Origin of the sequence: Vibrio alginolyticus NBRC 15630 = ATCC 17749, assembly GCF_000354175.2 — a bacterium.
Lineage (GTDB): Bacteria > Pseudomonadota > Gammaproteobacteria > Enterobacterales > Vibrionaceae > Vibrio > Vibrio alginolyticus.
In genome coordinates this window covers 57,672-115,342 of the sequence record NC_022359.1, presented here as the reverse complement: position 1 = coordinate 115,342, position 57,671 = coordinate 57,672, and the positions used below count along the sequence as shown (strand labels likewise).

The following is a 57,671-nucleotide window of genomic DNA, read 5'->3' as shown; positions in this document are numbered from 1 at the left end:
TTACCAAGCGGTCTAACATGTGGCACGCAATTCGATTCCTCTATTTCATTGGATTATCAATTTTCTGAAGGCCTAAAGACTCACCAGTGGAGTGAAAAGGTGATGCTGGTTAATGGTACGCCAGAGCTCGATATCCAGCCTCAACCAGTGAACTCCGCTTTGCCGGAACAGGGCGACAGACTGTTCTCTCAGACGCTATCGGACAAGTCACGCACGATTGATGATTCGTTTGCGGTTTACCTGAACATCGAACATGACTCACTGCAAGATCTGCAAGTGACGCTAGTGTCTCCACAAGGCAAATCGGTCGTGCTACTTAGCCATCAATCAAGCAATACCAAAGGATTTAAAGGTTACTTCACCGCTCAGTATGACGAGGAGTTACAAGCACTTGTCGGTCAACCGAGTTGGGGTACTTGGCGTCTCGAAGTGTCTGACCGCGTGTCAGGGAACTCTGGGGTGTTGAAAGAGTGGGGTGTGAGTCACTTTGCTCAGTATCAGTGTAGTGCTGATACCACTAAAGAAAGCAGTGGCGGTGGTTCAGGTGGCAGTGGTTCGCCTTGGACCTTGTTAGGACTTTTCCTGCTTTCAATGGTGAGAGTGATTCGCTCTCGTTAATTAAAATCAAAAGAAGATAAAATCTATGAAGTTTCAATATTCTTTCGTTGCTATGTCACTAGCCCTAGCTGGCTGTGGCGGAGGTTCTGGTGGTGACACGTCGGCACCGACCTATGATGTAGCTGGCACCATCGTTTCTGCAGGTACACTTCTTGATACGCCAGTATGTATCGATTTAAACCAAAACTACGTCTGTGATTCCACTGAACCGAGTGCTAAAACGGATAATGCCGGTAAATTTAGCCTGACTTCAAGCGACAAAAACGTACTAACCAGCACCATTCTTGCTCAAGTTGATCAAGGTTCAAACCAAACGTTGCGTCTTGCGGCTCCGGGTCAAAATTTAGCAACGGGTAACACGGTCAATGGTGTAACAACGTTGCTCGCGGGTCTTGTAATTGACGGTAAAACCGTTGCTCAAGCTGAAGAGATTGTGAAAGCGCAACTCGCCGATGCCGGCGTTTCTCTTTCTGGTACGGTGATGTCTAACGCAGAAGCTAGCGAGCTAGACAAGCTAGAGCAAAACACGGTTGTGCTATTAGCTGCGATGCAACCAAAGCAAATGATCAAAGGCGTAGCGCTGCTTGCTCAAAATCTTAGCTTTCAAGGTAAATCGTTGGCCTCTGATCTTCTGTCTGAAGCGGAAGTAAGTGCATTTGCTGAAGAAATTGTAGCGGTTGCTGAACAAACGGTTGGTAGTAACGATACGGGCGCCGTTCTTTATTTTGCTGAAGGAGCAGCAGACGTTGCTGAGGTTCAAGCGTCTTACCCTGGTCAAGATGCAGAATACGGCTTCGACAAAGAAGACAAGCAAACGTCGACAGGCGCTGGCTTTAAGTTCGTTAAGCTAGATTCACAAGGTGCAGCTTTAGCTGCAGATGCGACTGAGTGGGCTTGTACTATGGACGAACGTACTGGTCTTGTTTGGGAAAATAAGAGTGCGGATGCGAGCTCGGTTCAATTTAAAGATCGCCTATTTGCGTTTGAGTCTGAAACATTTAAGCCGTATTACGAAGATCTTGAAGTCGTTGGTTGTGTGGATGCTGCTGATGGCATCTGTTCAACAAGCCAATATGTTGAACATATAAACAAGCAATCACTATGTGGCATTAGTGACTGGCGCCTACCAACATACCAAGAGTTCTACGATGTTCTAGACTTAGGTGAGACAGAGAAAGATGCCGACGGCAATGTCTATGGTATGACGACAGCTTACTTCCCTCAACAGGGTAAAGGCAGCCCAGATGCTAATTCAGGTGCTATTTGGCTAAGTGATTTCACATTTAATAATTACTCTCCTGCTAACTACGAAGGTGCACTTCAATTTGCAGTGATTGCAGCGAGGGGCGCTGACCGTGGCCACGTAAGCTTTGTTGAAATTTATTCTGACAAAGTAGAGCGTGACACAGGCACGTCATTCCAATTCCCAATCCGTCTAATAGCAGTAAAGGGCCAATAAGATGAAGAAATTAATAACTGTACTATCTCTTGCTTTGGCTTCTCAAACTGTAATGGCTGCACAAGAGTGTTCTACTGACTTTGCTAAAACGGCACCTAACACGCGTTATACATATTCTGAGAGCGGTACCGTAACTGACCTGAAAACAGGTCTAACATGGATGCGTTGCCCTGTTGGTTCAACGTGGAATACGGCAAACGAAGCTTGTGATGGCGCTGCGACTAAGATGTCATGGCAGTTAGCGCTATCAACCGCTGAGCAAATCCGCAATGAATCAGGTAATCATGCTTTATATGACTTCGCTGGCAAAAAGAATTGGCGCATACCAAACATTAAGGAGTTAGTCGCGTTGACAGAACGTGCTTGCCATAGCCCTGCTATGAACGGCACTGCATTCGCAAGTGGCTACACGCTAGAGGTGGGTGACTATGCTGGTTACATCTGGAGTAACACACCAAACGGTGATGGCTCAAACGTTATGGTGTTTGATTCATTTAATGGTGAGGTTTACAACTGGAACCCACTAGAGTCAACGAACATTTCCTCTGTTCTGCTGGTTACTGACGAGGAGTAATCACCCCGTTGGATTTTCACGAATCCAGATGTTAATAAGCTCCGCCAGTGCGGAGCTTTTTCTTTTCTAACCTTTGGAACTTATCGTGTTGAGCAGAGTATTTAAACTTGGAACTGCTTAAGTTGATGTTTTTGATTTTCTGCTAAACCAGACAACTCTTGCGCTGCCGCGGCGGATTGCGTAATGCCAGTGACGTTCTGGCTCACTAGTTCATAGATGTTCGTTAAGTTGTTGTTGATATCAGCCGTAACCTGTTTCTGCTCTTCTGATGCGGTCGCAACTTGAGTGTTGATTGAGTTCAGATCGGCGATAGCATTACTGATATTAGCAAGTGATTGGCTAACTTCTTGTGTAAGAGCTTGGTTGTCTGACAACATGGCTAAGCTGGAATGCATACTTTCATTTGCGTGACCAGATTGTTGCTGTAGCTCTTCTATAATGGTTTGGATCTCTTTGGTGGACTCCTGAGTTCGCGCTGCCAGCATACGTACTTCATCGGCCACTACCGCAAAGCCTCTGCCACTTTCGCCCGCCCGTGCAGCTTCAATCGCTGCATTCAGTGCAAGTAGATTCGTTTGCTCAGAAATACCTTCAATCACTTCGATCACGCGACCAATGTGTTCTGATTGATCTTTTAGCGAAGTCACGACGGCAGCGGCTTCGTTAAGTTGTTCCGCCATCTTTTCACTTGCGCGAGTACTTTCCCCAAACATGCTTATACTTTGTGAGGTTAACGTACGTGCTTGATTTGATGCACTATCGGCTTCTTGTGCATTGGTCGATACTTCAGCTGCGGTCGACTCTAGCTGATTGATCGCCGAGGCTACTTGCTCAACTTCTTGCTTTTCTTGATCCGAGTTGACGCTGCTTTGAGTCATAACAGTTGCTAACTCGGTTGATGCTGATGCCACATCTTCACTAATGCGAACCAATGCGCTTACAGTTTCACGCAGTTTTTCTATGGTCTGGTTTACATCCCGAGCCAACTGAGACACTTCGTTTTTCCCGATGGCTTCGGCCTTAACTAGTAGGTTTCCCTTCGCGACTTCCTGCATCGTTACTTGAAGGTTACGAATCGGCGCAACGATGTAGCTGGCGAGTACCCAACTAATAAGTGAAGCGGCACTCAAGATCACCGCAAGCGAGACGGCGCTGTAAGTTAGCGTGGTTGAATGTTGTTCGCCATTCGTTTCGACTTCATCGGTGACGATTTGATTCAATTGTTTAGATAGTTTGTCGATGGCGTTGATCATCGCTTCGCCAGCTAATCGATACTCAGCCATTGCAGATTCGTACTTTTGATTGAAATCAGAGGTGGTGTAATCAGAAGAGTGTTTAGTGGTGAGCAGAGGTGTCATGGTAACGCGAGTGAAATCAACATAGTGATTCATGGCTTTACGCATAGCATTGACTTCATTTTGAACGCCAGGGAGATTGTCGATGGAGTTAAGAAAATCGCGGTTTTTGTTTTGTCGCTCAGAAAGCTCTTGGTTGAGAGACTGAACATCTTCGGCTCTAAATAGACTATAAATGGCTTTGATGCGCATGGCGTAAGTGTTGTCTACGATGCCGCTAAGTTCCTCTTTGTGAATGATTAGCTTATGGGTGGAAGCCGAAACCTTATTGAATGCTTGATCGAGTTTACCGATTCCGACACTCAGTCCAATGATGAGTAATATAACTGTGAATAGAACAGGCAGAAAAACCTGAAGTTTAATAGAAAGCGTACTAAGAAATTGACGCATGAGATTGACCCTCTATCGGTTTGATTATTATCTTTTTTATAAATAAGCATTTCGATTTTAATTGTTACATTTGCCAAATCAATGAGTTACTCATATCTAATTGTTATGAAATGTACCAAAATCGATGGGGTTATCATCTTGAACATGAGGCAACTTATAAAAACGTTACGTTCAAATTGAGAGAGGGATAAGTCGCGGAATTAATAGTTAGAAATGACAACGTGTCATAGAGGGTTCAACTAAGTGAAACACAACTGTCATATTCAAATTCTAAAGTGAGCACCGTTCAAGTGAAACACAACGGCAATAAAGCCACTTAAGGAAATTGTGATGAAAAAGACAGTAATCGGTGCAATCGCACTTCTAGGCGCAATGGCAGTGACTCCTGTTTCTGCTAAAGAAACTATCTCTGCAGTGGGTTCTAGCAGCGTAACTCCACTGATGGAAGTTTTCTCTGAAACGTACATGAAGAAGAACCCTAACGTATTTATCGAAGTTCAAGGTCCTGGTTCTTCAGCTGGTGTAAAAGCAGCGAAAAATGGTTCAGCAGACCTTGGTATGTCTTCTCGTAATCTAAAAGACTCTGAAAAAGAATCAACACTAATCGAAGAAGTGGTTGCTCGTGATGGTATCGCAGTGGTTGTTAACCCACAAAACAAACTGCCAGGTCTAACAGCCGAGCAAGTGACTGCAATCTACAAAGGCGAAGTATCAAACTGGAAAGAAGTCGGTGGTGCAGACAAGCCAATCGTAGCCATTACTCGTGACACGGCTTCTGGTACTCGTGGCGCATTTGAAGACATCATGTCTCTAAAAATGAAGATTTCTGGTAAGAAAGTATCAGCTATCTCTCAACGTGCTCAAGTTGCAAACGGTAACGGCGCACTGAAAACAATGGTTGCATCTAACCCATACGCAATCGGCTACATTTCTCTTGGTACTGTAGACAACACTGTTAATGCGCTAGCAATCGACGGCGTTGATGCAACGGTAGCTAACGTTAAAAACGGTTCTTACAAAGTAGCGCGTCCATTCCTTGTTCTTTACAAAGAAGGCAAGCCATCAACAGAAACGCAAAAATTCCTAGACTGGATGCTAACTGACGAAGCGCAAGCGCTAGTTGACCAAAAAGGTTACATCTCAGTTAACTAATCCCATCGGGACTCTAAAGTTTGCTCAGCCCAACGTTTCGGGCTGAGCCTTTTCTATCCATTGTGTTCAACGGCATTGCCCAGAACCGTGAGATTTTTAAATGACCATCGCAACAAATAGTGAAAAGCTTATGAATACTGACGCTAGAGCTATCAGCAAGTCAGGCCTACGCGAGAAGCGTCGTGTAGACTGGAAAGAGCGCATCTTCCACGGCTTGTTCCTAACGAGTGCCGTAATCGGCATTGTTTCATTAGCCGTTATTGCATACTTCATCGTTCGAGAGAGTATTCCGGCATTCCAAGAAGCAGGCGTATCGGGCATTGTCTTAGGACAAAACTGGTTACCACCTGCGCTTTACGGTGTCGCCACCATGATTGTGGCATCTATCGTATCGACGGCTGGTGCTGTCATTGTTGGGGTTCCAATTGGTGTTCTGACCGCCATTTTTATCGCTGAAATCGCACCAAAGCGATTAGCAGACATTATCCGTCCAGCGGTTGAGCTGCTAGCCGGTATTCCTTCAGTGGTCTACGGTTTCTTCGGTCTGGTTATTATCGTTCCATTGATTCAGAAAGTATTTGATGTACCTGCAGGTAACACTATCTTGGCCGGTATTATTGTTCTTGGTGTGATGATTCTACCAACAGTAATTACGGTATCTGAAACGTCTATCCGCGCTGTCCCTCGTACTTATAAAGAAGGTTCTTTGGCACTGGGCGCATCGAAAATCTACACCATCTTTAAATTGCTCGTTCCAGCGGCTCGCTCAGGCATCATGACAGGTGTGATTCTGGGTATCGGTCGTGCATTAGGTGAGACCATGGCGATCATTATGGTTATGGGTAACGCGCCGGCAATGCCAGAAGGCATCTTGGATTCGGCTCGTACACTAACTGCAAACATCGCTATTGAAATGTCTTACGCAAGTGGTGTTCACGCGAACGCACTTTACGCTACAGGTGTAGTACTTCTGGTCTTCATCATGTCGTTGAACGCTGTACTACTGTACCTAAACCGAGAGAAAGCGAAGTAATCGCTCGTTAAAGGTGACTATTATGGATCGCGCAAAACTGAAAAAAGCACGCCAGTTCAAAGATAATGTCTTTAACGCATTTGTCTGGATCTCGGCAGCACTAACGGTAGGTTTTTTGTTCTGGATTATCTGGTACATCCTATCAAACGGTCTACAACACGTAGATTGGAACTTCATTACTGATAACTATACGCGTACAGGTGAAGAGCATGGTATCTTCCCAATGATTGTGGCGACCATTTACATGGTTATTGCTTCTATCGCAGTGGCAGCGCCACTCGGTATCATGACGGCAATCTACTTGACCGAATACGCGAAAGTGGGCAGTCGTTTGGTGAAAATCATCCGATTCTGTACCGAGTCATTGGCGGGTATCCCGTCGATCATTTTCGGCCTGTTTGGTATGACTTTCTTCGTGGCGATTCTTGGCCTTGGCTTCTCGATTCTGTCGGGTGCATTGACGCTAAGTATCCTAATCCTGCCAGTTATCATCCGTACAACGGAAGAAGCGCTGATGGCAGTACCACAAACGTACCGTGAAGGCTCTTATGGCCTCGGTGCTTCTAAGATTTACACTATCTGGCGTTTGATTCTTCCGAGCGCAATGCCAGGTATCTTAACCTCGGTCATTCTAAGTATTGGTCGTGTCATTGGTGAGTCTGCTCCAGTATTCCTGACAGCAGGTATGGTTGCACGTATTCCGGATTCTTTATTGGATTCAGGTCGTACGCTAACCGTTCACCTATACAAACTGACTACCGAACTGTTTACCGTTGAAGAATGGAATCAGGCTTACGGTACGGCAACAGTGCTTATCGTAGTTGTTCTCTTGATCAACATGGTAACGAAACTGATTGCTAGACGTTTTAACACCGCAACTTACTAACAACACTAATTAAGAACGCACGTTAAAAGACACGAATTCAAGAATTAAGAGATTAAGACAATGAACAAATTTGATATTGAAAACCTAGACCTATTCTACGGTGACAACCAAGCACTGAAATCGATCAACTTACCAATTCCAGTTCGCCAAGTGACGGCACTTATCGGCCCGTCAGGTTGCGGAAAATCAACGCTTCTACGCTGTTTGAACCGAATGAATGACCTAATCGAAGGCGTGAAAATTACAGGTAAATTGGCGATGGACGGCGAAGATATTTACGGCAACATTGATGTTGCTGACCTTCGCATCAAAGTCGGCATGGTATTCCAAAAGCCAAACCCATTCCCGATGAGCATTTACGAGAACGTGGCTTACGGCTTACGTGCTCAAGGTATCAAAGACAAAAAGACAATTGATGAAGTGGTAGAGCGTTCGCTGCGCGGTGCTGCACTTTGGGATGAGGTGAAAGATCGCCTTAAATCACACGCATTCGGTCTTTCTGGTGGTCAGCAGCAACGTTTATGTATTGCACGTACAATCGCGATGGAGCCGGATGTGATTCTGATGGATGAGCCAACGTCGGCACTTGACCCAATTGCGACACACAAAATCGAAGAACTGATGGAAGAGCTAAAGAAGAACTACACCATCGTTATCGTGACTCACTCAATGCAACAGGCGCGTCGTATCTCTGACCGCACTGCGTTTTTCCTAATGGGTGAACTGGTTGAGCACAACGATACGCAAGTGATCTTTAGCAACCCTCAAGACGACCGTACTCAAGGCTACGTAAATGGTGATTTCGGTTAATCCACCGTATTTACAAGCATAACTAAATAACTATAAGCGATGGTAACTTTGCCCCTCTTGATGAGGGGCCTTTTTCTTTTTAAGTCGTAGGCTTAAAACATCTACCAACACAAAAATCTTGTAAATAAGTACAACTTTCCTCCCCAGTTTATAAAGCATGTAACTTATGTGAAACATGGCTTTAAAAGTGCTGAAGAGCTCTCGAATGTAACACTAAGTCTGATAATTTTGCGAATGACTTAACAGCTCAAATTTGAACGTATTGATTGCATATCATGGCCTAAGTAGTTTTTTATCGAGGATAAAAAAGTAGATTAGGTTGGTAGGGTGAGTTTAAGAAGTTTTACAAGAAAAGTGTCTTCAACGAGGGACCATCGGTTGCTAGCGGAGGCAATCTTTGATCATTTAGAGAGTCTGTTCTCCCCTCAAGCCCTCGCTATTTTTGAAGATCCTTCAATTAACCCTCGTCATTCGATGAGCTTCTCTCGCGGAGAGCTTTACCCAACCCAAAACTATCCTGAGACATTCTGGGAGTGGGCAAGTCAGTTTGACACCTCTGAAAGCATCATACCTCTGGCGATCAACACTTGTAACTGGAATCACACCCGAGATTTAGGCGGTGATAGTTACATCATGATGCTCGACAACACGCCTATCAAACGTACCTACCTACTGATTCAATCTGTACATGCTCGCACAGCACATAATATCTATGAAGAAAGTTACGACGCAATGCAGCTCGCAGCGGCGCGTTGGCAATGTATTCGTGCTGAAAAAAATGCCTCGAAAGAGATCAGGCACAGAGATATTCGTGAAGCGCAATATGTTGATGAGATTAGCCAACGCGAGCGCTTTATCGAAAATATGAAGTTAGTTCAGCAAGTTGCACTCGAAATCTCTAACCCTGATTCTTTAAAGGACTTGTACTACAAAGCCGTCGAAGCGTTACGTGAACGACTTGGGTTTGATCGCTCTACACTGATGCTTCTCGATATGAAAAAGCGCAGCTTCAGTGGTACATACGGTACGGATGAGTCAGGAATTACGATTGATGAATTTCACACACAATACGATTTACACCAACTTAGCGAGGAGTATATCACCGCGTTATCTAGCCTCGAGAGCAACTTAGTTATTGTAGAAGACGCGCCAATATACACAGCAGGCAAGGTCATCGGGCAGGGCTGGAATGCGATGTTGATTTTACGCGATGGCAATGAACCGTTTGGGTGGTTCGCGCTAGATAACTTTATTCATCGTAAGCCGATAACGGCATATCAAAAACAGATGTTGGACTCGTTTGGTTCACTCTTCTCTCAAATTTACATTCGTAAGCGCCAAGAACAAAACGTACGCATGCTGCATTCAAGCATGGTTGAGTTATCACGTTGCACTACTGTCAGTGGAGTATGCAAATCGGCCGTCACTTTCGCCATTAAAAATCTTGGTATTGATCGAATGGCGGTGTTTTTAACTGATGAAAATTGCTCTTACATGCAAGGAACGTGGGGTACCGATATTCAAGGTAATGTGGTGGATGAATCTTACTTCTTTGGCGAAACCCAAGATTTCTCTCTTATAAATCTGGCTCGCTCAATGCCAAACGAAGTCGCATTTGAAGAATCAGTGCCTATTTATCATGACTGTAATATTGTTGGCTTTGGTTGGGCTGCGATGACGGTATTGACTTCAAATAGCAGTGGTCCTATCGCCTTTATCGCTGTTGATAATTTGCTGACACGTGCGCCCTTAACTTCTCAGTTACGTGAAGTGATTCGTATGTTCGCGTCCAGCTTAGCTGAAGTATTGCAACGTACTCAAGCTCAAGAGGCGATTCGCGAACTAAACGAAAACTTAGAGCTGGAGGTTCAGAACCGAACAAAAGAGTTAGAGGAAGCCAATCGACAGCTTGAGGTACTTTCTAAGCTCGATCCTTTGACGCGTCTTGGTAATCGCCGCATGTTAGAACATGTGATGCAAAAATATTGTGCCCTAGAGTATGAAGACGACATGTCGTTTGGCCTGATCCTGATTGATATTGACCATTTTGGCTTATTCAATAATCACTATGGTCATCTCGAAGGCGATATCGCATTGATGCGAATTGGCTATATCTTGGATCATCATACCAAAGGTGAAGATGAAGTTTTTTGCCGTATCGGAGGTGAGGAGTTTGCATTGCTCATGATTGGTTCTGAGCAAGAGGAGGTTCGACTGAGAGCAGAGTGCATTCGTCAGTGCATCGAGGGCGAGGGGATAAAGCATCGACATAACCCAGAAGGGGAGTTACTTACCGTTTCAGTCGGTTACTCCTGTTATAAAGCGAAAGGCAAAGACTTTAATTTCGACCATTTATATCAGTTGTCGGATAAGGCACTCTATCAAGCGAAGAATCATGGGCGAAATTGTGTAAGGCGATACGAATACGAGCCCCAAGTGTTTGTTGAGTGAGTGATGTTCATAAGAGCAACTTGATAGGGAAGGGGGCGGCGGTTGGTGCTCTAGATAAAACCGCTAAAGCAAATTTGGCCGGATAAGAGAATTGGCAGCTCATGAGAGCTGCCATTGTTATCTAGTTATTTATAGCTTTTCGAGCTGGTGGTCGGTTTTTGTTACGTTTGCTTTGCCAAGGTTTTGAATTTTCGCTAGCAGCGAATCAGGGCTCCAAGGTTGTTGGTTAGCACTAAAATACGCTTGATTCATGGCATTAAGCTCTTGCTTAATTGCTTGTACGTCGCCAGGGTTTAGCCTGTCTTGATGAGTGGTTAAATACTCATTTACAGAGCGTTCAATTTTCGCAGCATCGCCCTCTTCGATGACTTTTTTTAGCGCGTCGATGCAAAGTGGTTGTTCAGTATTTGAAACCGTTCCACTCGCTGTTATTGACCGCTTTTTCCATGCCCAAATAGCGATTCCCAATGTCATTATCCAAAGCCCTAGGAAAACAAAGGTTAATGTTCGCCAGAGACTGTTTACATCGCCGCTTGATTCAGGACTAGGGGCTGGCACTAAAGGCGCTGAAAGAGGCGATTCCGGCAACGTGATTAGCCCAGTGTCATTTTTCTCTACGTCTAATGTTAGCTCTGGTAACGTTGTTTTCTTCGCTTCATCATTTTGACTGTCCCACCAGTTCACGTCGTATCCTGGTAAGGTATATTTCCCGGCCTCTGTAGGAATAATGACTTGCTTCACCGTCATGGTAACGGTGCCATCTCTTCCGCTATCGAACTTAGGTTGTTCGGGATACACGCGCAGTGAACTCGGGTAACTAATATTGACTCGTGGCAGATATTCGGCTTGTGTACCGCGAGCCTTAACTTGAATGGTTCGAGTGAGTGAAGAACCTTGCTTTACTGTGTTGATCGCGTTAATCGACAGTAGATTACCTTGATCGTCTTGCCAGCTCTGTGTCATTTCTAACGCTGAAGCAGGAAGCCATTCACCTTTAAATTCGCTCGGAATCGGTTTGACCGTGATTGGCATGCGTTCCGCTTTGGTGTTGATAGGCATTATTTTGGTTGAGCCCGTCAAGCTGTCGCCATAAATATAAGAACCGGTCAGTTTAGGACCTATCAAGGTATAAGTGCCTGGTTGATTGGCCGTTAGGCGAAACGACTGCTCTATGACCGCTACTTCTAACCCATTTAAGATCTTCTGTCTTTGCTGTAAGCCACCCAGTGCCTCAAGCTTCATGCCTTCAATTTGCGGAGGTACTATTTGTGGGTTATCTAGGCGTCGAGTGTCCGCTTTGATTAGAAGCTGTATACGTAATGTTGCAGATTGCTGAGGGTAGAGCGTACTGTTGTCGACCGTAATATTGAAGCTAAATAGATCATCAAGATTGGGGTCTGTTTGGCTCGCGTTGACACGTAGTTTGATCGGCTCCGTTTTCATACCATCAGCGGAAAAACTTGGAATAGTCAGAACACCTTCTTTCATTGGTGCAATTGAGATACTCCACTCGGTACGCACTGATTTTCTTCCGTTAATGTTATTGCTAGAGCGGCCATAACGAGGTTGACCCAAGAAGAAGTCTTTCTCTAGAACATTGAAGTCGATTGAGTCTGAGCTGAGCTCAGTATCTGAAATGATTCTGAGGTTAATCACTTCATTCTTGGCTACTTGTGTTTTATTCACACTAGCTTGAAGTGTCTGTGCCATCACCGAGAAACTGGATATCAGGCTGGCCACAAAAATAAAGACCAGTTTTACGCCTTTGTTCATCACAGGCTTACCACTCCTTTTGAGATTGTTGTGGAGGTTGTTTTTGTTGCGCTTGAAGTTGCATTTGCGCACGGATCAAAAAGCTTGGGTCGCGAGCACTTTCTACTGCTTCTAGTCGACGGAACTCAGGATCATCCTGATGCATTTTTTCGGGATGCGCTTTAGCCTGTATTGGTTCACCTTGATCCTTCACTTGCTTGTCATCTCGTTGCGGTTGATGTTGTTCCGTTTTTTGTTTTTCTTTTTATTTTTAGAATCTTGCTGATTTTGTGACTGTTGTCCTTGCGCTTCTTTCCCTTCGTTTTGAGACTTTTGTTGCTGTTGCTGTTGCTGTTGCTGTTGCTGTTGCTGTTGCTGTTGCTGTTGCTGTTGCTGTTGCTGTTGCTGTTGCTGTTGCTGTTGCTGTTGCTGTTGCTGTTGCTGTTGCTGTTGCTGTTGCTGTTGCTGTTGCTGTTGCTGTTGCTGTTGCTGTTGCTGTTGCTGTTGCTGTTGCTGTTGCTGTTGCTGTTGCTGTTGCTGTTGCTGTTGCTGTTGCTGTTGCTGTTGCTGTTGCTGTTGCTGTTGCTGTTGCTGTTGCTGTTGCTGTTGCTGTTGCTGTTGCTGTTGCTGTTGCTGTTGCTGTTTTAGCTTTTCTTCTACAACCGATAGGTTTTTCTTCGCGGCTTCAAAGTTAGGCTTTTCCTCTAGCAGTTTTTTATACAAATCAGCCGCATCTTCTAATTGACCATTTTGAGCGAGCGAGTTGGCGAGGTTATAGCGGCCGTTAAGGGAGGCATCATGAGAAAATGCTTCGATAGCGGCTTCGTAGTCACCTTTTTGATAACTGGCGGCTCCTTTCCAGCTTGGGTTTGTAAATAGGTTTTGCGCCTGTTCATACTCACCTTGCTTGTAGAGTTCCGCTCCTTGTTGGTCGGCATTTAAGAACGGATTAGCTTCTGCATGCGGTGTCCACGTTACTGGGACTACAGTCGCAACTACTATCCAAATCAGGCCGCGTCGAAACAGTAAAGCCGCAGGAAGAAGTAACAACGGCAGTAACCAAAAGCCACTGTTGAGACGAGAATCAGTTTTAACTTCTTCGCTTTGGGTCGCAGAAAGCTGGCTACCAATGTTATTGGTAAAGGCCGCGATGTTTTCAACATCACGGTTGGTGTGCTGAATAGGAACAAATAGACCGCCAGTTTTATTCGCTAGCGTCTGTAGGTTTTTCAGGTTTGTTTTCGCTACGACGGTTGTGTCTTGTGCCGTTTTTAGCAGAGAGCCATCGGGCAGCGCGATAGGCGCACCGTTAGGAGTCCCGACGGCAAGAACAGAAATGCGAAACTTTGTACCTTGGACTAAATCTAACGCGCGAGACAGCTCTGACGTATCAAGATCATCCGCTAACACGATGATATCGCCTTGTTGCGTGCCGGCTTGAGAAAACTGGTTGATCGCAAGTTCAATCGCGGCAGGCAGGTTTGCCCCTTGAAAAGGCATCAGCTCTGGCGACAAATTTTCGATAATGCCCGCAAGCGTACTGGAATCAGTTGTCAGTGGACTTAAGTTATAGGCATCGCCAGCGTAAGCAATAAGTCCAGTGGCTCCCTCTTTCCATTTTGGCAGCAAATCGAGCGCCTTATAACGTGTTTGTGCTAGCCGATTGGGTTTGATGTCTGTAGCAAACATAGAGCGAGACATATCAAGTACCAAGATACGGTTTTGGTTTAACTCAAAGCTTGGTCGAGCATTGGACTGCCAGCTTGGCCCCGCTAATGAAATGCAAGTTATTGCCCAAGCTAAACCCCATAGAGTGAAGTAATGCTTAGACTGCGTGTTTTGTCCGAGCATCCGCGATAGGTGAGGGGCAATCAGTGTGGACTTTTGGGCTCTAAATTTGTGATTAAGCAAGAGTGCTATAGGGATCACGATGAGCCCCAAAAGCCAATAAGGATTGAGGAAAATAAACTCAGCCATGTTTTCTCCTTAATAGGAATAACAATACCGATAATACAAATGCAGCGCTTAATGGATATGGAAACCATTCAGACTGTGGGCGCCAAGTTTGTGTGTCGCTAGATACGGGTTCTAGCTGGTTGATTGTGTTATAAATCTTTTCGAGCTCTTCCGTATCTCGCGCTCGAAAATATTGTCCACCTGTCACCTCTGCCACTTTAGTCAGTGTTTGTTCATCTAAGTCGGCTGCGGTGTTGACTTTGCGAGTCATGAAAAACTCTTTCACCATCATTTCACCAGCGCCCACGCCCACGGTGTAAATAGTGGCGTTGTATTTTTTCGCAATTTCCGCTGCTTCTAGCGGCTCGAGCACCCCTGCAGTATTGCTGCCGTCACTGAGCAAAATCATGACTCGTTGGGGAGCATCACTGTCTACAAAGGTTTTTGTGCCTAAACCAATACCATCACCAATGGCGGTTCGTTGACCAACCAAACCGATGACGGTTTGATTAATCTGTTGCATGACGCTTTTTCGGTCTGCAGTGAGTGGTGTTTGCAAATAAGCATGGTCGCCAAACAAAACAACTCCGAGACGGTCACCTTTTCTCTTTGCTACGAAATCAGACAGAACTTTTTTGACTGCTGTGAGGCGATCGATATATTCGCCGTTGAGTTCCATGTCTTCCTGCTGCATCGAACCGGACAGATCGACGACTAACATCAAGTCCCGATATTTGGGTTGGAATTCAACGGGATCACCAAACCAAACTGGACGTGCACAAGCGACGACAAGAAGGCCCCAGATCGCGATTGAAAGCGCTTTTTGCAGCGCTTGCTTAGGTTTGCTGCTATTCTCATTAGTCGGTAAGTACGCCAATTTGATCTCGGCTTGTTGAGATTCTTGTGGCAGGAACTTGTATACCAGCCAGGGGATGGGCAACAAAAACAGTGCCCACCACCAGACAAATTCGATGTTTAGCCATTGGGCAAGATCGGTTATGAGTGTTTGCTCAGTCACGGTTATTTGCCTTTTTCTTTGGTGGCAAAGCGTAGGTTATCCAAAAGACACAATCGTCTACCAAGCTTTGATGCTGCCCTTGGGAAGAATTCTGATACAACGCTTCTTGCCATTGATGTTGTTTGTCTACGAATCGACTTTCTTTGGTATGGCTATCGAGAAATTCATACCAAGCGATTCCGGTTAATGGTGCGATCTCTTCACGCGGAAAGTAACTCAATGCTGCCTGGCGCAATATTTCCAGAGCAGAAGAGGGGGTATGAGGCGCGGTAGGTTGAGTTAAAAGTGTTAATGCTGTCTTTTTTGCGCGTAAGTGTTTTTTACGCCATCTCACATAAAGACAAATGCCGAAAACGAAGAGCAAGGTGGCTGCAAGCACCACCCACCATCCCCAAGCGAGCGGAAACCAATCCGGTGCGTTTGGCAAAATCAAAGGTTCAAGGTCTAGGCTTTGGTTGTTTGTTGTCATTATTATTACTGCTTAATAAATACTGCTTGTCAGTTTGTTAGCTTAATTGTGAAATTAAGGGCCAGCCACTTGATAGCGTGTTAAATGGAATTGCTATTGAATGGCATTGCTGCTTAATGGTTTCTTGATGTTGGGTAAAATGGCTTTCGAGTTCTCTTCGTTGTCCTTTAGAGCCAAAGTTAAACCATTGACTATGCAGCCCATCCGAAGCTTTCACTTGACCTCTAAAGTCTGTTTCGCCTCTTTCTAACGGATCATAAAACTGAACAGCCCTTACGCTATTGTGTTGTTTGAGTCGACGTAGTTGTGCCAGTTCCGTTGGTATTACGTGGGCAAAATCACTGAGCATAATCAATTCGCTGCCTTTTGGGGTGAGCGTATGAAGTGTCTCCAATACTTGTGCATACGGCAGTGTACGAGTGTCGTTGCTTGCAGTACGAGTTACTTGCGCATTATGTATGTCGACTATGGCGTTAAGAATCCGCAGCCCTTGTCTTTGTAAAGAAGAGGGGCGAAATTCAAGACATTGATGTCCGTCATCAATCACTGCGCCGATGCGATCTTTTTTAGCTAGAGTTAGCCAAATTAGAACACTGGCAAAGTGGGCCAATTGAACGGATTTGAGTACATACTTAGATCCAAAATGTAGACTAGAACTTAGATCAAGATAAAGAATGACCGCTTGCTCTTTATCTTCTGCAAACAACTTCGTATGTGCTTTACCGGTCCTAGCGGTGACTCGCCAATCAATGCTGCGAATATCGTCGCCAGGTTGATATTGGCGCACCTCCATAAAATCCATACCTCGCCCTTTTTGGCGACTGGTATGGTTACCACTCATCTGCGACCAGAGACTCTGTGCTGGTGGTAACCAACGTACAGATTGAGTGCGATATTGGAGCAGCTCTTCAAGGGTTAATGTCACCCCATTCGCATGAGGTGGTAATGAATGTGTAGCGGACATATCACTCACTCGTTTATGCACTGCCAACAAGGTTTAGCAGTTTATCGATGACCTGGTTTGCCGTAATGCCTTCAGCTTGAGCGTGGTAACTCAACAATAAACGGTGGCGCAGTACCGGATAAGCCATGGTTTGAACATCTTCCGGAGAGACAAAATCACGACCAGCAAGCCAAGCGTGCGCACGTGCACAGCGATCAAGAGCGATGGTAGCACGCGGACTCACACCCATTGACAACCATTTGTCCAACTCAGTGTCATATTTGTTGGCTTGACGTGTCGCCATAACTAAACGGACGATGTACTGCTCTATCGTTTCTGCCATATGAATATCCAACACTTCTTTACGTGCGGTGAATATATCGTGTTGGCTTAACATTGGGCGTTCAACCTTTGCTTCGCCTTTTGCTTCTCCGCGGTTAATACGCAAGATAGACAGCTCATGCTCCGCATCTGGGTATTCCACTTCTAAATGCAATAAAAAGCGGTCTAGCTGCGCTTCAGGAAGGGGGTAGGTCCCTTCTTGCTCTATCGGGTTTTGAGTTGCCATAACCAAAAACAACTCTGGCAGCGGGTAGGTATGACGACCTGCTGTGACTTGTTTCTCTGCCATTGCTTCAAGCATTGCCGCTTGTACTTTGGCTGGCGCACGGTTTATCTCATCCGCAAGAATAAGCGAGTTGAAGATAGGACCTGATTGGAAAGTGAATTCTCCGGTTTCGGGACGGAAGATATCGGTGCCGGTTAAATCGGCTGGCAGCAAATCAGGGGTGAACTGAATGCGGTGGAAGTCGCCTTCAACACAGTCTGAGAGTGATTTTACTGCACGGGTTTTTGCTAACCCAGGAGGGCCTTCAACTAAAATATGCCCATCCGCAAGAAGCGCAACAAGCAGTTGCTTTACCAGATCTTGCTGTCCGATGATCTGCGACTCTAAGTATTGCTGAAGAGTTTCGAAGTTAGATTTATGCATGCTTTGGACTCTCGGTATCCATATGATTTTCGTGTTGAGTATTGGTCATTTTCCATGTGAAAAAAGTTCCAACGCTCTATTGCAATTTATCTTTTCAATATTGGGACGCTACAGAGAATTGCAAGTACGTGCTATCTCTGAAAGTGCTTATTTGACAGTGTGTTACATTTATTTTTCATAATATAATGAGAAATGCCTCTAGTTTTGTACATATGAGCCGATAAAGATTCCGTGGTGTGCGTGTCATGAGATATGCACCTGATTCCCCTTGTGGGGCCAATAACAAGTGATTCTTTTAAAAGGTCCGAATATGTTGAAACTTCATTCCTTGAGCATCAAACAGAAGGTTGTACTTGGCATTACGTTTGCTGTTCTAGCATCAACAATCATTGTTGGTGTTATGGCTCAGCGTCATGCGAGAGATGTATTGAGCCATCGTCTTATTGACATCGAGCTACCTGCGATGTTGCAGCAAATCAATACCGAAATTGACCGCGAAGTTGTCGAAATGCAACAAGCGGCAAAACAGCTGGCTACAAACGAATTTATTGTTGAAGCCCTATCTAATACAGACCGTGATCCGTCAGTAGAAGTTCAGTTGGTTCAGCAGCTCAATAACGTTAAATCACAGTATGGTCTTAATGATGCGTCGGTAGCGAATCGTCAAACGGCATATTACTGGAATCAAAACGGATTCTTACGTCAACTTAACCGAACGCAAGATGCTTGGTTCTTTGGATTTACGTCGTCTGGTCAAGAAACGTCCGTGAGTGTGTTCCAAGAGGCAAATGGCGAAGTGAAAATGTTTGCCAATTTCCAAGATCTTAATGGTACATCAATGTCAGGTCTCTCTAAATCTATGGGAGATATGGTTGCTTTGCTCAATGGGTTTAAAATTGAAGATACGGGTTACGTGTTCCTCACTAATGAACAAGGCCAGATTCAAATACACCGCCAACAAGGTAAGAACCAAACTTCTATCACTAAACTATTTGGTAGTGACGCAAGTGCGCTGTTGAACAAAAATAGCTTCAACCTAATTAATGTGGAGTTTGAAGGGCAGGATACTTTTGTTTCTAGTTTGTATGTTCCTTCAATGAACTGGTTTGTTATTGGCGTGGTTCCCGTTGATGAAGTATTCGCTGACCTGAATGCGACAGCTAAAAAAATGCTGTTTACGACCATCATTGTTGCCGTTGTATTCATCCTCATGGGCGTATGGTTAGCAAACAGCATTACGAAACCAATCCGACTGATTGCCGATCGTTTTACCGACCTTGGGCAAGGTGAAGGCGATTTGGCGCAGCGTATTGAAATTAAGGGTAATGATGAAATTGCTCAGCTTTCAAAAGGCTTTAATGGATTTATTGAGAAGATTCATGCCACGATGAAAGAGGTTGCTTTAACCAGTGGCTCATTAAGTCAAGCGGCAGAAAGTGTGTCAACGAAAGCAACATCCACACACGACAACAGCCAAGAGCAGCGTGATCAAACCATTCAAGTAGTTGCAGCTATCAACCAAATGGGTGCGACCATCAGTGAAATTGCATCGAACGCTGCTACCGCTGCTGATACGGCAAATCAGGCTTCAGATAACACTCAAACTGGTCGAGAAGTTGTGATGAAAGCAAAAGAGGTGATCAGCCGCCTAGCCGATGATGTTGAAACAACCAATATTGTTGTTACGCAGTTGGCATCGACAACCAAAGATATTGGCTCGATTCTGGGTGTAATTCGTGACATCTCTGAGCAAACGAATTTACTTGCGCTAAACGCTGCAATTGAGGCTGCTCGTGCTGGTGAGCAGGGACGTGGTTTTGCGGTTGTTGCTGATGAGGTAAGAAACCTAGCTTCACGCACGGCTGATTCTACAGAAGAGATTCAGCGCATGATCAATCAGCTTCAAAGTGACGCACAAGACGCGGTAAGTGCTATGGAAGCGGGCAAAGCGGTCACCATAGAAGGGGTTACTTCTACCGATGAAGCAGTCGAGGTATTAATCAGTATTTCTGAACGAATCACCGACATCTCTGATCGTAATACACAGGTTGCAACGGCGACGGAAGAGCAATCCACGGTGGTGCATACCATTAATCAAAATATCGAAGAAATCAACGCGATAAATGAAATGACAACCGCGACAGCAGAAGAGTTGGCGGATGCAAGTCGCGATCTTCAAGCGCTCTCTTCTCGTTTGGACAAGATGGTTGGTAGCTTCAAGTTATAGAGTTGGATAGAATAGGCGAAGTTTAAAAGTTCAATCATTAATTTTAGGTAAGTACTATGAATGACTTCGAAAAAGAACTAGAGCAAATTTCTCAAGAAACCGCTCAGGAGCCAGAAGTAAAACTGCCGTCGCTAGAAGAGCAAAAAGCGATCGTCGCTGAGCTGAAAAAGCTGGAAGCGGAAGGTAAGCTGACGCCAGAAGTGTTAGAACAACACTTTGGTAAGTTTAACCAAAAAAACGCAGTTCCAATCCACTAAGTTAGGTGGTGTTTTGCCTCTAACGTGCGTGATTAAATCACCTGCTCAAACACAAAAAGGGAGTTTATACTCCCTTTTTTAATGTCTGAAAAATGCTAATACCTCTCATATACTTGCCACTTAAAAATTATTGACACTTCAATGAGTTATTAATTAGTACTAGTGATTTTCATACTTGACAATACTACCGCTCTATCTAAATCTATTGCGTATTTCAATAAAAACGACCAAGGGAATGCGATCAGGATGGAGCAGCAAAAAAAAGAAACGTTATTTTAATCACGGAGGGAAGTCTACAGTCATCTCTGTTGAAAGATGTATTGGAGACCAAACTCGGTATTAGTGTTGCTCTAATCACGCCAGATAATCTGATTCACGGAGTGTTACATGAATCTCTTGCATCAGCCATTATTGTTGATTGCAGCGTGATCACGGATGAAATTTTTCGCCGTTATGCGGAGTTTAAAGCGGCCAAGCAGAAAGACACGCTTGAAATCTTAATTAATTGTGAGCAATCCATATCGACAGAAGATCTCTTTGCTTGGCGTACTTTGGCCGGTATTTTCTATACCTCTGATGATATAAAAACGTTGCAAGTTGGTATTGGTAAGGTGCTTCAAGGAGATATGTGGTTCAGCCGTAAGTTTTCTCAGCAGTACATTACTTACCTTCGTCGACATTGCAAACCTATAAATAAGAATGTTTCCGCTATTCTGACCAAACGAGAGCAACAAATAATTACCTTTCTTTCCATGGGGGCGTCCAATCAACAAATCGCCGAACAATTATTTGTCAGCGAGAATACGGTAAAAACGCATTTACATAATATTTTCAAGAAGATTGATGTGAAAAATAGAGTTCAAGCACTTATTTGGGCAAAGGAAAATATTTCAGACAACTCGTTAACGGTGTAATGCTATTGCAATATTAGGTTGCCTAATTTAGTAAACTCTTAATAATTTCTGTGACCTTAATGTGTTAAAAGTGTTTCTTTTATGAGAAACACTTTTTTTGATTCTCTTTTTAATAACTTTAGAATTTAAAAAAGTAGCAAATAACTTTACTCTGTGAACTAGCACTTACATATCAAACTAAGTGCTGACGATTAACTACTAATTTAAGAATGTTAAGTCACTGAAAGTATGAGAAACATTATGGAACAGTATATGGAAAAGCCTGAAATCCTAATGCTCACTCAACAAAGTTTACAGAGTGAAAACTTTAAGGAAATGCTTTCTAAAAATACAGAAACTAAAATAACGATCATTGATACTAAAAACCCTAGCTATCATGAACTCATTCCGGAACGCTACTTTTTGCTTGTTGATTTTTCAGTTGAGATTCCTTCCGAAACTTTAGTTTATTTAAAAGATAGTAATAAAGTGCTAGGAACCATAATGCTTAATCTAGGTTATGACTTAGACACAGAAGAACTCGCTTCTTGGCCTCATGTAAAAGGTATATTTGGTCCAGGAGATTCAATGGACAAGGTTTGTCAGGGATTAAAAGCAATAATAAAAGGGGATAATTGGCTGTCTCGAAGATTACTTGATCAGCTAGTAAATTATTATCGAGGCAGAGAAGTAAATAGCATTATCGAACCTGCTATTGAGGTTGAGCTTACTCGGCGTGAAGTTCAGGTTTTAAAAATGTTGAAAGAAGGTGGTTCAAATATGGAAATCGCTGATTCTTTATTTATCAGCGAGCATACTATTAAATCACATCTATACAATATTTTTAGAAAGTTAGAAGTAAAGAACCGTACGCAAGCTACAAGTTGGGCTAAGAGAAACCTGTAGTACTAGTATTAACTTGCTGTAATAAAAAGAAAATACTCTATAAAGTACTAAATTTTATATTTATTATTAAAATGTCAGTCTGAAATATCATCCCATATTCAAACTTATTCCTATTCAGTTGACTATTAGACTTCTCATGTCGTGACGAATCTAGTCAGACGTGGAACAGAAGGTCTATTCAATTAATAAGCTAAGAGGGAATAAAAATGAGCGCAAGTGACAATGACACGTATTTAGGCGATGCAGGTGTAAATAACCAATTTGCTGATTTCGATGGCGGCGATGATTTGTTTATCGGTTTTGGTGGTAATGACTCGTTTGTTGGCGGTGGCGGTAATGATTATGTGATCGGCGGCGACGGCGACGATCGCCTAACTGGTGGTGCTGGAGATGACATCCTTAGGGCTGGTACAGGAAACGACTACCTCGGCGGTGGTACCGGTAATGACTTGCTGTTGGGTTTGTTGGGTGACAATAAATTAAATGGTGGTGTCGGTGAAGATATTCTTGTTGCTGGTTCTGGTGACAACGTTTTAGTTGGCGGCAGCAATGGCGATAAGTTTGTGTTCACGGATAAGTTTGGTGGCCATGGCGAAGCCAAAGTTGTTGATTTCACCATTGGTGAAGACTCTTTGCACATCATTAGCGACTCTGTCACTGACTTTGGTGATTTAAGCTTTAGCTACGATGCAGTTGGGAATGCAGTGTTTACCGATGGGGCTGATCTAACAGTGAAACTTATTGGCGTGACTGAAACTGACATCAACACCTATGGTGCAGATCTGTTCGTAATCTAAACGACTGAAAATAACTCTGGATGGGAATTAGTTTGCGTGGCTCTGCCATGCTGAGGTGCACTAATCGGACACTCTAGAGCGATTTGAGGTTACCTTAAGCTAGGCGCTAGTATTTCTGGCGCCTACAATTTTCACGTTAAACGGAAGTAGTCGTGCAAAAAACGGTTTTCAAAGAAGTGAAACAAAAACTATGCACGCTTGCGGGCTTGCTGATCGTTTTTAGCCTTTTTATCAACTTATTGGTTCTCTCGATTCCGTTGTACATGCTTCAAGTGTACAACCGAGTGATATCTTCCTACTCAACCGATACTTTATTCTTGCTCACTGTCATCGTAATTGTTGCGCTGTTAACCATGTCCATCATCGACATTGCACGAGCACAAATGAGTAAATCTTTTGGTTATTGGATGGACACAAAACTCTCCGCTTTCATGCTCAAGCGCACGATTCAATATCAATCACATACTGGGAAGAGTTATACCTCGCAAACTCTGAGAGACATTCAGAACATCAAAAGCTTTTTGAGCAGTCAAGCACCTTATCCACTGTTGGATGCGCCCTGGACACCGCTATTTATTTTATTTGTGTATTTATTGCACCCGATACTAGGTCACATCGCGTTACTTGGATCTATCGTATTGTTTAGCCTAGGTCTACTTAATGAGCTAATGACGCGTAAAACAATGCAAGAGAGCGAAGTCAGAGCGATTTCTCATATCAACAACGCAGAATTAGCCACGCAAAACTCCAATTCAATTCTCGCAATGGGGATGATGAATGCATTTTTAGAGAAGTGGCAGTCGCGCGTGAGCGAAGTGAATGTGCTTGAAGAGCGAGTTGCAGGTAAGTCTATCTACATGGCTAACTTTTCTAAGTTTGTGCGTGGCTCATTACAGATATTTTTACTGGGAGGTGGTGCATGGTTAGTTATCCAACATGAGATAACGGCAGGGGCGATGATCGCGAGCTCCATATTAATGAGTCGGGCATTATCGCCGATGGAGCAGGCGATAGGCACGTGGCGAAGCGCGATGTCTGCTAAAGGCGCCTATAAAAGGTTGAAAGAAATCGATGCGATCGTGCGCCAAGATGAATCAGATATGCCACTGCCTAAACCAAAAGGACACTATGAGCTTACCGGACTGGCCTATCGCCATCCTGGAGCAACCGAACCAGTGCTCTCATCGATCAGCTTATCGATTCCTCCGGGTGTTGCTGTTGGGGTGATTGGCCCTTCTGGTACGGGTAAATCGACGTTTGCTCGGCTGTTATTAGGTACGGTTAAGCCATTAGCGGGTAAAGTGACTCTTGATGGAATGGAAGTCTCCGTATGGGCATCTGAAGATCGCGGCGTGCATTTTGGGTATCTCGCTCAAGAGGTGGAGTTATTTCCTGGCACAATTCGAGAGAACATCGCGCGCTTTAAAGAAGAAGACCCCGCTAAAGTCATCAAGGCGGCTCAACTAGCAGGATGTCATGAATTAATACTCAAGAAAAACAAAGGCTATGATTGCATTATTGGTGAAAATGGCCGTGGTTTATCTGGGGGGGAAAGGCAGAGAATCGCTCTTGCAAGAGCCGTTTATGGCGACCCATCTATTGTGATTTTCGATGAAGCGAATGCCAACCTCGATGGTGAGGGAGAGGCTGCGTATCAACGTTTGATTGCCCATTTAAAAGCACAGAGTACAACGATTATCGTCATTGCCCACAATCCGAGTACGTTACGACAAATGGATAGGCTGTTGTATTTGGCTGACGGCCGAGTCAAGTTATACGGCGCTAAAGATGAAGTATTAAAACGTTTGATGGGCGAAGACAGAACAGATATCCCAAGGGTAAGAAATGAGCAATCAACTGCCAACCGTTAATCAGAGTTCTACCGAGATCGTATACCGTTTTAGCCCCAAAGCGAGACTAAGCTTTCGAAAACCAATTTTACTTGGTGTGGTGACCTTAAGTGTTTTTCTTGGAGGCCTTGGCTACTGGGCTGCAACAGCCAAATTAGAAAGTGCAGCGATTGCTTATGGTGATTTGTCTGTTCTCACTAAGCGACAAGAAATTCAGCATTTAGAAGGCGGTATTATTGAAAAGCTATATGTACAGGAAGGGGATTTAGTCGAAAAAGGTCAGTTATTAATTCAACTTTCTAAGCGTCAAGCTATGGCTAAGTTGGATTCGTTAAGTGGTCGTTTTATCCATACTCTAGCAAAGGAAAACCGTTTAAGTGCGGAGCTTGATGAGCTTCCAACGATTGTATGGTCTGATGATCTTGAAAGCATTCCCCGTGTCGATATCGTACAAGAAGCACAACTGGTTCAAAACAAGATCTTTGAAGCGAGAAAGCGATTCTTTGATAGTAAACTGAGTATCATTGAGCAGAGTATTTCTGGAGCAAACTTAGAGCTTGAAAACCTTCAGCAAACCAAAGTGATTGAGACGGAACGGCTCAACTTTATTGCTGAAGAAATAGACAGCAACCAAGCCTTGGTGCAAAAAGGTTTCTCGGGAAAATCTACTTTACTTCAACTCAAGCGCTTAGCAGCGGAGGTGAGAAGTACCTTAAGCCAGTTAGATAGGCAGTCGCTCACCGTTAGAAAAAGGTTAGATGAGAACCTAGCTCAAATTGAAGAGTTGAAGCTTGAAAGGCTGAATGAGATTGTCGAGGAACTACGAAATACCAAAACGGAAATTGTCGCAATTCGGGAAGAATATCGCTCCGCTCAAGATATTGTCGCAAGAACAACGATCAACGCACCTATTTCTGGTCGCGTAGTCAACATGCAAGTGTTTACCGAAAAAGGTGTGATTGGCTCGGGTGAAACGTTACTAGAACTGGTCCCGCAAGACGATAAGTTGTTAGTCGAGGCTCGTGTTAATCCTCAGGATATTGATTTAGTGAATCCAGGCCAGCAAGCGCATGTTCGTCTGACCGCTCTGAATGCACGGACGTTGGCACCTTTAGACGGTACTGTGCTGACGATTTCTGCCGATAAGCTCTCGCAAGAAAACCAAGAAGATTTTTATCTCGCTAGAATTGCAATTTCACCGGAAGATGTGACAAAACATCGTTTAACCTCAGGCATGAATGCCGAAGTGCTTATTTTATCTGAGCCACGAACGCCATTGAGCTACCTAATAAAGCCAATTACAGAAAGCATGAATCGCGCCTTCAGAGAGGAGTAATTTCAAAAAGACTTGAGTGAGCACGGACAACAGACAAAATAATTTGTTATCGTTAGCTGTTACTGGGCCGTATTTTTATTCGAGGGAGCCGTGGAATGGAGAAAGTGCAGTTAGTTGTCGATTTTCTTCTCACTCATAAATTGATTTTTACCGCACTGATCTTTGCGATTATGTGGTTAATTCGTCGTGCAATTTTATCGATGATTCGTGGTGATCACGCTTTTCTCTCAGAAGATCAGCGTAGTTGGATGTCCAGAACTAAAAATGGCACCTTTGCTGTTACATTACTGATTTTATTTATTTTATGGCAATCAGAAATTAACGAGTTTGCTCTGAGTGTAACGGCGATTGCCGTTGCCATTGTAGTGGCATCCAAAGAAATCATTTTGTGTTTTACGGGTTCGATTCAAAGAGCAAGTTCACGTTCTTTTCGCGTTGGGGACTGGATTGAGGTCGGGAAGTTATGCGGTGAAGTGATTGAGCACAATATGATGGCGACGGTGATTCAAGAGATCGACCTGCATCACGGGCAATATCATTACACCGGCAAAACAGCGACATTGCCTAATAGTATGTTCTTTACCTATCCAGTAAAGAACCTCAACTTCATGAAGCGGTACGTTTACCACAACTTTTCTGTAGTGGTGAAAGACTTCGTCAATTTGTATCCACTGTTACCGATTTTAACTGATAAAATTGAAGAACATTGCAGTTACTTTGCTGATGTTGCACATCGTTACAATGCGATGATTGAAAAACATGCCGGTGTTGACCTTCCTGGTTCTGAGCCACATATGCATATTTCTAGTAACATTAATGGTGAACAAATTCTGCACGTGATGATTTTCTGCCCAACCGATAAAGCGAACCACTTAGAGCACTTAATTCGTAAGGACTTTATGGAACTTTATGAGCAACGTTTTCCTGTAGTGCGAGAAGAATAGAGCATCGTACTTCGCCTTTAATTTCAAACCCCGCTATCAAAATAGCGGGGTTTGTTTTTCTTAGCGTATTTTTAGGCTGTAACAATATTCCCAACTTAGCTGAATTTACTCTTCAGCATTAAAAATAGGAAGTAAGTGCTGCCTATAATAGCGACCAACGTGCCAGCTGCGACCTGACTTGGATAAATAGCGATTTGTCCTAGCCAATCTGCCCACAACATTAGGGTTGCGCCAATTAAGGCACCGACACACAGTTGCTCTTTCACTTTTCTTGCTCCTAACATCATCGCCATATGGGGAGCTACCAAGCCAACAAAAGATATTGGACCAACTGTAGCGGTAGAAAAGGCGCATAACAAAGCAACGATGGTGAGCATAAGCGTATTGGCTACGGTAGGGTTAAGCCCTCGTGCATTTGAGAATTGTCGCCCGATGGAAATTAGTGTTAGCCAACGAGAAATCGAGAATACAGCGGCAAGCAGAACTATTATGGCCAAAAATAGCATCAGTGCGGTGTCGGCTGTGACTCGATAAATAGAACCAGTTAGCCACAATAAAATTTTGTAACTGTCACCAGAACCTTGAGCTAGCGAAAATTGAACGAGGGCTTCTAATAGTGCCGTTAGTGCGATGCCGGACAACACGAAGTTAGATGGATTAAAATGGCTTCGTTTACCGATAATCAGCAATAACATCAATACGGACATACTTCCGAAAAAAGCGATACCCCAGCTAAATGCGGAGAGAAGCGACCCAGCGATGACTCCTGTCGTTATAATGGCAAACGTGGCTCCGGAAGACACACCGAGAATATCGGGACTTGCCAGAGGGTTATAAACAATGCGTTGCAAAATGATTCCGGCAACGGATAGCGCAATACCGACAGAAAGTGCGGTTAACATTCGCGGCCAACGCAATTGCCATTGGAACTCACCTGGCACAGACCATTGAATTCCGTTTATACCATGGGTAACGAATGAGTAAGCTAGAATCCCAACCAGACTGAATAGCGCAATGCTGCATACCGCGCGTTTAGAAAGCGCCGTTTTTCCTTGGCTCATTGAAAGGTTAAGTTGATCGGTTGCCGTCAGCTTTTTACGAGTAAACCAAATTAAAGCGGGAGCGCCAATAGCTGCAGCCGCTACACCGCTAGGAATGGTTTCCTCTAACCATAAGCTCAGCGAGATAGCGGCAGAGTCTGTGATGATTAGTAGCATTGCGCCCAAAAGCATGCTGCTGATCAATTCGTCGCGCGGTGTTCTTGCCCCCATCGCTCTGGCAATATTGGGTGTCAGTAATCCGATGAAGCTGATAATACCAACTGCGGTGATGGAGGCAGATACCAGCCAAATACCCATCACCATTAACGCACCAAACGCGGGTAATACCGCTAAGCCTCGGGCTGCTGCGCCTTCTTGTCCTAGTTTCATTAAGGTCAGAATACGTGGTGCGACGATCAAAATTACGATTGCGATAGCGCAGCGAGGCAATAACCACTCAAACCAATCCCAGCTGTATTGAGAGAGGTCTCCTGCTCCCCACATAAAAATATTCTGTGCGAACTGGGCGTTTAAAATAATAATGGCTGTGGCGATAGAACCGAGCAAGATATTGATCACCATCCCCGAAACGACCAACGGCAAACCTGTCATATTACGCACACCGGCAATTGATACGATCAGGCCAAACGCCACTAAAGCCCCAAACATTGCGGCTAATGCAGAGTAATCGGCGACCCAATCGACGAACCAAATGTTTACCACGACTAATGCAAGCCAAGCACCAGAAGAGGTGCCAAGAGTCAACGGCGAGGTGAGGTTATTCTGCGTTAATTGCTGCATTAAGCTGCCGGTGAGACCAAACATGGCACCAACAAGCAGGGTCATACTTAACCTAGGAAGTTGCGCTTGCGTAAAGAATACATCACGAAACTCGGTTGCTACCTCTGGTTTTGTTAATAATTGCCATTGTTCGAAAAGTGATAAATTAGTATCAATTTGTAGGCTAAAGACGCTAAGTAACGTAATCAGCGCCAGATAACCAATATAATGTTTCGTTCTCATTGTTCTGGTGCCAACTCTATTAGACTGTCGGTAATCGCTTCAGCGGTGTATTGCAAAGACATGGCACCGCCATACGCCCACACTGCTCTGACTGAATTTACCCGCTGCTTTTTCACAAACGGCATCGCTTGCCAAAGTGGCGACTCTTTCAGTTTTCGTTCTTCTGGGAAAGGTTGTACGTAGAGAACGTAGCTGTTTTGAAGGCCCTGAAGCCGATTGATTCGATCTTGCTTTACTCCCCACGCTCGTGGGTCCTCTTTAATTGGAGCCTGTAATCCCAGTTTTCTAACCACGTAGTCAGTGGTGGAGTTTTCGGTTGCAAGTAATACAGTATTCGGAGTTGAAAATCGCATCACAAGAACGCTGAGTGGAGAAGAGTAATAGTGGCGAATTCGCTGGCGCATCTGCGCAAATGAAGCATCTAATTCTGCCAGTTTCTGTTCAGCAAGTGCCTCTTTATTGAATAGCTTGCTGAGCGTACGAAAGTGACGAATGGCCGTTTCAGCTGCGGCCTCATTTTCAGAAAAATTAGGTAAATAGATTACCGGAGCAATTTGTTTGAGTAACGGAATCAAGTCTTGCTGTGGAGACGCAGCAAGGATGACATCTGGTTTCAAACTGGCTATTTTTTCTAAGTTGGGTTCTGCTCGGGTTCCAATATCTTCAATTGACTCTGGTGCAGTTGGATTGACGACCCATTGGCGGTAGCCTGGTAAATTTGGGGCTGCGATTGGTTCTACGTTTAGCGCCAAAACTTGTTCTAAGATGTCCCAGTTTAAGGCTACAACGCGTTGAGGCGCTTGCTCAAAACTATGCTCGCCATATTCATCGGTAACGGTGATGACTGCATGTGCATTGGTCATAAAAAATGCGAGGAGAAAAGCAGATTGTGTAACCACAGTAAGTAAACGAGCTATTATGCGCATACAACAGCCACCTTTTGGCTCGCTAATGTGTTAGCCGGGCTTGGGTGTTCAATCAGCTTAATTGGTGACTCATATAGTTTAGAAAGGCGTGCCTCGTCTAACAACATGTCGGCGTTGCCTTCAAAGGCAATCTTACCTTTTTTGAGCGCAACAATGTGGGTGGCGTAGCGCAGTGCTAAGTTCAGATCGTGCAGGATCACGATAATGCCTACATTCTCGGTTCGATTCAGTTCTGCCAGCAGCGCCATTAGTTGAAACTGATGGTGAACATCGAGCGCCGAGGTTGGCTCATCGAGAATTAAAATTGGCGATTGTTGAGCCAGTAGCATAGACACCCAAGCACGTTGGCGCTCGCCGCCCGATAAGTCATCCGCCAAAGCTTGAGCAAAAGGTGTAACCCCTGTTCGTTCCATAGCCTGCGTGATGATCTGTTTGTCTTCAGCTTTCCAACGACCAAGTGCCCCACGCCACGGAAAGCGACCTAAGCGCACTAGCTCTTCTACCGTTAAACCAGCCGAAGAGGGCAGCTTTTGTGGCAAATAGGCGATCTGTTTTGCCAACTCTTTGGTTTTGAGTGATGAAAGGGAAGTATCGTTTAGTGTTACCGTGCCTTTATCTGGTGGCATTTGACCAGAAAGCAGGTTCACCAGTGTCGACTTACCTGAACCGTTATGGCCTAAAACGACCGTTAGCTCATTTGTTGGGATGTTAAGTTGTTCGATGCCGAGGATCTGACGTCCACCTCGCACGATCTGAATATTAGACAGTTGAAACATGGATGGCTCTTAGGAGAAAACTCCCCTCAATAGAGGGGAGTAGAAGTACAATTACCAGCGGTAGTTTGCGTTTAGCATAACAGAGCGAGACTGGCCGTAGTAACACCAGTAATCGCAACCTGAAACAAACTCTTTATCTAGGATGTTGTTCACGTTTAGCTGTGCTTGCCACTGTGAAGTGATGTCGTAAGTGACTGACGCATCCCAAAGAGTGACAGAAGGAACCGTTAGGTTCGAGCTCTTAGGGTTATCTTTTGACTCACCTACGTAGCGCACACCAGTACCGATATTGAGGCCTGGAATCAGGCTGTAGGCACTGTAGTCTACCCATGCAGACGCTTGGTGCTCAGGAATAAGTGCGGCTTGTTTTTTACCTTGGCCAAAGCTCTCATCTGTTTTCGCTTTAGTGTAGGTGTAGCTTGCCATCAGTTTTAGATCGTCGGTTAGCTGCGCCGTGCTTTCTAGCTCAACACCTTGAGATGTCACTTCACCTGTTTGTGTCGCAATCCATGTTGATGGGTTAGTGACCAACGCGTTCTTTTGCGTGATGTCGAACCATGCAAGGTTGATAAAGCCATCCATAAAGCTTGGCTCATACTTTACACCCACTTCTACTTGCTCGCCTTCCAGCGGTTTGTAAAGTTCATTGGTTGCCGCATCAATAGTGCTGATCACTTCAAACGACTGAGAGTAGTTTACGTAAGGTGACAGGCCATTGTTTGCAAGGTACATCACACCCGCACTTAGAGAGAGCTGACCATCATCACGAGATTCACTTTGATCAACGGTAGCGCCTTTGCCAGAGTTTTCTGTTTTCACCCAGTCGTAACGAGCACCGATGTTACCAATCCACTGTTCATGCAGTTTCAATTGGTATTGTGAATAGAGACTTGCTTGAGATTTCTCAATCTCACGTTTCACGTTGTTGGCAGGATCAAGAGGGGTGAAGTTGCCGTAAACTGGGTTCCACGGGTTGATAGTGCCAAATGCATAGTTGTCTTGCTCGTCGCCATCGGTTTTGTGGAATTGCAGATCCATACCGATAAGCACTGTGTGCTCTGCGTTGTCTGTCATCCAGTTGCCGACAGCATTGTTATCGAACGTGATGCTCTGGTTTTTTCCGTCACGGAATACGATGCCTTGCGTTAACTCTTCTTTCGCTGGATCGTTGTTTGAGAACGCGTAAGAGCTGCGCAAGTACAACTCATTCGAACCGTAGTTGAGGTTTTGCGAGAGTGACCACGTGTCATTGATGTCGTGCTCTAGTAAGTAACCTAGAGAAAACTGCGTGCGTTCGTATTTATCGTAGTTTGGCTGACCAAGGTTAGTCGAAGGATCGATTTTGCCAAAGTTAGAACCAATCAGAGTACCTGCTGCCGGGAAGAATGGGTTAGTTGGTACACCGTCATCATGAAGGTAAGTTGCCAAAACGGTCAGCATTGTACGGTCAGAAATGTCGAACTCGACACTTGGCGCTAGGTAGAAACGCTCGTTATTTGTGCCGTCCAGTTCACCATCTTGGCTTGTCATCAAGCCAACCAAACGATAGCGCACAGTGCCTGCGTCGTTTGCTTCGTCAGCAATGTCAAAACCTACGGATTGGTGTTGGTTGTTGCCAACTTCGACTTTTACTTCGCCTTGAGGCGTAAACGTTGGTTTTTTCTGCACCGCATTCACGATACCGCCTGGTGCCGATTCACCAAACAGAATAGCCGATGGGCCTTTAACCACTTCTACACTTTCTAGGCCGTAAGGTTCGACCAACCATGTGTAGTAACCATCGCGGAATAGACGGTTGCCGTTTAGGTAAGTCGCTGCATCAAATCCACGAACTTTGAACCAATCAGTGTCGTTGTCTGCGCCATAAGGCTGAGCGGTTACACCAGATGTGTAGCGTAATGCTTCATCTAGTTTTTTCGGTGCACGAACACGAAGTTCATCTTCAGAAATGATAGATACGCTGCGCGGCGTTTCTGCTGCCGGGGTTTCTACTTTAAGTGCTTGCGCGGTGACCGTTATGGTCTCCATGGCAATCACGTCATCTTGTACGACGTCTTCTTGAGCTTGTGCTGTGAATGCAACCACTGCTGTAGGTGCTAAAGCACAAACCAACGCGTTGCGGATAGCGATGGTCAGTGAGTTATTCTTTTGCATAAATCTATTCCCGATAATTATGATTAACGCTAAGCTTAATTGTAATTATTATCATTTGAGCTTTTGTTTCGGTATTTTACTGACTTTTGTATCAAAAGATAGTAAAACGTTCGCAAATTCATTCGCGGTACCTAAAGTCATTGTTATGTTCAATTGGTTTGAAAAACTGACCCAACCCTTTCCCCAGATGGAAACCGAAAAGCCACCGAAGACGCTATTTGGCTTTTGTCGTTTTTACACTCGTGGCTTTGAAGCCCCTTTACTCGTTATGGCTGTGTTCAGTGCGCTTATTGCCATTACTGAGGTGACGCTGTTGCGTTATATGGGCGAGCTCGTCGATATTCTCTCTAATCAAGAACGCGCAACATTCTGGCAAGACCAGGGTGATCGCATGCTAATGATGCTGTTCTTAGTGGCGGTTGTGATGCCAGCTCTCGGTTTTGTCCACTCAATGGTGATGCACCAAACGTTATTGGGTAACTACCCGATGTCTATCCGTTGGTTGATTCACCGTTACTTGCTAAAACAAGCGGTTGGATTTTTCCAGCGTGACTTTGCAGGCCGAGTTGCGACCAAAGTGATGCAAAGTGCGTTAGCGGTACGAGAAACGGTCATGAAGCTGGTGGATGTACTGGTTTATATCAGCGTTTATTTTCTTTCGATGCTCTGGATGATGGGCGAAGCCGATGGTTTGCTAATGTTACCTATTGTGATTTGGATAGGAATGTACGCGGTTATCCAGTTCTACTTTATCCCTAAAATGAAACAAGTAGCGACAGAGCAAGCGGATGCTCGTTCTGTAATGACTGGGCGCATTGTCGATTCTTACACCAACATATCTACCGTAAAGCTATTCGCACACTCGCAACGAGAGTTGGAATACGCAGAAAGCAGCATGAAGCAATTTTTGGTGACGGTTTACCGCCAAATGCGCATGGTGACTTGTTTACTGTTTAGTGTGGATGCCATCAACTATTTGCTGCTGATGTCTATTAGTGCCATTTCGGTTTATCTATGGCTAGATCACGCTGTAACAATTGGTGCTATTGCGATTGCCATCAGTATTGCGTTGCGCGTACAAGGTATGTCGAAGTGGATCATGTGGGAAGTTAGCGCACTGTTTGAAAACATCGGTACAGTAGTAGACGGTATTAATACGATTTCAAACGATGTTGAAGTGAAAGACGTACCAAATGCTAAGCCTTTGCAAATCTCTCAAGGTGAGATCTGCTTTGATCACGTAGGTTTTAACTACAGTGATGAGAAGGCAGTATTTGAGAACTTGAATCTGACTATCAAACCGGGCGAAAAAGTCGGCATTGTCGGTCGCTCTGGGGCAGGTAAATCCACGTTGGTCAACTTGTTGCTGCGCTTTTACGACGTAAATAGCGGTAAGATTTGTATTGATGGACAGGACATTTCTCAAGTTGAACAAGAGTCGCTTCGCCAACACATCGGTATGATCACGCAAGACACCTCTTTGCTACATCGCTCAATTAAAGAGAACATTCTTTACGGTGATCCAGATGCTTCAATGGATGCCGTTATCGCAGCTGCTGAGAAAGCACATGCTCATGATTTCATTCAATCTCTACGAGACGAGCAAGGTAACGTTGGCTATGACGTTGAAGTGGGTGAACGCGGTGTGAAGCTGTCTGGTGGTCAGCGTCAACGTGTGGCGATTGCTCGCGTTCTGCTGAAAAACGCGCCAATTTTGATCATGGATGAAGCAACGTCTGCACTTGATTCAGAAGTAGAATCGGCAATTCAAGAAAACCTTGAAGTTCTGATGGAAGGAAAAACAGTGATTGCGATTGCTCACCGTTTATCAACGATTGCCGCGATGGATCGTTTGATTGTAATGGATGACGGCAAAATCATTGAGCAAGGCTCGCATTACGAGCTGCTGCAATTGGGTGGTGTTTACGCTCAGTTGTGGAAGCATCAAACCGGCGGATTTTTGTCTGAGCAAGGTGATGCTCAACTGCAAGTCATCTAATATGACGCTACACGAAAGAGGAGCAAATGCTCCTCTTTTTTGTGTCTGTCGTTTATACCGAGTAAGTAGGCGTTAATGGACAACGTTAACTTGTGATTATTCATTGAGTTAGGCCAACTTAATGATGATTATGTTTATAACTCACTGTCGTTATTGAATTTTTTACGCTTTTTTTACGCGAACTCCGAATGGGCTTTTGCTAAAGTTTTCTACATCGAATTTTGGTTGATGTATTTTATGTTTGTTCAATGGCGAGATAACACCTTTCTCTTTTCTACTACCGTGATTGTTGGTGCGGTTGTCGTCTCATGGCTGTTAGACCAACTGTTTGGCTCTACAGCCGCAGTCCTGCTGATTTTACAGTTAGCGGTCGTGGTAGTGGCGTTTCAATGCAACTCGCGATTCGCTTATGCAGCGGCGGTGATCGAAGCGTTGAGCTTCAACTTCTTTTTCACGACGCCTCGTTACTCTTTGCAGATGTTTCGTCCGGAAGACATTTTTAATTTAGTCGTGTTTATGGTGGTGGCATTTATCACCAGCACCTTTGCGGATCTTTATCGTCGCCAGCAGGGAGAGTTAAAACAAACCAAGCTGCAAAACAGCATCCTGCTATCGGTGTCCCATGACCTACGCACGCCGCTGGCAACCATTATTGGAACATTGACCACACTCAACGAGTACATGCCCAAGCTCAATGACTTAGAGCGCAAAGAATTGCTCGACAGTGCGACTTCAGAAAGCCACCGTTTGCACCAATATATCGAGAACCTTTTACAGGCGACTAAGCTCCAGCATGGCACATTAAAAATTACCAAAAAAGATGAGCTGATTGCAGATATTGTGCGGGATGCGGTTTCTCGTTTGCCGAATTACACCGAGAAAGTTTCCATGAATATGGATGATTCCGTTGGTTATTTATCAGTAAGTCGTTCGCTCATCGAACAAGCGATTTTTAATGTGCTGGATAATGCCATGCGATTTTCACCAGAGAATGAATCTGTTGAGGTTTCACTTTCTAAGCAGGCTTTGTCGTGCGTGATTGATGTTCGGGACATGGGGATTGGCATCAAAGCTGAAGATGCGGAAAAAATATTCAACCTTTTCTATTCCGGCGCGAACAACAAATCGGCCGATTCAGGCACCGGAATGGGACTCGCGGTTGCCAAAGGCATCATCATCGCACACCAAGGAGAGATTCAATCTATGCCAGTATCAGAAGGGACGCTGATCCGCATTCTACTTCCACTCAATCAAGGAGCAGAGCAGGCGTGAGTTACAAAGTTTTAGTCGTGGACGATGAGCCTCGCATTCATACCTTTATTCGAATTTCGCTGTCTGCTGAAGGGTTTGATTACATTGGCGCGAGTACCATTGCAGAAGCCAAAGCGTGTTTCGAAGCACATTCGCCGCACGTCATTCTGCTAGATTTAGGCTTGCCCGACGGCGATGGGAAGGAGTTTCTCACTACGCTTCGTCAGACGTATAAAACGCCAGTGCTAGTGCTGACAGCTCGCGATCAAGAAGAGGAAAAAATCCGCCTTTTAGAAGCGGGCGCGAATGATTACTTGAGCAAGCCTTTTGGCGTAAAAGAGCTCATCGCGCGCATCAAAGTGCTGGTTCGAGATTTGGTGGATGAGCAAACCGTCGCTGATGAGCTGGTGGCTGGCCGAGTCAAAATCATCAAAAGTACTCACCAATTTTGGTTGGATCAGAGGGAAATTCCACTCACCAAGAAAGAGTTTTCTTTCATTGAACAGTTGATTCTCAAGCCGGGAAAACTCATTGAGCAAACTCATTTGCTAGCGGTGATTTGGGGAAAAAGTCATGTCGAAGATACTCACTACTTACGTGTGTTAGTGAGTCAACTACGCAAAAAACTGAACGATAGTGCTGACGAACAGCGGCTATTAAAAACCGAGCCGGGGCTGGGTTATCGTTTAGTGCTTGAGGCGTCCAAGCACCACTAAATTTCAAATTTAATCAACGTTAATGCCAAGGTTTAGTGCTGGTTATCGGCACTCGAACAGGATTCGTGTTGCCTATTTTCCGTGACGGAAAATCAGTCTAACCCTTAACGCATTAGCATTTTCTATACATAAAACACAGTTAGGTATTGATATGGCTCACTTTACAGTAATTGGTCTAGGGCGATTTGGCGTTGCCGCCAGCTTAGAACTTATTCATCTTGGACACACCGTAACGGGGGTGGATAGCGACCCGAAAATCGTCGAAAAATACGTCGAAGAGTTAACGCAAGCGGTCATATGTGACGCAACAGACGAAGGTGCACTCAGAGAGTTAGCGTTAGCGAACAGTGATGTGGTGTTGGTGGCGATTGGCGAAGACATGCAAGCCAGTTTGTTGTGTACGCTGGCGCTGAAAAATCTGGGTGTGAAATCTATTTGGGTCAAAGCGAGCACCAAAGCACACCACACCATCGTGTCTAAGCTTGGTGTACAACGCATTATTCATCCGGAAGAGGAGATGGGCGTAAGAGTCGCGCAGGCACTCAACTATCCGATGGTGAACAACTATTTGGAAATGGGGCATGGTTTGTATGTGGTGGAAATCCACGTTAAATCCAATCTGCACGATACGCCGCTTTCTAAGTTGATCAGCCGAGGCAGTTACAACATTCAGCCTATCTTGGTGAAGCGCGAAGAAGCCGTCTACACCAATATCAATGATGAGTTTGTGCTTAATGAGTTCGACACGCTGTTGCTTTGCGGTAGTCGCGCTGAGCTGAAATACGTCGCTCCAAGGTTGGTGTAACATGGTTTTGTGGCATCCCTCTGTTATCCCAATCGAGCGAAAACCCAAAGCGGGCAAAAAATTGTTGGGCGCACCGCCATTAATACTTAGCCTCAGCTTTGCGTGCTTGATCATGCTCGGCACGGTCTTACTCAAACTGCCGATTGCCACCACAGAGCCCATCACTTGGATTCAAAGCCTGTTTACAGCAACATCGGCCATTACGGTGACGGGATTAGTTGTGGTGGACACGGGCACGGCGTTTACGCCTTTTGGGCAAGTGGTTATTGCTTTCCTGATTCAATGTGGTGGCCTAGGTTTGATGACGTTTGCTATCGTGACCTTGCTGGCTCTGGGCGGAAAAATTGGCTTTTTGGAGCGAGCAGTCGCGAGAGAGGCGTTCAACCAGACTGATTCATCGACACTCATTGCCACTGCTAAATCTGTATTGATGTTCGCTCTGCTCGTTGAACTTATTGGTTTCACTATTTTGAGCGTTTATTGGAGTGAAGAGCTGGGCTGGGAAACCAGTTTGTTCCATGGTTTCTTCTACACCATCAGTGCGTTTAACAATGCAGGTTTTGCGTTGAGTGCCGATAGCTTAATGCCTTACGTGGACGACCCGATCGTTAACTTCACCATTACCAGTTTGTTCATTATTGGTGGTTTAGGCTTCTCGGTTTGGATTGACTTAAAACGCAATCGCCGTTGGCACCGACTCACCGTTTACAGTCGAATGATGATCTTAGGCACGGTGACCATTAACGTGGTGGCACTTATCGCGATTTACCTGATTGAATATGACAACCCCAACACGCTTGCCCCTTTGAGCGAAGCAGGGAAATGGTGGGCATCGTGGTTTCAAGCGGTGACGCCAAGAACGGCGGGGTTCAATACTTTAGCTATCGATCAGTTGGAAGATGCCACAACGGCGATCATTCTGGTGTTGATGTTTATCGGCGGTGGTTCATTGAGTACGGCAAGTGGCATTAAAGTTGTGACATTTATGGTATTGGTCTTGGCAACTTACAGCTATTTGCGTCGCGATGAAGCAACCTATGCCTTTCAACGCGAGATTCCCAAAGAGACCATCAGCAAGGCATTGGCGCTGACTCTGATCTCGGTGGGGGTGACTTGGTTTGCCATATTCACGCTGTTACTGACAGAGAAAGCGTCTATGTTAGATATTATGTTCGAAGCGGTCTCGGCACTGGGTACGGTTGGGTTATCGCGAGGCTTAACGGGCAGTTTGTCCGAACCGGGTGAGTTAGTGATCATCTTCATGATGTTTATGGGACGATTAGGGCCTCTTACATTAGCGTACTTCTTAGCCAGTCCAAGAAAGAAAAAAGCGCGTTACGCGAGTACTAAACTGGCAATAGGGTAGATGGGCTAACTCGAAGAAAGTGAGCAAAAGGCTAGGCAAAAGAGGAGTAACTGCTCCTCTTTTTGTGCTCGTTGTAGCCACGAAACTGTATACGGCAGTCTCTCTCACAACAATTTATGATTCATCTCTATTTTTTATCATTTATAAATTGTCGTTTTTGAGGTGTTGTCCAGAATGGCATTATCCACGTGCAACATAAGATTGCCGGGAATAAAAATAATTACAATACTGCCTTACTGGAAGATACATGAAAATCAAACCCCTCCCTCCTTTAAATAGCCTCGTTGCGTTTGAAGCGTCGGCGCGGCACTTGAGTTTTACGTTAGCCGCTGACGAGCTAAACGTGACCCAAGGTGCTATCAGTCGCCAAATTAGACAATTAGAAGAATACTTAGGCAAGGCTATGTTCACGCGAGCCAATCGAAGCATTAATTTAACGCCTACAGGTCTTCAATATTATCAAGCTGTCAGCCAATCTTTGCTCGATATTGCTCAAATCACGGGTGAAGTGAAGAAGTGGCAGGGCGAACAAAAGATCACGGTTGCGACGACAAATGCAATGGCAGCCTTGTGGTTGTTGCCTAAGGTTGCCCAATTTCAAAATGAACATGATGACATCGATATAAGGATATTGGCCTCAGATAATGTGTTGGACTTACGCCGATTAGATTGCGATATCGCCTTGTTTTATTGTCGCACTCCACCTGCGGAAATGGACGTGACAACGCTATTCTCAGAAGAAGTATTCCCTGTGTGTAGCCCGCTTTATCTAGAGAAAATCGGCCAGCCTAGTGAGCCAGAAGAAATCTTCAATAAAACGTTACTCTATCTGGAAGAGTCTCAAAGAGATTGGGTGAATTGGGAGCAGTGGTTTGCGAGTGTAGGATTGCCAAATATTTCGCCTCGTAATCGCATGAACATCAATAACTATCCAATGCTGTTACAAGCGGCAATTAATGGTCAGGGCATCGCGTTAGCCTGGGGGTCATTAGTGGACGACTATTTACAAAGCGGTGCTTTAGTTAGGCCAGTCGAACACGTGCTTTCAACACCTTCCAATTTTTCTATGCTTGAACCTAAAAATAGAGGTTTAATCCCAGCCAGCGTCAAACGTTTTAGAGAATGGCTTTTGCATCAGTTGCCAGATGAGGTAGGTGATCGAGGCTTAGCTTAAATCAATAAGCAGAGACAATAACAGAGTTTGGTGACCCGTCCTGATATGGGTTGACACTTTTTAACTAAAACGCTCGATGTACTTCATCGGGCGTTTTGTATTTTAAAGCCGTATGAGGCCTCATTTGATTATAGATATCTACGGACTCTGCTACCATCGTCCTTGCTTCTTTCAGATCTTTCGGTTTCTTCAGCAAGAGCTCCATTTTGAGTATCCCATTTACACGCTCAGCTAAAGCATTCTGATAACAGTCATACCCGTCAGTCATTGAGCAAGTCACTCTATGTTTCTTATGGATATCTTGATATTCCTTCGAACAGTATTGTGAACCTCTATCTGAGTGGTGTATTAGCTTTTCTTCACTCTGCCGTTGCCTGAGAGCTGAGATAAATGCCCGCTTAACTGATTGAGTTTTCATGTTGTCATCCACATAAAAACCAACAATCTTCCTTGAATAAGCGTCTGTAACCAAGCTGAGATAACTCTCTCCATTTTGAGTTGGCAAGTAAGTAATATCAGCAACCCACAGTTGTTCTGGCTTCGTTGGTGTCAGCCCATCTTTCACTTTGTTTGGGTGACAGAAAAATCGATGACGGCTGTCAGTCGTTCGGTGATAGGCTCGTCTTGCTCTCACTAACAGCCGATGCTTTCTGAGAAGTTCAAAGAGCTTATCGCGACCTATTTGAATGCCCTTTGTTGCTGCTAAGAACTTCAGTTTACGCGTGCCAATGCGTGGCTGCTTCAGCCTGACTTCACGGACAAAGCCAATGACAGTATGCTCATGATGTTCACAACGAGATTGAGTTTGGCATTGCTTATAATAAGCTTGGCGAGAGATTTGTACTAACTGACAAAACTTCGTAACGCTCAAACCTACTATGGTTTTCTCTTGGACAACGCTTCTTTGTGCTTTTTTGTCACTCTAACACCATAGTCACGTTCCATAACGTTCACGACAGCTTCAAAGAAGTCGGCTTTGAGTTGAGCATCTTCGAGCTGCTTTTCAAGCTCTTTAATACGTTGCTCTGGTGTAGGAGGTGAATTGAACTCGGTCATAGAGTCTCCTTTGGACATAAAGTTAGGTGTCCCTTTAGACCAATCTAGTCGACCATGCTTACGAAGCCAAACCAAAACCGTAGAGCAACCTTGGATGCCATACTTCTCTTGGGCTTGTTTGTAAGTGAGGCTTCCTTTTTCAACCTCATCAACTACAGTGAGTTTAAAAGCGAGGGAGTAATCGCGCTGAGTTCTTTTAGTTGTTGATTTCATAACACTCTCCAATTTTGGGGGGTGGAAAGTGTCAACCTTATTTAGGACGGCACATGGTAATGTTAAAAAAGCGGGAATATCAGTTCCCGCTTTTTTAATTGATTGATGAAACGACGCACTAACTTAGTACTGGTCCCTGATTGAGTGTGGAATCATCTTTCAGCGAGGATCTTGAAGCGATAGGCTCGGAAGCCACAGTTTTGCTTTCAACAAGCGGTTCAACAGGACCATCAAGTTTCTCTTGTTCTGGGTGAACATGTTCAGGAAGCATTGCCCATGGCTTAGGTTCGCGTCGAATACTATGAAACAGCGTTAAGCTCATCACCGCGATAAAAATGGCGATAGGGAAACCGGCAATAATGGAGGCCGTTTGCATTGCTTTTAACCCTCCTGCGTATAGAAGTACTCCCGCAATGGCTGCGATCATGATCCCCCACAATACGCGTATAGAGGTAGGAGGCTCACTGTGCCCAGCGGCATCGAGGGTACATAGAACCAAGGTACCCGAGTCAGCGGAGGTAATGAAATAAGTACCGAGTAATAAACACGCAAGTACGCTAAGTAGTTTACCAAACATACCTGTATCTAGATTGTCGAATAGCGTAAACAAAGCGCGTGTCGTATCGGCTTTAGTCGCTTCAAGAATCGGGCCGCCAGAAAAATCCGCAGGTGGTGTTTGTTTGGCTTCTTGTGCCGCAGTGACTTGCTCTTGATGAGCAACACGAGCGTCTTGCTCTACCTTTAACGCTGCGCCACCAAATACTGAAATCCATAAAAACGTGATCAGCGTAGGTACGATGAGAGCACCACCGATAAGCTCACGTATTGTGCGCCCTTTAGAGATACGAGCCACAAACATGCCAACGAAAGGTGCCCAAGTCATCCACCAAGGCCAGTAATAAGCCGTCCACCAGTTTTGCCAGCCAGAGTCATTCTGTGCATCGCTCCATAAGCTCATACCGACAATGTTTTGTGCATAAAGCCCCGTGCTTTCGAGTAGCGTATTTAAGATATAGCGAGTTGGACCAATGTAAAGTACGACTAGCACGAGTGCGAGTGAGAGCAGCATGTTCCATTCTGATAAACGGCGAATACCTTTTCCTACACCAGATAGCACCGACGCAACCGCACAAGTACAAAGGGAAACGATAATAAAGAGTTGAATCCCCAAACTAATATCTAGACCAAAGGCTTGATTCAAACCAGAGTTTATTTGGATAACTCCCATCCCCAAGGTTTGAGAGATACCGAAAGCAGTCACCGCGACGGTTAGGATATCAACCGTGTGTCCGATAGGCCCATAAATACGATCACCAATCAAAGGGTACAAGATAGAGCGTAGGGTAAAAGGCAGATCTTTACGGTAGGAAAAGTAAGCTAATGCGAGTGCAACAATGATAAAGACAGACCAAGGATGTAGACCCCAGTGAAAGAATGTCAGTTTCATTGATGTTGTTGCGGCTTCATTGGTCAGGCCTTGAGTAAATGGGTTGTCAGCGTAATGCCACATCGGTTCGGCGACCGACCAGAAAATCAAGCCTATCCCCATGCCTCCGGAAAAAAGCATGGATACCCAAGACAAATAACTAAACTCTGGTTTTTCGTCATCTTTACTCAAACGAATATGTCCATATCGACTAACCATAAGGTAAAGAAGAAAACCGACAACGAGTGAAACAAGTCCGATGTAAAACCACTTCATATTCTGCAGCAAAATGCCGGAAATCGTTTCGAAGTATTGGCCCGCTTGGTTGGCGAGAATGGCGCAGAAAAGTACAAAACCGATAACGACGATCTTTGATGCGATAGTCACAGTCGGATTGAGTCCTTTCAATATCCCAGATGTTGCTCTCATAGGCATCCCTCACAGTGCGTTTGTTTTAGCGTTATTGTTTGTTGCGTTATTGTTAATTTTTGAAAGAGAGTAGAGAGAGGGCTTTTGTGTTTCAACTGATTAATACTCATCGGTTAATGAGTATTAATCATGACAAGAAGATCATTGTTAATTAAAAGGTTGTTTTTTGTTCAAGATCAATGCATGAATGACAAAAACTCATCCAAGCCCGGCGAAAAAGTCGTTTGTTTGTTGCCGGGTTGTTAATCAAAATCATCTCCACTAACACAACACGATGTTGTACGCACTGGATGCAACTCGACTCTCGGAGATAAGAATATGAGCAATGTCAACCAAACCATTATTCCTGTTGAACTTGTTGATAATGTACTGAACCCAATCAGTGAAGCAACAGGAATGCCGAATCAGGCCTACACCAGCGAAGAGTATTTTACTTTTGAGCGTGATCAGGTGTTTGGTAACACTTGGGTATGCATTGGTTTTGCATCAGACCTGCTTAAAAATGGTTATGTAATGCCACTTGATTTCATGAATCTTCCACTACTCATGATGAGAAATCGTCAAGGTGAAGTCCAAGTCTTCCACAACGTGTGTAGCCACCGAGGTATGAAGCTGGTTCATGAGGCAGGCGAAGTTCAAGGCATGATTCGCTGTCCTTACCATTCATGGACGTACGATCTTGACGGCAATCTAAAAGGCACACCACACATCGGTGGTATCGCAAAACACAAAGATGACCGATTTAAGTGTGAAAAGCATGGCCTTAAGCCACTTCGTTCAGCCGTTTGGATGGACATGGTATTCGTCAACTTATCGGGCAAAGCAGAAAGCTTTGAAGAGCATATCGCGCCGCTAGAGCAACGTTGGCAGCAATTCTTAGGTGAAGAAGGATTAGGGCTTCTTCGCCGCGTGAACATGGGTGGCAACTTAGAGATAGAAGTGAAAAGTAACTGGAAGCTTGCCGTAGAAAACTACTGTGAAGCTTACCACTTACCTTGGGTGCATCCGAGTTTGAACAGTTATTCTCGCCTAGAGGATCACTACAACATCATGTTTGCAGAGCGTTTTGCTGGCCAAGGTAGTCTCGCATACAACCTCTCTGATACTGCAGGAACACACTTACCTAAATTTCCAAGCTGGCCAGAAGATAAACTGCGTCATGCAGAATATGTTGCACTCTTTCCAAACGTGTTGCTTGGTATTCAAGCCGATCATGCCTTTGCGATGATGATTGAACCAATCACTGCGAATAAGAGTGTTGAGCACCTACGTGTTTTCTATGTGGGTGATGAAGCAACGAAAGATGAGTTCGCTGCGTGCCGTACTGCTACCGTTGAGTCATGGCGAGTCGTATTCGGCGAAGATATTGGAGCGGTCGAAGGTATGCAGGAAGGTCGTTACTCACCTGGCTTTGGTGGTGGTGTGTTCTCACCAGAAATGGATGTTCCGACGCATTTCTTCCAAACCTGGTTGGCAAAGCAAGTGAAAGCGGCACTGGAGCAGTAATATGATGCATTACCTTAATTATATTGATGGTGAGTGGTGCGATTCAGAGCAAGCGCTGACCGTCATGAACCCTGGCACAGCCGAAGCGTATGCGACGATTGCAGAATCCACTATCACCGATGCAGATCGCGCAATGGCAGCGGCACGTCGAGTGGTCAATCAAGGTCTTCTTTCGGACGTTCGTCCAGCCGTCAGAACCGAGTGGATGTTAAAAGCCGCCGCGGCTATTCGTGAAATGGTTGATGAAGGTGGGTTAGTTGCCTGCCGTGAAAATGGGAAATCTTTGCAAGATGCCAAAGATGAGTTTTTAGAATCGGCACGTTACTTCGAATACTACGCTGGCATGGCCGACAAGCTGGAAGGCTCGTCAATTCCGTTGGGTAAAGATTATGTCGATTTCACCCAATATGTGCCGTTTGGTGTGTCAGTGCAGATTGTGCCGTGGAATTTCCCAGTTTCTATTTGTGCACGCTCATTAGCTCCTGCATTAGCTGCTGGTAACGCAGTGGTGATCAAATCGCCAGAGATTTCCCCACTCGCTATGACGTTGTTGATTAAAGCGATTGAAAAAGCGGGCTTCCCAAAAGGCACGATTAACTTGCTATGTGGCAAAGGCTCAGTCGTTGGCAGCCACTTGGTGCAGCATCAAGACGTTGATCAAATTGTCTTTACAGGTTCTGTGCCGACCGGCCAACGCATACTGAAAGATTCAGCGCAACGCGCCACACCATCTGTGATGGAGCTGGGTGGTAAATCGGCCGCTATCGCACTGAAAGATGTGAGTCTCGAAACGCTTTTACAAAGCGTTCAAGTCGGTATTTTCTTTAACGCTGGTCAAGTTTGTTCGGCAATGTCTCGTTTGCTGATTCAAAAAGAGCGTTATGAAGAAGTAAAAGCGGCGGTTGTGGAAATGGCAAAAAGCCTAACCATTGGCCAAGGCGAAAGCCAGCCGGATATAACACCGTTGGTATCGGCTGATCAACAAGCGCGCGTGCTTGAAATGATAGAACAAGCAAAAGCCGACGGCGCGAAAATCCTAACGGGTGGATACGCCCCTGATTTGTCGGGTTACTTTGTGGCACCTACGGTGATTGAAGCCTCACCAGATATGCGTATTGCTCAAGAAGAAGTGTTTGGTCCTGTACTGGTAATTACACCGTTTGAAACCGAGCAAGAGGCCGTTGAAATCGCGAATGGCACCGATTTTGGCCTGGTCGCTGGTGTCTTTGGTGAAAGCCTAAACCAAACATTGCGTGTGGCACAGCAACTGCGTGGTGGACAAGTGTTCATCAATGAATGGTTTGCTGGTGGCATCGAAACACCATTTGGTGGCGTGGGCTTGTCCGGGTTTGGGCGAGAAAAAGGACAAGAAGCGATTTATAGCTACGTCCAGACACGCAATATTGCCATTCGTTTGCAGCAAGACAGCAACGTATAGCTACCGTGTAACTGTATTTTCATCACCTCGTACCGGCTTGGATTTCAGACCACAAGCTAGGGCGAGGTTGATGGAATCACAACAAATCTGACAGCGGTTTGTAAACACGGAAATTCTGAACAAGGTAGTTGGAGTATAAGTGATGAGAAAGTGGCTCTGTATTATTTGCGGCTTAATCTATGATGAAGCACAAGGTTGGCCATCCGATGGCATTGCACCAGGAACAGCATGGGAAGATGTACCGGATGACTGGTTATGTCCTGACTGTTTAGTGGGTAAGGCCGATTTTGAAATGATCGAAATTACCGATGATGCGCCACTAGAAGAGGTTGCAGCGGTGTCTTCGGTGTCGGTAGAAGCGTCTGTTCAGCCAAATACGGCTCAGCCTCTTCCATCTGAAGTTACTCAACCTGTATTCTCAAATGACCCTATCGTTATCATCGGTAGTGGCCACAGTGGTTACCAGTTGGCGGCGGCACTTAGAGCGCAATCTGAGACGGTTCCGATCACCGTCTTTACCGCTGATGATGGCGCTCTGTACAGCAAACCAGCTTTGTCTAATGCGTTGGTCATGAACAAAGACGGCGACGCGCTGCAAAGTGAAAGCGCGTTGGAGTGGGAAAGCCGTCTCAATATCCGCGTTTACCCGCATACGCGTGTTGAACAGATCGATCGTGCCAATTCAACGCTACATACCTCCATCGGTAAATACGCCTACAGCCGCTTGGTACTGGCAACAGGTGCATCACCGATTGAAATCCCAATTGAGGGCGATCGCTCTTGGGTTATGAGTGTGAACGACTTAGTTGACTACCGCCGTTTCAGAGCGGAGCTGCAAGACAAAAAGCGCATCGCGATCCTAGGTGATGGCTTAATTGGCTGTGAGTTCGCAAATGATCTGATCGAAAGCGGTTATGAAGTAACAGTTATCGGGGTGGGTCAATGGCCAATGGAGCGTTTGATCCCGCAACAGTTGGGTGAATCATTACAAAGCGCACTTGCCGATCGAGGCGTGCAATGGGCTCTACAAGACAGTATCACCAGAATCGAACCAAGGTCCGAATCCAGTGCGGTTTTACATCTAAACAGTGGCAAGCAGATTGAAGCAGATCTAGTGCTGAGCGCGGTTGGGCTCAAGCCAAATGTTTCTCTGGCTGAGCAAGCAGGGCTCGAAGTGGGCCGCGGCATTAAAGTGAATCAATTCGGCCAGACGAGTGATGAGAATATTTACTCGCTAGGTGATTGTGTTGAAACTGAGCAAGGTTGGCAGCCCTATATTGCACCGATTAATCAAATGATCCCTTCTGTAGCGAAAAGCTTGCTAGGCGATGTCGCCCCTATCTCGTTAACACCAACTCCAGTGATTGTAAAAACGCCGATTCTTCCACTCACGATTTTCTCGGTAGCCGCTGAAGAACAGGGACAATGGTACATCGAGAACCAAGCAGATGAATTGACCGCTGCGTTTTATTCACCAGAAGGAGCAATGCTCGGTTTTGCGTTGCTAGGAAGAAAAGTACAGTCATTACGCGGCCCTTGGCTAGATCAATTGTCATTGAAACTGTCAGCAGCGTAGCGGAGAAAAAAGATGATTCATTTACCCAATGATGACGTGACGTGTGGTTGGTACCATGCGTTGCCAAGTATTCCAGAAAAATCGGCGTTAAAAGGTAAACAAAGTGCTGACTATGCCGTGTTAGGTGCCGGTTTCGCAGGCCTAGCTATGGCAAGACGTTTAGCTGAACTTATGCCTAATGCACGAATTATACTGATTGATGCGCAACGTATCGGCCAAGGGGCTTCAGGAAGAAATTCGGGCTTTGTTATCGATTTGCCTCATAAGTTTTCACTTGAGCATCCCGACCCTGAGCACAAACAAAAGTTATTGTCGCTCAACCGTTCTGCGATTGCTCAGCTAGACACTTTAGTGTCGAAGCACAGTATTTCTTGTCAGTGGTCAGCAAAGGGCAAATATCAAGGAGCCGTAGGGGCGCGCGGTGAAGCATATCTCGATCACTTTGAACACCTAATGAAAGACCTTAGCGAACCATACTTCCATGTTAATGGCAGTGAGCTGGCGAAAGTCTTGGGAACCAACTACTACAGCCGCGCAATTTACACGCCAGGTGGTTATTTAATGCAACCTGCTGCTTTGGTGCGTGGACTAGGGGAAAGCCTTCCAGAGAACGTCGAGGTGTTAGAGAACTCGCCAATCCGCAAGCTCAGTAAAGAAAACGGTTGCTGGGTATTACATGGAGATAGTGGCTCTGTTGAAACCCCTGAACTGCTGCTTGGGACCAGCATTTTTACTCGGGAGTTTGGTTATCTTAAAAACAGACTACTTCCAGTGATGACGTTTGCAAGCTGGACGCGTCCATTGACCGACGCAGAAATGCAACGATACGGAGGTGAGCTGAATTGGGGGTTAACTCCAGCTGATCATGCGGGAACGACGTTACGTATGACCGCCGATCGACGTATTTTGATCCGCAATACTTACAAACACGTGCCGAAATATGGCTCAAGCATGAACGATAAAGCCAGAGAACAAATTCGCGAAGATCATCGTCAGGTCTTTCTGGCGCGTTATCCCGAGCTGGCCGACGTACCATTTACTCACACATGGGGTGGGGTGTATGCCATCTCTCGTAACTTTACTAACTTTTTCGGTCAATTAGATGAAGGTGTTTATGCCAGCGCTTGTGACAATGGTGTTGGTGCTGCGTGGGGAACCATTTCTGGAACACTGTTAGCTGACTATGTCGTTGGTGCGACATCTAAATCATTGGATGACATACAGCAAGTGACAGGAATGCCTTGTTTGAATCCGCCAGAGCCTTTTTTAGGTTTGGGAGTAAAAACGCGTATCCAATTAGCAAAATGGCAAAGCCGGAGTGAATTATGAAGCAAGTCAAACTTGTTGATAGTAAAAGTCTAGATTTCAATGTTCGTGGTGATACGCCGGGAATGGCGTATGTTGCCAGGGCGTTAAGCCCAGAAATTTCACCAAACATTGGCGTAGGCTTTGCTAAATGGGAAGGCGCTAAAGTGGCTTGGACAGTGCTTTATGATGAAGTTATTTTCGTGATTGAAGGCTGTTTCGAGCTGACCGCAAATGGTGAAACACATTTTGTGCACCCAGGTCAGATGCTGTGGATACCGGAAGGAACTGAATTGGTTTATGGTGGGCATGCTCTGTTCGGCTATGTGGTTCATCCAGGAAACTGGAAAGAGTTACATGGTATTGAATGACTTTTATCATTTAGTAGTGTTACGGAAAGGCAAAATAAAAATCCGATTTTTACCCATGAGTTTTCGTAAAAGAACTTAATCTCAATGGAGCAAGGGTTTCTTACTTGCTATGTTTCTTGGTCACGTTTCCAGACGTGTTAGACCTTCTCAATTGCTATTTTATCTATCAAAAAGGGAAGCCTTGGCTTCCCTATAATGAGTCTTCTTTTGGCTTGGCTAAATCTTTTATTTTAGCTCAAATTTACCCTGCATGATTGCCCAGTGACCCGGGAACGAACAGAAGAATGAATAGTCACCGCCGGCTTTCATTTTCTCAGTACTGAACGTAATGCTGGTGCTTTCACCGCCACCAATTACTTTTGTGTGAGCGTAGACGCGATCATCGTTTGGTTTTACGTAGTTATTTTCTGCTCCAGCTGCCATGCCATCAGTACCGACTGCTTGTAGGTTGGCTGTGTCAGAGATGACCACGTTGTGACCCATCGATTGCGCTGGCATCTTACCTGTGTGATTCAGCGTCAGTTTTACCTCTTTACAAGTGGCTGGTACGCTCAATGTTTTAGTAGAAAACTGCATCATATCGTTAGCATCTAATGACACTTCACACTCGGCACTGGCTTGGGCACCAAAGCTCATTCCGACTAATGCGAAGGTTGTTGCTAATAAACGTAAAGACATATAACACTCTCCATTTTGTATTTTAGGCTGACTTGGATTGATCTTATCCAATAGTTCTCATTATCAGCCAATTTTCACTCCAAAAACGTGCTTCAATCGGTATATTGACGTTTTGTTGCAAGCTTGTACTGGTCAGTTCCGCTATTTGATCACTCAAATACCTTATTTCATGCGATTGCGTGAGTTAAATCAAAAATCGTGATGAACCAGAGTTAAGGTGAAATTAATCTCGCTAAACGGGTGGAAGAATCGTTTGGTTTTAAGGTATTGGAGAGGTTTCGAGAAAGAAGCTCAGCTAAATTGCTGAGCTTCTATAGAACAGACGACAAGTAAACCTAGCGAGTTTGCTTTAACGTGTGCAACACATCATGCAGTGAAGGTGCGACAGTATGGCCTAATTGCTTTATTTCGTCACAAGGCTCAACCAAATCAGGGATTTGATAAGTGATCATGTTCGCTGCTACCGCAGCACGCACGCCATTATTTGAATCTTCAAAGGCGAGACATTTGATTGGATCTACGCTTAGACGACTTGCTGCAAGCAGGTAGATCTCTGGATCAGGTTTGCCGTGTGACACTTCACAGCCCGTCGTTAAGTTGTCGAAATACTTGCTTAGGCCCGCTAATTCCAACTTCTTCTGTGCCACTTCTTTTGCTGTAGAAGTGGCGACTGCAATTGGCAATCCTTGGCCTTTCAACCACTCAAGCAGCTCAATCACCCCTTCTTTTACCGGTATCGCTTGGTGCTTAACCACAGCGTCGTAACGGTCGCGCCACTCTTGGTGTAAGCGGTCAAGATCATCCCCATAAGCTTTACGAAAAATCACTTCAATGCCCGCTGCATTGCGACCAATGATTGAAAGGTAAACATCTTTATAGAAGGGTAGGTTCTGGGCTTCACATGCTTCTTGGAAAATATGCATACAGACGCGCTCAGTATCAAGGAGCAAACCATCCATATCAAAAATAGCAGCTTGGTAGTTCATTACATTAAGACTTTTTGGTTGGGATGGCGCATTTTGACACAAGCAGATCGGTTTTTCTTCTAAAAATTAGAACTTGATTTTGATCCTATGAGTTCACATTGCCTCTGAACACACTATACACAGAGTCTATAAATTAGGTGTGAAATATAATGTTTTTAAAATTATAAAATTCAGTTAAATAGATAAAACTCTATCTTAATATAAGCTAGAGTTTTATTAATATTCTATTGTTATTTTAACTATTGGATAATTTATTAATAGTTAAAATTAATAATAAAATAATACCAAATCACGATTGTTTACGACTGCATGAGTGTACCAGCTCTTGACTTCAGATATTTGTTGCTCTGATAAGCCTCCGAAGTCAACGTTATCTTGGTGAATATCTTGATTTTTTATCATAAAAACAACAGGGAAATCGTCAGGGAATGGGAATTTTATAGGATAATCGGTATTAGTGAATGGAATATCGCAGAAATCGTTTACATCGCAAGGATACCAAGAGTTATTGGATAAGTAATAACCAGTTATCTTACATATAGCTTCAAGCAAGTAAGCATAGGCGTAACCCAAGTGACTGTATTTTATCTCTTCAGACAACATTTGCATAAGAAGCTCTTCAGCTCGGATGCTTTCGCCACTACTTTCCAGCATTTCATTAATCACTTTAAAGGAGTCTTGACACCTTTCCATGATGGCTTTTTCTAGCTCTGGATTACGCTCATTCTTTAGTACGTTAAAAACCTTTTCAGTATCTAATGAATATACTGTCGCCCCATATCCCATATTTTTATTCTCCTCACTTTTATACAGTTAAATTCATTTAAGTGTTTTTATCGAAGGGATTATATTTTGATGTTTTTTGAAGGTAAAGTGTATACATAGAGGTTGTATTTATTATGATGAACTTTGAAAGTTTAGATTCTTAAAATAAATACTATATATTTAATTTTATTAGATCTGGCTCATAAAAATACCTTAACTATTATTGTGTTTATTGTTAAGGGTTATTAAATCTGTGAGGTGGTTCAAGACAATAAAATTTAGAAGAAAATACCGTCAAACTTAGGTGGCTATTCTATCTGAGCACTCAGCTCACTACTTATAGTGGGCTGAGTGAGCGGTTGGGCATCGGCTCTTTATTTGGCGATGAATATGCCATATTAGGTGATATTCGTTAGTGTCTATTTTATCCCCAGCCGTTTTGCTAATCGGTGCAAATTGCCGTTATCTAATTCAAGCTGACGTGCCGTTGCTGCCCAGTTGCCTTGGTTTTTTTCCAGAGCTCGAACAATCATCGCTTTTTGGAAGGCGTCTGTGGCAGGCTTTAATCCGCCTTCTGGTAGCTCAAGCCGAGATTTTTGTTCCGTTTTTTCAACGTTCTTGATGTTCTGATTCGGCGTTCGAATATCAAAATCTTGCTCAACTAACTCAATGTCCATGGCGTGAGTACGCGCCTTTGCCAAAACACCAGCACGTTTAATGACATGTTCAAGCTCTCGCACGTTGCCTGGCCATGAATAGTCTTTAAGTGCCAGCACCAAAGCAGGAGACAAACGAATGCTGTTTAATCCCAATTTGCTTCTTAAGCGTTCGGCGAAAAAGCCTGCGAGTAATACCACATCGTCTTCACGTTCACGAAGAGGTGGAACATGAAGCGGGAAGACACTTAAACGATGATACAAGTCGGCTCGGAAGCGACCAGCAGTCACTTCTTCATGCAATATGCGGTTAGTGGCGGCGACAATGCGTGTGTTGACTCGAATATGACGGTCATCACCCACACGTTGAATGTCGCCGTATTGTAGAGCTCGAAGTAACTTGGCTTGCAGCTCTAACGACAGTTCGCCGACTTCATCCAAAAACAGTGTGCCGCCGTCGGCTTGTTCGAACTTACCCTTACGATTACTGATTGCGCCTGTGAATGCGCCTTTGATATGGCCGAACAACTCGCTTTCCGCGACTGACTCCGGCAGCGCCGCACAGTTGAGGTAAACCAAAGTATTGCTAGAGCGGCTAGAACGATGGTGAATAGCGCTAGCAACCAACTCTTTACCTACGCCCGTTTCTCCCATCACCAGCACAGACAATTCCGTATCGGCGACTGCATCAATCTGCTCTTGAAGATTCTTCATACCCTGAGAGTTGCCAATGATTTCGTTACTTAAGGTGCGCTTCTCGGCGTAAGAATCACGTGGCAGGCTCGCTTGTGTCTCTAGTTGTTCTAGTAGGAGTGCAGTGTGTAGGCCACCTGCTGCCAACGCGCTGACAAAACGTAACTCTTGGTTGCGTAGCCCATCAAATTGGTTGGGGTCGAAGGCGTCAATCGTAATAGCACCAATCAGTTGATCGTCGATCAGCAAAGGCAAACCAATGCAAGAATGGACATGCAGTTTGTCATCGTGGTTTGGAATCAAGCCATCGTATGGATCAGGTAAGTCGCTGTCGGAGGGAAAGCGCACGATATCGCCTGCTCGGGCAATGGCTTCTAATCTTGGGTGCTGCTCAATGGAGAAACGGCGTCCAAGGACCTCTTTCGCCAATCCATTGATCGCTAAAGGTTTAAAGTGCTGGTCTTCATACAAAAGAAGGGCAGAAGAGTCACACTTCAATACCTCTCGAATCGTGGTTAATAACGTGTCAAAGCGAGCTTGTTGAGTGAGCGCCGAGTTAAGGTCTTGCGTGATGTGTAGCCATTGCGCGATTAAAGAAGTCATAGCCAATACCGATTGTGTCAATATGACTATTGTAGTGTCTAAATGACAATTTTCAACTGTGTCTCAATGACAGTCATTAAAGTTGGGTTTCAATTAAGCTATTGAAATATATGGCAATTATAAGTTGGCACGCCCAGTGCAATACAAGAAGAAATTATTTTTGTTTATCCCGTCATTCAAGGTAGTAATTATGACAATTCACGTAAAAAACAACATCCACTGGGTAGGTCAACGCGATTGGGAAGTTCAAGACTTCCACGGTACAGAATACAAAATGACAAAAGGTACCAGCTACAACAGTTATCTAATTCGTGAAGAGAAAACCGTATTGATTGATACGGTCGATCATCGATTCAGTCAACAATTCATCCAAAATTTAGAGATGGAAATCGACCTTAAGTCTATCGACTTTATCGTGGTAAACCATGCAGAAGAAGATCACTCAGGTGCATTGTCGGCATTGATGGAGAAAATTCCGAACACACCAATTTACTGTACAGAAGCGGCGATTGATTCGATTGTGGGTCATCACCACCATCCTGAGTGGAACTTCAAAACCGTAAAAACGGGCGACAGTATCGATATTGGTAACGGTAAGCAATTAGTCTTCGTGGAAGCACCGATGCTGCATTGGCCAGACAGCATGATGACTTACCTAACGGGCGATGCAGTGTTATTCAGCAATGACGCATTTGGTCAGCACTATTGCGATGAACGTCTGTTCAATGATGAAGTGGATCAAAATGAGTTGATGGAACAGTGTTTGCGTTACTACTCAAATATCTTAACGCCATTCAGCAGCTTGGTAACCGCAAAAATCAAAGAAGTGCTGAGCTTCAATTTGCCTGTCGACATGATCGCCACGTCACACGGTATTGTATGGCGCGATAATCCGGTTCAAATCATCGAGCAATACTTAGCATGGGCAGACAATTATCAAGAAGATCGCATTACGATTTTCTACGATTCAATGTCAAACAACACTCGAATGATGGCCGATGCAATCGCGCAAGGCATTCACGATGTCGATCCTGGTGTGGCGGTCAAAGTCTTTAATGTCTCTAAGCATGATAAGAATGAAATTCTCGCCAACGTATTCCGCTCAAAAGGCATCTTGGTTGGTTCTTCTACCATGAATAACGTCATGATGCCGAAGATCGCAGGCATGCTAGAAGAAATTACCGGTCTGCGCTTTAAAGCGAAGAAAGCCGCTGCATTCGGTAGTTACGGTTGGAATGGTGGCGCGGTGGATCGTATCCATGCTCGATTGACCGACGCAGGCTTTGAAACCGCAGTGAGTTTGAAAACCAAATGGCGACCAGATGGTAAAGCGATGCGTGAATGTCGCGAACATGGTCAAAACATCGCGAAATTATGGGCAAAGCATGACCTGACAAGTCCTGTTATTTCTCCGGCAATTGCTGCGTCTGCACCACAAGTTCAATCACAACCTGCTGCGCCAGCTACAACACAGGCGGTAGTAGATACTGCTCCTAGCAACCCTAGTACCGAGGCGCATCCTGCAGGTTGTCAATGCATGGTTTGTACGGTTTGTAATTGGGTATACGACCCAGCTAAAGGCGAGCCTAACCAAGGTGTTGAACCGGGTACAGCTTGGTCGGAAGTGCCAGATTACTTCTTGTGCCCAGAATGCCATTTAGGTAAAGACGTTTTCGTTGAATACAACGGTTAGGAGGGAATATGCAAGCACCTATTGTGATTATTGGTAGCGGCTTTGCGGCTTACCAATTGGTGAAAACAGTGCGTCGAATGGACGCACATATTCCGCTGCAAGTGTTTACTGTTGATGATGGCGCGGAATACAACAAGCCCGATTTGAGTCATGTATTCAGTAACAAGCAAACTGCCCGAGACTTGGTAGTTAAAAGTGGTGAGGCGTTTGCACAGGAACACAACATCGAACTGTTCGCCCATACCAAGGTTGAGCATGTCGACGTGCAAGCTCAGCAAGTGGTCGCCAACGGCCAAACCTATCCTTATTCCAAACTGGTGTTTGCGACAGGCGCGAAAGCCTTTGTGCCGCCAATATCTGGTGGTGCAGCACCTGAGGTGATAACGCTGAACTCGCTGCAAGAATATCAATTAGCGGAAGAGCAAATTAGCCGCGCGGAACGAATTCTAGTAATGGGTGGTGGTTTGATCGGCGTCGAGATCGCCATGGATCTCGCAACCAGTGGTAAAGCCGTTACGGTGGTTGAGCCAAATCCCCGTTTGCTCGCTAACTTGATTCCTGAATTCGTCGCATTGCCACTGGAGAACCAACTTAAGCAGCAAGGTATTCAACTTGCCTTGGAGACTGGAGTTGCTGCGATTAATCACTCAAATGATTCGCTGGTGGCAAGCTTGAGCCAAGGTAAAGCAATTGAAGCTGATGTAGTGATTTCAGCGGCGGGTTTACGTGCAAACACTTGGTTAGCGAAGGCTTGTGGGTTGAGTGTCAATAAAGGCATCAAGGTGGATGCTCGATTACAGACATCAGCAGCCAATGTGTTCGCATTAGGCGATTGTGCTGAGATCCAAGGTCGAATGATGCCGTACCTCCAACCGATCGTGCTAAGTGCCAATGCTTTGGGCAAACAACTACTGGGGCAAGAAGCAGAGTTGAAACTACCGCCTATGATGGTAAAGGTCAAAACGCCGAGCTACCCAATTCAATTGGCAGGCGATTTTAGTTCGGTGACGAACTGGAGCGTGCAGATTTCTCAAACTGGCATTGCCGCGAAAGCAGAAGATGAAAATAGCCGACTCATGGGCTTCGTCGTGACGGGAGAACAAGTTACGCAAGCATTTCCACTACTCCGAGAGTTGTCTCAAGCCGCTCAGGCTTAACCGATTTTAACGAAAAGAATTGTAATTAGAGAGGGTATCATTATGTCGCATCTAAGAATTCCTAAAGACTGGACTGTTCAACGTTCAACGCCTTTCTTCACTAAAGACAATGTGCCACCAGCGCTACTGACTCATCACAATACCGCTGAGGGAGTGTTTGGACAGCTGTGCGTCATGGAAGGGCAAGTGACTTACTACGGCTTTGCTGATGAAAATGCCACAGAAGCAGAAGTGGTGGTGGTGATTAATGCAGGCCAGTTTGCTACAAGCCCACCGCAGTACTGGCACCGCATTGAGATGAGCGATGATGCTCAGTTCAACATCAATTTCTGGTCGAACAAGGACAAGAGTGGGCAAGCGATGTTCCATGCTAAGCAGTAGTGAACCTATGTAAGTGCTTTGACTGTTACGCTAATCGTCAAGTAAAGGGGTGTAGAAGGCGCAATAAACGGACTGCAATGCAGGATCATCGAGACCGAGGAAAGAGAAATCACGAGTAATGATTTCAATTCTTTAGTAGCATGTTACGAAACATTTCAGTCAGGTGAACTAAGGGAAGCGTGCAATGGAAAAACAACGAGTAGCATTTATTGGTCTGGGTGTGATGGGATACCCAATGGCTGGTTACCTAAGTAAAGCGGGCTTTGAAACCAAAGTATACAACCGCACAAAAGCGAAAGCAGACAAATGGGCTGAAGAATACCAAGGCGTAGCTTGTGAAACACCACGTGAAGCGGCGGAAGGCTGTGACATCGTTTTTACCTGTGTGGGTAATGATGATGACGTTCGTAGCGTTGTTTACGGTGAAGAGGGCATTCTGGTC

49 protein-coding genes (2 of these 49 cut by a window edge) are annotated in these 57,671 nt (G+C 44.9%); 31 read left to right on the top strand and 18 right to left on the bottom strand.

Annotated features, from left to right (window positions below; genetic code table 11):
* The 3 genes in view from N646_RS15830 to N646_RS15820 are tightly spaced (at most 25 nt apart) and all read left to right on the top strand, a layout consistent with a single transcriptional unit that may run on beyond the window.
* Positions 1-618 carry the 3' end of a proprotein convertase P-domain-containing protein gene (locus N646_RS15830; RefSeq protein WP_017820505.1) on the top strand. Its footprint begins 1,635 nt before the window's first position, so 618 of the gene's 2,253 nt are visible here — the last part of the coding sequence; its start codon lies beyond the left edge, outside the window; it ends in the stop codon at positions 616-618.
* A 25-nt stretch (positions 619-643) separates the two neighbouring features.
* Entirely contained in the window at positions 644-2,077 is a 1,434-nt protein-coding gene (locus tag N646_RS15825) for an Lcl domain-containing protein (RefSeq protein ID WP_017820504.1), read from the top strand.
* Position 2,078: 1 nt separating this feature from the next.
* Positions 2,079-2,651, top strand: a complete 573-nt coding sequence (locus N646_RS15820) for an Lcl C-terminal domain-containing protein (RefSeq protein ID WP_017820503.1) — start codon at positions 2,079-2,081, stop codon at positions 2,649-2,651.
* Between the two features lie 101 nt (positions 2,652-2,752).
* Here N646_RS15820 and N646_RS15815 read toward each other — a convergent pair whose 3' ends face one another.
* A complete protein-coding gene (locus N646_RS15815) occupies positions 2,753-4,396 on the bottom strand; it encodes a methyl-accepting chemotaxis protein (RefSeq protein WP_005375152.1) in 1,644 nt (547 codons plus the stop codon).
* Positions 4,397-4,726: 330 nt separating this feature from the next.
* Here N646_RS15815 and N646_RS15810 point away from each other — a divergent pair, with 330 nt between their 5' ends.
* From N646_RS15810 to N646_RS15790, 5 genes are all read left to right on the top strand, one after another.
* Positions 4,727-5,548: a phosphate ABC transporter substrate-binding protein gene (locus N646_RS15810; protein ID WP_005375153.1), complete on the top strand. Its 822-nt coding sequence runs from the start codon at positions 4,727-4,729 to the stop codon at positions 5,546-5,548.
* 100 nt (positions 5,549-5,648) lie between these two features.
* Entirely contained in the window at positions 5,649-6,581 is a 933-nt protein-coding gene (gene pstC / locus N646_RS15805; protein ID WP_005375154.1) for a phosphate ABC transporter permease subunit PstC, read from the top strand.
* Between the two features lie 22 nt (positions 6,582-6,603).
* Complete coding sequence (pstA, locus tag N646_RS15800; protein ID WP_005383923.1) at positions 6,604-7,467, top strand: phosphate ABC transporter permease PstA; 864 nt, start codon at positions 6,604-6,606, stop codon at positions 7,465-7,467.
* Between the two features lie 60 nt (positions 7,468-7,527).
* Entirely contained in the window at positions 7,528-8,277 is a 750-nt protein-coding gene (gene pstB, locus N646_RS15795; protein WP_005375156.1) for a phosphate ABC transporter ATP-binding protein PstB, read from the top strand.
* 327 nt (positions 8,278-8,604) lie between these two features.
* Positions 8,605-10,728 carry a sensor domain-containing diguanylate cyclase gene (locus N646_RS15790; protein ID WP_049812045.1) on the top strand — a complete coding sequence of 708 codons (2,124 nt, stop codon included), beginning with the start codon at positions 8,605-8,607 and terminating at the stop codon, positions 10,726-10,728.
* Between the two features lie 129 nt (positions 10,729-10,857).
* Here N646_RS15790 and N646_RS15785 read toward each other — a convergent pair whose 3' ends face one another.
* The 7 genes from N646_RS15785 to N646_RS15755 are packed head-to-tail and all read right to left on the bottom strand — an operon-like array spanning position 10,858 to position 17,857.
* Positions 10,858-12,504: a BatD family protein gene (locus tag N646_RS15785; protein WP_021035858.1), complete on the bottom strand. Its 1,647-nt coding sequence runs from the start codon at positions 12,502-12,504 to the stop codon at positions 10,858-10,860.
* A 4-nt stretch (positions 12,505-12,508) separates the two neighbouring features.
* The gene (locus N646_RS24990; protein WP_017820500.1) at positions 12,509-12,694 is read right to left on the bottom strand and encodes a hypothetical protein; all 186 of its coding nucleotides are present in this window, start codon (positions 12,692-12,694) and stop codon (positions 12,509-12,511) included.
* A complete protein-coding gene (locus N646_RS15775; RefSeq protein WP_021035857.1) occupies positions 12,691-14,457 on the bottom strand; it encodes a VWA domain-containing protein in 1,767 nt (588 codons plus the stop codon). Before N646_RS15775 ends, N646_RS24990 begins: the two co-directional genes overlap by 4 nt.
* The gene (locus N646_RS15770; RefSeq protein ID WP_017821863.1) at positions 14,450-15,454 is read right to left on the bottom strand and encodes a vWA domain-containing protein; all 1,005 of its coding nucleotides are present in this window, start codon (positions 15,452-15,454) and stop codon (positions 14,450-14,452) included. Before N646_RS15770 ends, N646_RS15775 begins: the two co-directional genes overlap by 8 nt.
* Positions 15,447-15,923 (bottom strand): DUF4381 domain-containing protein, encoded by a 477-nt coding sequence (locus N646_RS15765; protein WP_017821862.1) that lies wholly within the window; start codon positions 15,921-15,923, stop codon positions 15,447-15,449. Before N646_RS15765 ends, N646_RS15770 begins: the two co-directional genes overlap by 8 nt.
* Positions 15,924-15,960: 37 nt before the next feature.
* Positions 15,961-16,887 carry a DUF58 domain-containing protein gene (locus tag N646_RS15760; protein WP_017821861.1) on the bottom strand — a complete coding sequence of 309 codons (927 nt, stop codon included), beginning with the start codon at positions 16,885-16,887 and terminating at the stop codon, positions 15,961-15,963.
* 13 nt (positions 16,888-16,900) lie between these two features.
* Positions 16,901-17,857 (bottom strand): AAA family ATPase, encoded by a 957-nt coding sequence (locus tag N646_RS15755; protein WP_017821860.1) that lies wholly within the window; start codon positions 17,855-17,857, stop codon positions 16,901-16,903.
* Positions 17,858-18,167: 310 nt separating this feature from the next.
* On the opposite strand from N646_RS15755, the gene N646_RS15750 reads away from it, so the two are divergent.
* The 8 genes from N646_RS15750 (at position 18,168) to N646_RS15715 (ending at position 27,067) form a co-directional block, all read left to right on the top strand.
* Complete coding sequence (locus tag N646_RS15750) at positions 18,168-20,084, top strand: methyl-accepting chemotaxis protein (RefSeq protein ID WP_017821859.1); 1,917 nt, start codon at positions 18,168-18,170, stop codon at positions 20,082-20,084.
* Positions 20,085-20,140: 56 nt separating this feature from the next.
* Entirely contained in the window at positions 20,141-20,341 is a 201-nt protein-coding gene (locus tag N646_RS15745) for a restriction endonuclease subunit S domain-containing protein (protein WP_005375165.1), read from the top strand.
* Positions 20,342-20,613: 272 nt separating this feature from the next.
* Positions 20,614-21,255 (top strand): LuxR C-terminal-related transcriptional regulator, encoded by a 642-nt coding sequence (locus N646_RS15740; protein WP_049812044.1) that lies wholly within the window; start codon positions 20,614-20,616, stop codon positions 21,253-21,255.
* A 228-nt stretch (positions 21,256-21,483) separates the two neighbouring features.
* On the top strand, positions 21,484-22,140 hold the full coding sequence (locus N646_RS15735; RefSeq protein WP_031777174.1) for a LuxR C-terminal-related transcriptional regulator: 657 nt from the start codon (positions 21,484-21,486) through the stop codon (positions 22,138-22,140).
* Between the two features lie 206 nt (positions 22,141-22,346).
* Positions 22,347-22,937, top strand: a complete 591-nt coding sequence (locus N646_RS15730) for a calcium-binding protein (protein WP_005375168.1) — start codon at positions 22,347-22,349, stop codon at positions 22,935-22,937.
* A 152-nt stretch (positions 22,938-23,089) separates the two neighbouring features.
* The gene (locus N646_RS15725; RefSeq protein ID WP_017821856.1) at positions 23,090-24,808 is read left to right on the top strand and encodes a type I secretion system permease/ATPase; all 1,719 of its coding nucleotides are present in this window, start codon (positions 23,090-23,092) and stop codon (positions 24,806-24,808) included.
* Positions 24,783-26,123 (top strand): HlyD family type I secretion periplasmic adaptor subunit, encoded by a 1,341-nt coding sequence (locus tag N646_RS15720; protein ID WP_005383906.1) that lies wholly within the window; start codon positions 24,783-24,785, stop codon positions 26,121-26,123. Before N646_RS15725 ends, N646_RS15720 begins: the two co-directional genes overlap by 26 nt.
* Before the next feature lie 95 nt (positions 26,124-26,218).
* Positions 26,219-27,067 carry a mechanosensitive ion channel family protein gene (locus tag N646_RS15715; RefSeq protein ID WP_005375171.1) on the top strand — a complete coding sequence of 283 codons (849 nt, stop codon included), beginning with the start codon at positions 26,219-26,221 and terminating at the stop codon, positions 27,065-27,067.
* Positions 27,068-27,162: 95 nt separating this feature from the next.
* Here the strand turns inward: N646_RS15715 and fhuB are convergent, their stop codons facing one another.
* The 4 genes from fhuB to N646_RS15695 are packed head-to-tail and all read right to left on the bottom strand — an operon-like array spanning position 27,163 to position 32,986.
* Entirely contained in the window at positions 27,163-29,130 is a 1,968-nt protein-coding gene (gene fhuB / locus N646_RS15710; protein ID WP_017821855.1) for a Fe(3+)-hydroxamate ABC transporter permease FhuB, read from the bottom strand.
* Complete coding sequence (locus N646_RS15705) at positions 29,127-30,056, bottom strand: iron-siderophore ABC transporter substrate-binding protein (RefSeq protein WP_017635312.1); 930 nt, start codon at positions 30,054-30,056, stop codon at positions 29,127-29,129. The genes fhuB and N646_RS15705 overlap by 4 nt, the downstream gene beginning before the upstream one ends.
* Positions 30,047-30,832: an ABC transporter ATP-binding protein gene (locus N646_RS15700; protein ID WP_017821854.1), complete on the bottom strand. Its 786-nt coding sequence runs from the start codon at positions 30,830-30,832 to the stop codon at positions 30,047-30,049. Before N646_RS15700 ends, N646_RS15705 begins: the two co-directional genes overlap by 10 nt.
* Positions 30,833-30,883: 51 nt before the next feature.
* On the bottom strand, positions 30,884-32,986 hold the full coding sequence (locus N646_RS15695) for a TonB-dependent siderophore receptor (protein ID WP_017821853.1): 2,103 nt from the start codon (positions 32,984-32,986) through the stop codon (positions 30,884-30,886).
* 145 nt (positions 32,987-33,131) lie between these two features.
* Here N646_RS15695 and N646_RS15690 point away from each other — a divergent pair, with 145 nt between their 5' ends.
* The 6 genes from N646_RS15690 (at position 33,132) to N646_RS15665 (ending at position 40,297) form a co-directional block, all read left to right on the top strand.
* The gene (locus N646_RS15690) at positions 33,132-34,985 is read left to right on the top strand and encodes an ABC transporter ATP-binding protein (protein WP_021035856.1); all 1,854 of its coding nucleotides are present in this window, start codon (positions 33,132-33,134) and stop codon (positions 34,983-34,985) included.
* A gap of 237 nt (positions 34,986-35,222) precedes the next feature.
* Positions 35,223-36,257 (top strand): sensor histidine kinase, encoded by a 1,035-nt coding sequence (locus N646_RS15685; protein WP_021035855.1) that lies wholly within the window; start codon positions 35,223-35,225, stop codon positions 36,255-36,257.
* Complete coding sequence (locus N646_RS15680) at positions 36,254-36,952, top strand: response regulator transcription factor (protein WP_017821850.1); 699 nt, start codon at positions 36,254-36,256, stop codon at positions 36,950-36,952. The genes N646_RS15685 and N646_RS15680 overlap by 4 nt, the downstream gene beginning before the upstream one ends.
* A 151-nt stretch (positions 36,953-37,103) precedes the next feature.
* Positions 37,104-37,757 carry a potassium channel family protein gene (locus tag N646_RS15675; protein WP_005375180.1) on the top strand — a complete coding sequence of 218 codons (654 nt, stop codon included), beginning with the start codon at positions 37,104-37,106 and terminating at the stop codon, positions 37,755-37,757.
* A gap of 1 nt (position 37,758) precedes the next feature.
* Positions 37,759-39,123 carry a TrkH family potassium uptake protein gene (locus N646_RS15670; protein WP_017821849.1) on the top strand — a complete coding sequence of 455 codons (1,365 nt, stop codon included), beginning with the start codon at positions 37,759-37,761 and terminating at the stop codon, positions 39,121-39,123.
* A gap of 247 nt (positions 39,124-39,370) precedes the next feature.
* Positions 39,371-40,297, top strand: coding sequence for a LysR substrate-binding domain-containing protein (locus tag N646_RS15665; RefSeq protein WP_005392445.1), 927 nt, complete (start codon positions 39,371-39,373; stop codon positions 40,295-40,297).
* A 64-nt stretch (positions 40,298-40,361) separates the two neighbouring features.
* Here N646_RS15665 and N646_RS15660 read toward each other — a convergent pair.
* Both N646_RS15660 and N646_RS15650 read right to left on the bottom strand, forming a co-directional pair.
* Positions 40,362-41,566 (bottom strand): IS3 family transposase gene (locus tag N646_RS15660; protein WP_102949810.1). Its coding sequence is split into 2 segments (ribosomal slippage): positions 40,362-41,215 and positions 41,215-41,566, totalling 1,206 coding nucleotides; the frame shifts between segments, so codons are not numbered across the junction.
* Positions 41,567-41,684: 118 nt separating this feature from the next.
* Complete coding sequence (locus tag N646_RS15650; protein ID WP_021035854.1) at positions 41,685-43,421, bottom strand: BCCT family transporter; 1,737 nt, start codon at positions 43,419-43,421, stop codon at positions 41,685-41,687.
* Between the two features lie 318 nt (positions 43,422-43,739).
* Between N646_RS15650 and N646_RS15645 the strand changes: the two genes are divergently transcribed.
* The 5 genes from N646_RS15645 (at position 43,740) to N646_RS15625 (ending at position 49,617) form a co-directional block, all read left to right on the top strand.
* Positions 43,740-44,927: an aromatic ring-hydroxylating oxygenase subunit alpha gene (locus N646_RS15645; RefSeq protein WP_017635305.1), complete on the top strand. Its 1,188-nt coding sequence runs from the start codon at positions 43,740-43,742 to the stop codon at positions 44,925-44,927.
* A 1-nt stretch (position 44,928) separates the two neighbouring features.
* Positions 44,929-46,365 carry an aldehyde dehydrogenase family protein gene (locus N646_RS15640; protein WP_017821268.1) on the top strand — a complete coding sequence of 479 codons (1,437 nt, stop codon included), beginning with the start codon at positions 44,929-44,931 and terminating at the stop codon, positions 46,363-46,365.
* A gap of 142 nt (positions 46,366-46,507) precedes the next feature.
* Entirely contained in the window at positions 46,508-47,941 is a 1,434-nt protein-coding gene (locus tag N646_RS15635) for an FAD-dependent oxidoreductase (RefSeq protein ID WP_017821267.1), read from the top strand.
* A gap of 12 nt (positions 47,942-47,953) precedes the next feature.
* Positions 47,954-49,270, top strand: a complete 1,317-nt coding sequence (locus tag N646_RS15630; RefSeq protein WP_017821266.1) for an NAD(P)/FAD-dependent oxidoreductase — start codon at positions 47,954-47,956, stop codon at positions 49,268-49,270.
* Complete coding sequence (locus N646_RS15625; protein WP_005375208.1) at positions 49,267-49,617, top strand: ethanolamine utilization protein EutQ; 351 nt, start codon at positions 49,267-49,269, stop codon at positions 49,615-49,617. The genes N646_RS15630 and N646_RS15625 overlap by 4 nt, the downstream gene beginning before the upstream one ends.
* A 225-nt stretch (positions 49,618-49,842) precedes the next feature.
* On the opposite strand, the gene azu is transcribed toward N646_RS15625, so the two are convergent.
* The 4 genes from azu to norR all read right to left on the bottom strand — a co-directional run bounded on the left by azu (position 49,843) and on the right by norR (position 53,998).
* The gene (gene azu / locus N646_RS15620; protein ID WP_005375211.1) at positions 49,843-50,295 is read right to left on the bottom strand and encodes an azurin; all 453 of its coding nucleotides are present in this window, start codon (positions 50,293-50,295) and stop codon (positions 49,843-49,845) included.
* 335 nt (positions 50,296-50,630) lie between these two features.
* The gene (locus N646_RS15615) at positions 50,631-51,281 is read right to left on the bottom strand and encodes an HAD family hydrolase (protein WP_017821265.1); all 651 of its coding nucleotides are present in this window, start codon (positions 51,279-51,281) and stop codon (positions 50,631-50,633) included.
* 267 nt (positions 51,282-51,548) lie between these two features.
* Positions 51,549-52,067, bottom strand: coding sequence for a DUF7691 family protein (locus N646_RS15610; RefSeq protein ID WP_005375218.1), 519 nt, complete (start codon positions 52,065-52,067; stop codon positions 51,549-51,551).
* A gap of 398 nt (positions 52,068-52,465) precedes the next feature.
* Entirely contained in the window at positions 52,466-53,998 is a 1,533-nt protein-coding gene (norR, locus tag N646_RS15605; protein ID WP_017821264.1) for a nitric oxide reductase transcriptional regulator NorR, read from the bottom strand.
* A gap of 190 nt (positions 53,999-54,188) precedes the next feature.
* Between norR and norV the strand changes: the two genes are divergently transcribed.
* The 4 genes from norV to N646_RS15585 all read left to right on the top strand — a co-directional run.
* Positions 54,189-55,691, top strand: coding sequence for an anaerobic nitric oxide reductase flavorubredoxin (gene norV, locus N646_RS15600; RefSeq protein ID WP_017821263.1), 1,503 nt, complete (start codon positions 54,189-54,191; stop codon positions 55,689-55,691).
* Between the two features lie 8 nt (positions 55,692-55,699).
* Positions 55,700-56,848: an NADH:flavorubredoxin reductase NorW gene (gene norW, locus N646_RS15595; RefSeq protein ID WP_017821262.1), complete on the top strand. Its 1,149-nt coding sequence runs from the start codon at positions 55,700-55,702 to the stop codon at positions 56,846-56,848.
* Between the two features lie 42 nt (positions 56,849-56,890).
* The gene (locus tag N646_RS15590; RefSeq protein ID WP_005375231.1) at positions 56,891-57,229 is read left to right on the top strand and encodes a DUF1971 domain-containing protein; all 339 of its coding nucleotides are present in this window, start codon (positions 56,891-56,893) and stop codon (positions 57,227-57,229) included.
* Positions 57,230-57,413: 184 nt separating this feature from the next.
* A protein-coding gene (locus N646_RS15585; RefSeq protein WP_017821261.1) for an NAD(P)-dependent oxidoreductase crosses the window boundary here: on the top strand, positions 57,414-57,671 show its start. 621 nt of this gene lie beyond the right edge of the window; the window shows 258 of its 879 coding nt (coding positions 1-258); it begins with the start codon at positions 57,414-57,416; its stop codon lies off the right edge, out of view.

Excerpts from the sequence above, each read along its gene's own strand:
- N646_RS15825 (WP_017820504.1), top strand. The coding sequence starts at position 644 with ATGAAGTTTCAATATTCTTTCGTTGCTATGTCACTAGCCCTAGCTGGC.
- N646_RS15820 (WP_017820503.1), top strand. The coding sequence starts at position 2,079 with ATGAAGAAATTAATAACTGTACTATCTCTTGCTTTGGCTTCTCAAACT.
- N646_RS15815 (WP_005375152.1), bottom strand. The coding sequence starts at position 4,396 with ATGCGTCAATTTCTTAGTACGCTTTCTATTAAACTTCAGGTTTTTCTG.
- N646_RS15810 (WP_005375153.1), top strand. The coding sequence starts at position 4,727 with ATGAAAAAGACAGTAATCGGTGCAATCGCACTTCTAGGCGCAATGGCA.
- pstC (WP_005375154.1), top strand. The coding sequence starts at position 5,649 with ATGACCATCGCAACAAATAGTGAAAAGCTTATGAATACTGACGCTAGA.
- pstA (WP_005383923.1), top strand. The coding sequence starts at position 6,604 with ATGGATCGCGCAAAACTGAAAAAAGCACGCCAGTTCAAAGATAATGTC.
- pstB (WP_005375156.1), top strand. The coding sequence starts at position 7,528 with ATGAACAAATTTGATATTGAAAACCTAGACCTATTCTACGGTGACAAC.
- N646_RS15775 (WP_021035857.1), bottom strand. The coding sequence starts at position 14,457 with ATGGCTGAGTTTATTTTCCTCAATCCTTATTGGCTTTTGGGGCTCATC.
- N646_RS15765 (WP_017821862.1), bottom strand. The coding sequence starts at position 15,923 with ATGACAACAAACAACCAAAGCCTAGACCTTGAACCTTTGATTTTGCCA.
- N646_RS15760 (WP_017821861.1), bottom strand. The coding sequence starts at position 16,887 with ATGTCCGCTACACATTCATTACCACCTCATGCGAATGGGGTGACATTA.
- N646_RS15755 (WP_017821860.1), bottom strand. The coding sequence starts at position 17,857 with ATGCATAAATCTAACTTCGAAACTCTTCAGCAATACTTAGAGTCGCAG.
- N646_RS15750 (WP_017821859.1), top strand. The coding sequence starts at position 18,168 with ATGTTGAAACTTCATTCCTTGAGCATCAAACAGAAGGTTGTACTTGGC.
- N646_RS15745 (WP_005375165.1), top strand. The coding sequence starts at position 20,141 with ATGAATGACTTCGAAAAAGAACTAGAGCAAATTTCTCAAGAAACCGCT.
- N646_RS15735 (WP_031777174.1), top strand. The coding sequence starts at position 21,484 with ATGAGAAACATTATGGAACAGTATATGGAAAAGCCTGAAATCCTAATG.
- N646_RS15730 (WP_005375168.1), top strand. The coding sequence starts at position 22,347 with ATGAGCGCAAGTGACAATGACACGTATTTAGGCGATGCAGGTGTAAAT.
- N646_RS15720 (WP_005383906.1), top strand. The coding sequence starts at position 24,783 with ATGAGCAATCAACTGCCAACCGTTAATCAGAGTTCTACCGAGATCGTA.
- N646_RS15715 (WP_005375171.1), top strand. The coding sequence starts at position 26,219 with ATGGAGAAAGTGCAGTTAGTTGTCGATTTTCTTCTCACTCATAAATTG.
- fhuB (WP_017821855.1), bottom strand. The coding sequence starts at position 29,130 with ATGAGAACGAAACATTATATTGGTTATCTGGCGCTGATTACGTTACTT.
- N646_RS15705 (WP_017635312.1), bottom strand. The coding sequence starts at position 30,056 with ATGCGCATAATAGCTCGTTTACTTACTGTGGTTACACAATCTGCTTTT.
- N646_RS15700 (WP_017821854.1), bottom strand. The coding sequence starts at position 30,832 with ATGTTTCAACTGTCTAATATTCAGATCGTGCGAGGTGGACGTCAGATC.
- N646_RS15695 (WP_017821853.1), bottom strand. The coding sequence starts at position 32,986 with ATGCAAAAGAATAACTCACTGACCATCGCTATCCGCAACGCGTTGGTT.
- N646_RS15690 (WP_021035856.1), top strand. The coding sequence starts at position 33,132 with ATGTTCAATTGGTTTGAAAAACTGACCCAACCCTTTCCCCAGATGGAA.
- N646_RS15685 (WP_021035855.1), top strand. The coding sequence starts at position 35,223 with ATGTTTGTTCAATGGCGAGATAACACCTTTCTCTTTTCTACTACCGTG.
- N646_RS15675 (WP_005375180.1), top strand. The coding sequence starts at position 37,104 with ATGGCTCACTTTACAGTAATTGGTCTAGGGCGATTTGGCGTTGCCGCC.
- N646_RS15670 (WP_017821849.1), top strand. The coding sequence starts at position 37,759 with ATGGTTTTGTGGCATCCCTCTGTTATCCCAATCGAGCGAAAACCCAAA.
- N646_RS15665 (WP_005392445.1), top strand. The coding sequence starts at position 39,371 with ATGAAAATCAAACCCCTCCCTCCTTTAAATAGCCTCGTTGCGTTTGAA.
- N646_RS15650 (WP_021035854.1), bottom strand. The coding sequence starts at position 43,421 with ATGAGAGCAACATCTGGGATATTGAAAGGACTCAATCCGACTGTGACT.
- N646_RS15645 (WP_017635305.1), top strand. The coding sequence starts at position 43,740 with ATGAGCAATGTCAACCAAACCATTATTCCTGTTGAACTTGTTGATAAT.
- N646_RS15640 (WP_017821268.1), top strand. The coding sequence starts at position 44,929 with ATGATGCATTACCTTAATTATATTGATGGTGAGTGGTGCGATTCAGAG.
- N646_RS15635 (WP_017821267.1), top strand. The coding sequence starts at position 46,508 with ATGAGAAAGTGGCTCTGTATTATTTGCGGCTTAATCTATGATGAAGCA.
- N646_RS15630 (WP_017821266.1), top strand. The coding sequence starts at position 47,954 with ATGATTCATTTACCCAATGATGACGTGACGTGTGGTTGGTACCATGCG.
- N646_RS15625 (WP_005375208.1), top strand. The coding sequence starts at position 49,267 with ATGAAGCAAGTCAAACTTGTTGATAGTAAAAGTCTAGATTTCAATGTT.
- azu (WP_005375211.1), bottom strand. The coding sequence starts at position 50,295 with ATGTCTTTACGTTTATTAGCAACAACCTTCGCATTAGTCGGAATGAGC.
- N646_RS15615 (WP_017821265.1), bottom strand. The coding sequence starts at position 51,281 with ATGAACTACCAAGCTGCTATTTTTGATATGGATGGTTTGCTCCTTGAT.
- N646_RS15610 (WP_005375218.1), bottom strand. The coding sequence starts at position 52,067 with ATGGGATATGGGGCGACAGTATATTCATTAGATACTGAAAAGGTTTTT.
- norR (WP_017821264.1), bottom strand. The coding sequence starts at position 53,998 with ATGACTTCTTTAATCGCGCAATGGCTACACATCACGCAAGACCTTAAC.
- norV (WP_017821263.1), top strand. The coding sequence starts at position 54,189 with ATGACAATTCACGTAAAAAACAACATCCACTGGGTAGGTCAACGCGAT.
- norW (WP_017821262.1), top strand. The coding sequence starts at position 55,700 with ATGCAAGCACCTATTGTGATTATTGGTAGCGGCTTTGCGGCTTACCAA.
- N646_RS15590 (WP_005375231.1), top strand. The coding sequence starts at position 56,891 with ATGTCGCATCTAAGAATTCCTAAAGACTGGACTGTTCAACGTTCAACG.